Source organism: Streptomyces cucumeris, assembly GCF_024295805.1.
GTDB lineage: Bacteria > Actinomycetota > Actinomycetes > Streptomycetales > Streptomycetaceae > Streptomyces > Streptomyces cucumeris.
In genome coordinates, this window is the sequence record NZ_JANCLX010000043.1 from 1 (window position 1) to 56,507 (window position 56,507).

Genomic DNA, 56,507 nt, shown 5'->3' on the forward strand with positions numbered 1-56,507 from the left:
GGCCGCGCCGCCCGCCGCAGGGCCGCCCAGGAGGCCGCCCGGCGCGGCGGCCGGCGGGCGGCCGCCCGTGGCGGCTCGGGCGGCCCGCGGACGGACGCCGGCCCGGCCCCCGGCGCCGCGCCCCGAACCCGTATGGAGGCCAAGCGTGCCGCGCGGGCCCGCAAGGACAGCCCCGGGGTCGTGATGAGCCGGGTCGCCGGTGAGCTGTTCATCACGCTCGGCGTGGTGATGCTGCTCTTCGTCACCTACCAGCTGTGGTGGACCAACATCCGGGCGCACCAGCAGGCCAACGGCGCCGCCAACAGCCTCCGCGCGAAGTGGGACGAGAACGGCGGCGACCGTGACCCGGGGACCTTCTCCCCCGGCGAGGGGTTCGCGATCATCTACATCCCCAAGCTGGACGTGAAGGCCCCGATCGCCGAGGGGATCGACAAGCACAAGGTCCTCGACCGCGGCATGGTCGGTCACTACGCCAAGGGCGGGCTGAAGACCGCGATGCCCTGGGACAAGAAGGGGAACTTCGCGCTCGCCGGGCACCGCAACACCCACGGTGAGCCGTTCCGCTACATCAACCATCTGAAGCGCGGGGACGAGATCATCATCGAGACCCAACGCCGGTACTACACCTACGAGATGGACGCCATCCTCCCGCAGACCGCCCCGTCCAACACGGGCGTCATCGGGCCGGTGCCGGCCGGTTCGGGCTTCACCAAGCCGGGCCGCTACATCACGCTGACCACCTGCACCCCGGAGTTCACCAGCACCTACCGGATGATCGTGTGGGGCAAGATGGTCGACGAGCGCCCGCGCAGCGATGGGAAGCCGGACGCGCTGGTCGAGTGAGCGCGTCCGAGCGGGAACAGCAAGAAAAGGGGTACGACGCGGTGGCACGGACCGACCACGACCAGTTGCGGGGCGAGACCGCCGATCCGCCCGCACCCGCCGCGCCCCGTACCACCCGCGCCCGGATAGCCGCGGCCATCGGCGTCCTGGGCGAGCTGCTGATCACCGCGGGGCTGATCCTGGCCCTCTTCGTCGTCTACTCGCTGTGGTGGACCAATGTGCTCGCCGACCGCGAGGCGAAGAAGCAGGGCGACCGGGTGCGGCGGCACTGGGCGCAGGGTCCGGGGAACCTCGACACCAAGGACGGCATCGGCTTCCTGCACGTGCCGTCCATGGACAACGGGGAGGTGCTGGTCAAGAAGGGCACCAGTACCAAGACCCTGAACGACGGTGTCGCGGGCTACTACACGGACCCGGTGCCCTCGGCCATGCCCTGGAACAAAAAGGGCAATTTCTCTCTCGCCGCCCACCGCGACGGCCACGGCGCCAAGTTCCACAACATCAACAAGGTCCACGAGGGCGACGCGGTCGTCTTCGAGACCCGCGACCGCTGGTACGTCTACCGGGTCTTCGCGACGCTCCCCGAGACCTCGAAGTTCAACGTGGACGTGCTGGACGCGGTCCCCAAGGAGTCGGGGACCAAGAAGCCGGGCCGCTACATCACGCTCTCGACCTGTACGCCGGTCTACACCTCGCGCCATCGCTACATCGTGTGGGGCGAACTGGAGCGCACCGAGAAGGTGGACGTGCGCCGCACGCCCCCCAAGGAACTGCGCTAGCCCCGCACCCGGCAGAGGCCCGGCAGACGCGAGGCCAGGACCACGGGGAAGCCCCCGGTGCCCTCTGGGAGGGCGCCGGGGGCTTCGTCGTCGCTGGGCTCCTCGGTGCCCCGGTGACGCCGTCTACTCGGTGGGTGCGACGCCGCTCGGGCCCCCGAAGATCGTGTCGTCCCCGCCGTCACCGCCTCCGATACCGCCGCCGTTGTTGCCCTGGCCGCCGGTGGTGACGAGGCTGATGGACTGGCCCTTGGGCACCGTGCTGCCCGCGCCCGGCTGACTGGCCACCACGGTGGCGTTGTCGTCCTGGGGACCGGCGATGGTGCCCACGTTCAGCCCGAGGTCCTTCAGCGCCTTCTTGGCGTCCTTCAGGGTCTGGCCGCCCAGGTTGGGCACCTGGACGTTCTCCGGCTGTGCGGGGGCCTTGGCCACGGTCAGGGTGATGACCGAATTGGGGACGACCTCTTGGCCACCGCCCGGATTCTGCTTGATCACCGTGCCGGCCTCGACGTCACCGTTCTCCTCCTCGGTGACCTGGACCTTGAGGCCCTTCTTCCCGAGCGCGGTCTTGGCGTCCTCGACCTTCTTGGTGGTCACGTCCGGGACGACGATCTTGGACTCGGCCGCGGCCACGGTCAGCGTGACCGTGCTGCCCTTGGCGGCCTTCGTACCGCCCTTGGGGTTCTGGTCGAGCACGGTCCCGGCCGGCTGCGGGGACTCCTTCTGCTCCTGCTCGACGGTGAAACCCTTGGCGTCGAGCTGCTGGGTCGCGGACGCGACCTGGGTGTTGACGACGCTGGGGACCTCGACCTTGGCCGCGGGCTTGGCGCCCTTGGACATGGTCAGCCGGATCGTGTCGAACCGCTTGATCTGGCCGTTCTCCGGGTCCTGCTCACAGACCGTGTTCTTGGGCGTGTCACAGAACTTCGAGCCGACCTTCTCGACCTTGAAGTCGCCGTTGGTCGCCTGTTTCTGGGCGGCCGCGAACGTCTTGTTCCGCAGGCTGGGCACGTCGACCATGTCGTCGTTCTGACCGCCGCCGAACAGCGACTTCCCGATGAAGATCGCCCCGACCAGGACCAGTATTCCGGCCAGCACCAGCAGGATCGTGGAGAGGTTGCTCTTCTTCTCCGGCGCTCCGCCACGGCCGCGGCCCCGGTCGGGCCGGTCGTCGTAGCCCATACCGCCGTCGTCGTCGCGCATCGGCGGAAGCATGGAGGTCTGCGCCCCGGGGTCCTGCGGGCGCAGCATCGTCGTGGGCTGGTCGTCGGCGCCGTAGCCGACTGCGCCGAGCGCCGCGGTGGCGGCGACCGGCTGGCCGTCCAGCGCGGCCTCGATGTCGGCGCGCATCTCGTCGGCCGACTGGTAGCGGTAGTCCGGGTCCTTGACCAGCGCCCGCAGGACGATGGCGTCCATCTCCGGGGTGATCTCGGGGTCGTAGGCGCTCGGCGGCTGCGGCTCTTCCCGTACGTGCTGGTAGGCCACGGCCACCGGGGAGTCGCCCACGAAGGGCGGCCGCACGGTCAGCAGCTCGTAGAGCAGACAGCCGGTGGAGTAGAGGTCACTGCGGGCGTCGACGGTCTCGCCCTTGGCCTGCTCGGGGGAGAGGTACTGGGCGGTGCCGATCACGGCGGCCGTCTGCGTCATGGTCATCCCGGCGTCGCCCATGGCGCGGGCGATACCGAAGTCCATCACCTTGACCTGGCCGGTGCGCGTCAGCATGACGTTCGCGGGCTTGATGTCGCGGTGGACGATGTTGTTCCGGTGCGAGTACTCCAGGGCCTGGAGGATGCCGGTGGTCATCTCCATGGAGCGCTCGGGGAGCAGCTTTCTGCCCGAGTGCAGCAGCTCACGCAGGGTGGAGCCGTCGACGTACTCCATCACGATGTACGGGATCGAGACACCGTCGACGTAGTCCTCGCCGGTGTCGTAGACCGCGACGATCGCGGGATGGTTGAGCGAGGCGGCCGACTGGGCCTCTCGGCGGAACCGGGCCTGGAAGGACGGATCGCGGGCGAGGTCCACCCGGAGTGTCTTCACAGCGACAGTGCGGCCGAGGCGGGTGTCATGGGCGAGGTAGACCTCCGCCATGCCACCGCGGCCGAGCACTGAGCCCAGCTCGTACCGGCCGCCGAGGCGACGCGGCTCTTCCATAGCTACTCCAGCCCTCTTCCGTCATTCCCGACCGCACCTGTGGGGGCCGGTCAAGTGCTGCTCGCGCATACCGTACCCGGCACGTCCGATGCGACCCGGCCACAGCCGCTACTTGATACCGGACCGGTACGGCGACGTGCGGGATTGGTATCAGGGCGTGACCGGCGTCACTTCTCGCTGGCCAGTACCGCCTTCATCACGTCCTTGGCGATCGGAGCGGCCAGCCTGCCACCCGCGATGTCGTCACGGACGGTGTCGGAACCCTCGATCACGACCGCGACCGCGACCGGGGAGCCGTCATCGGTCTTGGCGTAGGAGATGAACCACGCGTAGGGGTTCTTGCTGTTCGCGACACCGTGCTGGGCGGTACCGGTCTTGCCGCCGACCTCGACCCCGGGGATCTGGGCCGCGGTACCGGTGCCCTTGTCCACGACGGTCTTCATCATGTCCTGGAGCTTGCCGGCGTTCTCCGGGGAGACCGCCTGGCTCATCTCCTCCGGGTCGGTCCGCTCGATGGTGCTCAGGTTGGGCGCGCGCAGTGAGTCGACCATGTACGGCTTCATCAGCTTGCCGTCATTGGCGATCGCGGAGGCGACCATGGCCATCTGCAGCGGGGTGGCACGGGTGTCGTACTGGCCGATGGCGGACAGCGCGTTGGACGGCCGGTCCATGTCCTCGGGGTAGACGCTGGCGTTGGTGCGGACCGGCGTCAGGACCTCCTCGCCGAAGCCGAACTTCTCCGCCTGCTCCAGCATCTTCTCCTTGCGGAGGTCGTCACCCAGCTTGCCGAAGACCGTGTTGCAGGAGTACTGCAGGGCCTTCCGGAGCGTGGCGTTCTCGCAGGGGATGTTGCCCTCGTTGTCCAGGTTCCTGGTGGACAGCGGCAGCCGCCACGGCAGCGGGGAGTCGGTCGGCGCGTCGATGTTTGAGTACTTCCCGTTCTCCAGCGCCGCGGCCGCGGTGACGACCTTGAAGGTGGAGCCGGGCGGGTAGGTCTGCCGCAGCGCCCGGTTGAGCATCGGGTCGTCGGTGTTGTTCTTCGGCTGGAGATCGTTCCAGGCCTTCTCGTCCTTCTTGGAGCCGCCCGCGACGGTCGACGGGTCGTAGCTCGGGGTGCTGGCCAGGGCGAGGATCTTGCCGGTGCGGGGGTCGAGCGCGGCGACGGCGCCCTTCTTGTTGCCCAGCCCCTCGTACGCGGCCTTCTGGGCCTTGCCGTTCAGGGTGGTGATCACGTCGCCGCCCCGCTGCTCCTTGCCGGTGATCATGTCGATCGTCCGGTTGAAGAACAGGCGGTCGTCGTCGCCGGTGAGGATCTCGTCCTCGAGCTTCTCGATCTGGTTGGCGTCGAAGACCTGGGAGGCGTAGCCGGTGACCGGCGCCCACATCTTGCCGTTCTTGTATGTGCGCTTGTACTTGAAGTCGGTGCCGTCGGTCTCGACCGACCCGGTGATGGGCCGGCCGTCCACGATGATGTTGCCGCGCGGCTGGCTGTAACGGGCGATCAGCACCCGGCGGTTGTGTTTGTTCTCCTTGAGCTCGTCGGCCTGGACGTACTGGATCCAGTTGTCCCGGATCAGCAGGGCCAGGACCAGCAGTCCACAGAAGATCGCGATACGGCGCAGGGGCTTGTTCACGGGCGGACCACCTGAGTCATCTCGGCGTCTGTGGACGGAGCGGGAGTCGGGGCGGGACGGCGCGCGGTGTCGCTGATCTTGATGAGGATCGCGACCAGGGCCCAGTTGGCGAGGACCGAGGAACCGCCGTACGCGAGGAACGGCATGGTCATACCGGTCAGCGGGATGAGCCCCATGACACCGCCCGCCACCACGAAGATCTGGATGGCGAAGGCCGCGGACAGACCGATCGCGAGCAGCTTGCCGAACGGGTCGCGGGCGGCGAGGGCGGTCCGTACGCCCCGCTCCACGATCAGGCCGTACAGCAGCAGGAACGCCATGGTGCCCGCCAGGCCCAGCTCCTCGCCGACGGTGGCGAGGATGAAGTCCGAGTTGGCGGCGAAGCCGATCAGGTCCGAGTTGCCCTGGCCGAGACCGGTGCCGAAGACACCGCCGGAGCCGAAGGACATCAGGGCCTGGGCGATCTGGTCACTGGTGCCGTTCTTGAAGGCCGCGAACGGGTCGAGCCAGGCGTCCACACGCTGCTGGACGTGCGGCTCGAAGGTGGCCACGCTGACGGCTCCGACCGCGGACATCAGCAGACCGAAGACGATCCAGCTGGTGCGCTCGGTGGCCACGTACAGCATGACGACGAACATGCCGAAGAACAGCAGCGAGGTACCGAGGTCGGTCTCGAAGACGAGGATGAGGATGCTCATGCCCCAGACGACGAGGATCGGACCGAGGTCACGGCCGCGCGGCAGGTACAGCCCCATGAAGCGGCGGCTGGCCAGCGCCAGCGCGTCCCGTTTCACCATCAGATAGCCCGCGAAGAAGACCGCGATGACGATCTTGGCGAACTCGGCGGGCTGGATGGAGAAGCTGCCCACGGTGACCCAGATGCGGGCGCCGAACTTGGCCGGGAAGAACACCGGCATGACCAGCAGCACCAGCGCCGCCGCCATGGAGATGTAGGTGTAGCGCTGGAGGATCCGGTGGTCCTTGAGCAGGATCAGCACGCCCACGAAGAGGGCGACGCCCATCGCCGAGTACATCAGCTGCTTGGGGGCCGCGGCCGCGTAGACCTGGCCGATGCTCTCGGCCCGTGCGGCCAGCCGCTTGGACTGGTCCAGGCGCCAGATGAGCACCAGCCCCAGTCCGTTGAGCAGGGTGGCGATCGGCAGCAGCAGCGGGTCGGCGTACGGCGCGAACTTCCGCACCACGAGGTGGCCGACCCCGGCCAGCAGACCGAGCCCGATGCCGTAGCTGAGCATGCCCGAGGGCATCTCGTCGCTGAGCGCCAGACCCGCGTTGGCGTAGGCGAAGACCGGAATGATCACCGCGAAGACCAGCATGGCGAGCTCGGTGTTACGCCGGCTCGGCGGACCCACCGTGCTGATCGTGGTGGTGTTGGAGGTGCTGCTCATACGTGGACGGCCCCTTACGGCTTCACTGCTGGGTGCTGCTGCATTGCGGGACCAACTCCTTCTCCTCCTCCGACAGGCTGGGGCCGGGCTTCGGAGTAGGAGACTTCGACGGCTTGGAGGTGGCCTCTCCGGCCCGCGTCTGCACCTCGTTCTCGTTGCGGTCGTTCTGTGCCGCTCCGCCGCCCGCGGGGGATCTGTCGCCACTGGGTGTGGCCTTGTCGTCCCCGGAGCCATTGCGGTCGCGGTCCCGGTCCTCGCCGCCGGTGAGGTCCTTCTGCCGGTCCTCGGCCTTCTTCTGGGCGTCCGCCTTGCGGCAGGCCCCGGCGAGGGTGGCGAGGTCCTTGGTCTTGTCCCGGGCCTGGCCGAGGTCGTTCACCGCGATGGTGTCCTCCACCCGGCCGCGCTGGTCGGTCGGGAGGTACTTGAGTTCGATCTCGCGGTGGTCCTCATGGACCTTGTTGAGCTTGATCCAGGCGAGGTCCTGGCTGATGCCCTGGTAGATCGCGACGTGGTCGCCGTTGGCGCCCACGTAGTACTGGGTCTGGGTCCAGCGGTAGCCGCCGTAGAGCCCGCCGCCGATCACGGCGAGGCCCAGCGCGATGTACAGCGAGCGCTTGAACCACGTCTTGCGGCCGCTCTTCTTGGTCAGGTCGCCGTCGGCGTAGGCGCCGTAGCTGCCTTCCGGCGCGGCACCGACGTCCGGTCCGCTCCCGGGCGGGCCGAACCCGCCCTGGGGGTCGCCCTGCTGGGGAACGGAACGGCTGGACCGCCCGAGCTCCGCGGCGCGGCCGGCGGGGGTGGACGCGGCGCCGCCGTCGCCCAGGGGAGTCTGGTTCTCGGCGACCGCGCCCACGATGACCGGGGTGTCGTTGAGCTGCCCGGTCATGGTGTCGCCGCCGTCCACGTCCAGGACGTCGGCGACGATGCAGGTGATGTTGTCGGGGCCGCCACCGCGCAGGGCGAGCTGGATCAGCTCCTGCACGGTCTCGTGCGGACCCTGGTAGCTGGCGAGGGTGTCCTCGAGCGTCTGGTGACTGACCACTCCGGACAGACCGTCGGAGCACAGCAGATAGCGGTCCCCGGCCCGGACCTCACGGATGGACAGATCGGGCTCGACGTGGTCGCCGCTGCCCAGGGCGCGCATCAGCAGGGAGCGCTGCGGGTGGGTGCCCGCCTCCTCCTCGGTGATCCGGCCCTCGTCCACCAGGCGCTGCACCCAGGTGTGGTCCTGGGTGATCTGGGTCAGCGCCCCGTCGCGCAACAGATAGGCGCGCGAGTCGCCGACGTGGACCAGGCCGAGCCGCTGGCCGGTCCACAGCAGGGAGGTGAGCGTGGTGCCCATGCCCTCGAGCTGGGGGTCCTCCTCGACCATCTCGCGCAGTTGGTCGTTGGCCCGCTGCACGGCGCTGCCCAGGGAGGTCAGGATGTCCGAGCCCGGGATGTCGTCGTCGAGCTGGACCAGGGCGGAGATCACCTCGGAGCTGGCGACCTCACCGGCGGCCTGGCCGCCCATGCCGTCGGCGATGGCGAGCAGCCGGGGCCCGGCGTAACCGGAGTCCTCGTTGCCCTCCCGGATCATGCCTTTGTGCGATCCGGCCGCGAAACGCAGTGACAGACTCATGCGCACCTCGCCCGTCGGCTCCGGGTACAGCCCCTTGCCAACCACGCTGCCCACCCTCCGGTCGTCATGGTCCTACTACTTCCGCAGCTCGATGACGGTCTTGCCGATGCGGATCGGCGCGCCGAGCGGAATCGGTGTCGGTGTGGTGAGTCGGGTCCGGTCGAGATAGGTGCCGTTGGTGGACCCGAGGTCCTCGACGATCCACTGGCCGTCACGGTCCGGGTAGATCCTGGCATGCCTGCTGGAGGCGTAGTCGTCGTCCAGCACGATTGTTGAATCGTGCGCACGGCCGAGGGTGATGGTCTGCCCCTGGAGGGCGACCGTGGTGCCGGTCAGCGTGCCCTCGGAGACCACCAGCTTGGTCGGGGCACCGCGGCGGCCGCGGCCTCCCGACTGCTGGCGCTGCTGGGGCGGTGCCGCCTGCTGCCGCTGCTGCGGTTGCTGCGGCCGGTCGGGAGCGCCGCGCCGCGCGGAACCGCGCTGGGTCACGCGGGTCCCGAACAGGTCGCTACGGATGACCTGAACGGCCACGATGACGAACAGCCACAGTACGGCGAGGAAACCCAACCGCATGACCGTGAGGGTCAGCTCTGACATTGCCCCCGCTTCACCCTTCGGCTTGCCGGTAAACGATGGTGGTACTGCCCACGACGATCCGCGAGCCGTCGCGGAGCGTAGCGCGGGTGGTGTGCTGTCCGTCCACCACGATGCCGTTCGTCGACCCGAGGTCCTGGACGGTCGGCGGGGTACCGACCCGGATCTCGCAGTGTCGTCGGGAGACACCGGGGTCGTCGATCCGCACATCGGCGTCGGTGCTGCGGCCCAGCACCAGGGTGGGCCGGGAGATCTGGTGACGGGTGCCGTTGATCTCGATCCAGCGCCGCGTCTGGCCCTGGGACTGCGTACCGACGCCGGCTCCGGTGCCGCCGGTGCGGGGCACCGGACGGGCGCCGGGAGGCGCGGCGGGCATGGGCGGCGCACCCGTGGGCTGGGCGGGGTAGCCCTGGCCCCCGGGACGCTGGTGCGGGGCACCGGCACCGCCACGGGCCGGAGCGGCGGCCGCCTGCGGGCTCTGGGACTCGCTGGAGGCCAGTGTCCGGCTGCGCACCCGGTACAGGCCGGTGTCGAGGTCCTCCGCCTTCTGCAGATGGACCTTGATCCCGCCCATGAAGGTGTAGCGCTGCTGCTTGGCGTAGTCGCGCACCATGCCGGACAGCTCGTCGCCGAGCTGTCCGGAGTACGGGCTGAGGCGGTCGTAGTCGGGCGCGCTCAGCTCGACGATGAAGTCATTGGGGACGACGGTCCGGTCGCGGTTCCAGATGGTGGCGTTGTTGTCGCATTCGCGCTGGAGCGCGCCCGCGATCTCCACCGGCTGGACCTCGGACTTGAACACCTTGGCGAAGGTGCCGTTCACGAGTCCCTCGAGTCGCTGCTCGAAGCGCTTCATTACTCCCACGGGGCACCTCCTTCCTCAGTCGTGCTCAGTGTCGTCCTGGTACTGCTTACTGATCGTATCCACGCGTCGGGAAATCGGGTGGTTCCCCTTCCTGGCCCTGTGGAGCAGTGTCACCTCTCACAGGATCGTAGAGGTGCCCTCACGACAGTGTCCCGCAACCGCGACGCTCTCAGAGCGGGCGGGTGCGGGACCATGGGAAACGGGTGTGATTCCACCCTGTGCAGCGTGCTAGTGTTCTGGATGTCGGAAGGCGCGCCGCCCGAACCGAGGAAGTCCGAAAGGGCCACCGGGGAGCGGAGGAGCATCGTACGGCAGCACCCATGCGCGGGTGGCGGAATAGGCAGACGCGCTGGATTCAGGTTCCAGTGCCCGAAAGGGCGTGGGGGTTCAACTCCCCCCTCGCGCACCAGTCGGAACGGGCCTCTCCGGAGTGACGAAAGTCGCTCGGGGAGGCCCGTTTCGCGTTGTGGCAGGACGACAGGGCGAGCGGGACAGCAGGACGGCAGGACAGGACCAAGGGCCTCCCCGGACGGGAGGCCCTTGGTCGTTCCGGTGCCGCGTTCCGGCCTCGTGTACCGGTGGCCTCCGGCGGCTTCGGCGGTCCGGATCGGGCTTGATCGGATCGGGCGGGGCCGGATCCGGTCAGGCCGCGAAGCGGGAGGCGAGGGACTTGGCCTTGGTGGCCGCGTCCTCGTGGGCCTTCGCCTTGGAGGCGTCCGCCAGGTCGATCAGGTCGGCCATCGCCGGATTGGTACGGGCCAACGTGAGCTCCGGCACAACGAACTCGACGTCGAGGCCGAGCGCACCGTTCAGCGCCTTGTCCAGGTAGGTCGTGACGAACTCGAAGCTCTCGCGCGGGGTGCCCGGCCCGTAGCCGCCGCCACGGCTGGCGACGACGACCGCCGGGGTGCCGGAGGTGGTGGTCTGCTCCGCACCCGCGGTGCGTCCCATGATGATCACGTGGTCCAGCCACGCCTTGAGCGTGGAGGGGATCGTGAAGTTGTACATGGGGGCGCCGATCAGGACCGCGTCGGCCCGCTCCAGCTCACCGGCCAGGGTCTCGCGCAGTGCGAAGGCGTCGTGCTGCTCGGGGGTGCGGTCGTCCGCGGGTACGAATCCGGCGTGGGCGGCGGCCCCGTCGAGGTGGGGCAGCGGCTCGGTGGCCAGATCGCGGTAGATGACCGTGCCGTTCGGATGCTGCGCCTCCCACTCTTTGCGGAAGGTGGCGGTGACGGCGCGGGAGGAGGAGGCGTCGCCGGGCCAGACGGACGAGTCGATGTGCAGAAGCGTGGGCATGGGGGTGCCTCCGTGTGACGGGGCGGCGGGGCCGCTCATTTCTACGTAACTACTGATAGCACAGTAGCTTACTTTTCTGCAGTCCCAAACGAGAGGCCAGTAGTCTGTATTCCATGGCGGACGGCGGTGGGTGCGAACAGCGCGACGAGCAGCAGTGCAAGCAGGTCGATTCCTCGATGACCCGTGTCTTCGAGCTGTTCGGCAAGCGATGGACGGGGCTGATCGTCGCTGTCCTGACCGATCGGCCGGCCTACTTCGCCGATCTGCGCAGGGCGATCCCCGGGATCAGCGAGCGGATGCTGTCGGACCGGCTCACCGAGCTGTCCGGGGCGGGGCTGGTGGTGCGGGAAGTCGACGCGGGACCGCCGCTGCGGGTGTCGTACCGGCTGACGGAAGCGGGGCGGGCGCTGGAGCCCGCGCTGAAGGAGCTGTCGCGCTGGGCGGAGGACCATCTGCCCGAGGGCGGTGGCTGCCCGGAGCAGTTCCGCCGCTGACGCGGTGCGGGGGTGCGGGCGGGCGGATGTTGTCCGTGGCTTGTCTTCCGCGCGCACTCCTTGTCTTTTGTGTGCAGTGTTCTGTGTGCGCAGTGAGCACTGCACAGTGCTCACTGCGACTGAGCGGCTGACCGTCTGCGCGACTGAGCGGGGCCCGGGGGTCGAAAGGGTTATCCACAGGCTCTGACGGGTCGGGGCGACTGGCGGTACGGTCTGGGCAGTCGAGGTGGTCCGGGCGTCGTCGGAGCCGGTCGGGCGCCCGGCTCGGTGCGGATGCCGCTGTCGCGTGGCCGGTGGCGGGCGAGGGGAACGGGGGCGCCATGACGGGCGAAGAGGGCCTCGGGCCCAGTGGAAGCGGTGGAAGCGGCGGACCCGGCGGGGGTCCGACCGGCACTGAGGACGGCCGGAGCGCGGCCCGTGGCGCCGCTCGGGAGGGCGGAGCGGTCCGCCGGCTTCCGGCGGTGCCGGGCTTCGCCGCCTGGCGCGGGGACGGGCCGTCGCCCAAGCACGAGGGCAAGGCGCTGCGGAAGCGGGTGCCGCGGTCGGCGCATGCCGAGGCGCCGCCCGTCATCGACCGGCCGGACGCCGCGACGGCTGTCGAGTGGTCCAACGCCGGACGGCTGCCGGAGCTCACCCCGATACGGGTGGGGCGGATGGCCGCCACCCCCTTCTCCTTCCTGCGCGGTTCGGCCGGGTTGATGGCGCACGACCTGGCGGGCACCCCGGTGACCGGCATAGGCGCGCAGCTGTGCGGGGACGCCCATGCCGCGAACTTCGGGCTGTACGGGGACGCCCGTGGCGGCCTGATCATCGATCTCAACGACTTCGACGAGACCGTGCACGGTCCGTGGGAGTGGGATGTGAAGCGGCTCGCCGCCTCGCTGGTGCTGGCGGGGCGCGAGGCCGGGGCCGACGAGGACGTCTGCCGGGCCGCGGCGTATGACGCGGTGGGGGCCTATCGCCGTACGGTGCGGCTGCTGGCCAAGCTGCCTGCGGCCGACGCGTGGCACGCGATCGCCGATGAGGAGCTGGTCTCCCACACCGATGCCAGGGACCTGGCGGGGACGCTGGAGCGGGTGGCCGAGAAAGCCCGGCGGAACACCAGCGCGCGGTTCGCCGCACGGGCCACGGAGGCCGTGCCCGAGGAGGAGGACCCGTCCGGCAGGCCCGGGGCCCGTCGCTTCGTGGACGCGCCCCCGGTGCTGCGGCGGGTGCCGGACGACGAGGCCGCGGCGGTGGCATCGGCGCTCGGCGACTACCTGGCGACGCTGTCCGAGGACCGGCTGCCGCTGCTCGCCCGGTACGAGGTGCACGATGTGGCGTTCCGCGTCGTCGGCACGGGCAGTGTGGGCACGCGCTCCTATGTGGTGCTGCTGCTCGACCACCGGGGCGAGCCGCTGGTGCTGCAGGTGAAGGAGGCCCGTCCGTCGGTGCTGCTGCCGTATGTGAGGGCGGCCGGGTTCGCGGTGCCCGAGGCCGGGCACGAGGGGCGGCGGGTGGTCCTCGGCCAGAAGCGGATGCAGGTGGTGAGCGACATCCTGCTGGGCTGGACCACGGTCCGGGGGCGGCCGTACCAGGTGCGGCAGTTCCGGAACCGCAAGGGGAGCGTGGACCCGGCGGCGCTCGCCGCCGACCAGGTGGACGACTACGGGCGGATGACCGGGGCGCTGCTGGCGAGGGCGCACGCCCACAGCGCTGATCCGAGGCTGCTGGCCGGTTACTGCGGCAAGGGGGAGGAGCTGGACGAGGCGGTGGCGGCCTTCGCGGTGGCGTACGCCGACCGCACCGAGGCCGACCATGCGGCGCTGGTCGAGGCGGTGCGCTCCGGGCGGGTGGCGGCCGAGCTGGGGGTGTGAGGTTCGGGCGGGACCGGGGGCCGGACGTAGGCTGAGCGGGTGACGAACCCGGAAGCGCAGCAGCAGGCACAGCAATCGGTGTCCGAGGCCGAGCCCCAGGCGGAATCGCAGGACCGGCCCGAGGAGGCCCGGTCGGCCGAGGAGGCGCAGGCCACCGAGCGCCTTGAACGGGCGGTGCGGGCGGCCGAACAGGCGCTGATCGAGTTCGAGATCGCGGTGGAGACCTTCCGGGTGGAGGTGGAGAACTTCTCCCGGCTGCATCACCAGCGCCTCGGGCCGATGTACTCGCGCCTCGACGAACTGGACGCGCTGATCGCGGAGGCGGTCGCACAGCGCACCGGTGACCCCGAGGACCAGCGCAGGGCGCGGGAGGCGCGGGGGCTGGTGCAGCCGATGCCGGGCGTGGAGGAGCTGTTCCATGGCTGGATCGACTCCGACGGCCTCTCGCCGGAGGCGGCCGCGATGCTGACCGAGAAGCCGGTGCAGCCGCCGCCGCGGGTGCGGCCGAGCGAGGAAGCCCGGCGGATCTACCGGGACCTGGCCCGTAAGGCCCATCCGGACCTGGCCGAGGAGGAGGCCGAGCGGGAGCGCCGCGGGGCGTTCATCGTGCGGGTCAACGCCGCCTACGCGGCCGGGGACGTGGAGACGCTGCGTGCGCTGGCCGAGGAGTGGGAGGCCGGACCTCCGCCGCCGGAGCGCCGGGCCGGCCGCAGCGAGGAGCTGTACGCCCGGCTGGAGTGGCTGGCCGAGCGCAAGGAGATGCTGGCGGCCGTCGCCGCCGAGCTGGAGTCCAGCGCGATCGGCGCGATGATCAAGATGGCGCCGGAGGATCCGGACGGACTGCTGGACGAGATCGCCGAGCAGCTTCTGGCCCAGGTCTCCGAGAAGGAGGCCCGGCTGGCGGAGCTGGCCCGGTAGTAGGTTGTGCGGCGGCTGACGAGGCCGCGACGTTGTGTGAGAGGTGTGAGTGATGCATTTTGCCCAGCTTCCCCAGGTGGAGGCCGCGGCCGTACCCGCCGACGGCTTTCTGCTGGACGTCCGGGAGGACGACGAATGGGCGGCCGGGCACGTCGACGGTGCGCTGCACATTCCCATGGGCCAGCTGGTCGCCCGCTTCGGTGAGCTGACCGAGTCGGTGGGAGACGGGCGGCGGGTGCATGTGATGTGCCGGGTCGGCGGCCGTTCCGCGCAGGTGACGCAGTATCTGGTGGCGCAGGGTCTGGACGCGGTGAACGTGGACGGCGGCATGCTCGCCTGGCACGCGGTGGGCCGTCCCATGGTCTCCGGCCAGGACGGCACCCCTGACGGCGCGTTCGTGCTCTAGGCCCTGTCCTGCCGGTCTTCGCGGGCCCGCGACGCCTGGCACCGTGCCTCGCCGTGTTGTCGGGATCATCCGAGTACGCCCGCTACCCGAGGACAAGGACGACCCTCCGCCTTGCGATCCGCCCCCGGCTACCGCTGGGAGGTGCCCCCTGCACCAGACACCGCAGCCGGATACGCGAAGACCGGCAGGACAGGACCTGGGCGTTCGCGCTTCCGCGCTCTCCCGGAGGCGGCGCGCGGTGAGCCGTCCGTTCCCGGGTGTCCGGTGCGGCGGGGTCCCGCCGGGCGCCGGGCCCGGCCCGCGGGGGCCGGGCGGGGCGCCCTCGTACCTGGTGTCAGGCGACGGTGTGGGTGGCCAGCAGCGTGCCGAGGGCTTCCTCGTGCGCGGCCGCCGGGCCGAGTGACAGCTCGAGCTGCTTGGCCCAGGCGTGATAGCGGTGCAGCGGATAGTCGGTGACCGCGCCGAAGCCGCCGTGCAGATGCTGTGCGGTCTGCACCACACGCCGTACGCCCTCGGCCGCCCATATCTTGGCGACGGCCACGTCCCCGGCGACCGGAAGGGCGCCCCCGGCGGTCGACCGCTCCTCCTCCGTGCCCAGCCGCCAGGCGGCCTGCCAGAGCGTGGCTTCCATGGCCCGCAGATCGATGTAGCGGTCGGCGGACTGGACGGCGACCGCCTGGAACGTGGCCAGCGGATGGCCGAACTGCTCACGTCCGCTGACATAGGTACTGGTCAGCTCCAGCACCGCGGTGCCAAGGCCCAGTGCGAGGGCACAGGTGCCGGTGGTGAGGATCTCCCGCAGCCACTCCCAGGCACCGTCCGCGGTCAGCACCTCGGCGGCGGACAGCCGTACCCCGTCGAGACGGATCTCGGCCTGCCGCTCACCGCTGGTGGACACCTGCTCGTCCAGGGCGACGCCGTCCCGGTGCCGGGGGACCAGGGCGAGGACCGTGCGGCCCGCGCCGGTGTGGGCGGGGGTCAGCACCCGGTCCGCCCCATATGCCCAGGGGACACCGGTCTGGACGCCGTCCAGCACCCAGCCGTCGCCGTCCTGATGGGCCCGCACGGCGAGTTCGGCCGGGTCATGGCCGGTCCGCCCGTTCGGCGCGACGGTGAGCACCAGCTCCCCGCGCACCACCTGGGGCAGGACCTCCGCGCCGAGCTCCGCTCCGCCGTACCTCTGCACCGCCAGGGCCGCCGCGGCGGACTCCAGCAGCGGTACCCGGGCCAGCACCCGGGCCGATTCCCGCAGCACCAGGCACAGGGCGATGAGGTCAAGACCCGAACCGCCGTGGTGCGGGTCGAGCGTCAGGCCGAGGAGATCGCCCTCGGCGAGCCGCTTCCACAGCCCACGGTCGAAGTCCTCCGCCACGGCCCCGCGGATCAGTGCGGGGCTGGGCACGCCGTCCGGTTCGACGGAAGTGAAGACGGCTTTCGCCGCCTCGACGGCCGCCTGCTGCTCCTCGGTGAAGGTGAAGTCCACTGTTCGTCCTCCCGCGCCGCGGCTCTGTCCGACGGCCGGTCAAGATAGAACAGGTTCTACAAGAAGGGAACGGTCACCACCGTGCTTCAGCGGTCGAAGTCCAACTCCACCCGCTCACCGACCGGATGGGACTGACAGGCCAGCACATAGCCCGCCTCCACCTCGTCCGGCTCCAGCGCGAAGTTCCGGTCCATCCGCACCTCGCCGGAGACCAGGAACGCCCGACAGGTGCCGCACACCCCGCCCTTGCAGGCGTAGGGGGCGTCGGCGCGGTTGCGCAGCACGGTCTCCAGCAGCGCCTCCCCGTCCTGCACCGGCCAGGTGCCGGAGCGGCCGTCCAGGGTGGCCGTCACCGAACTCCGCGACGCGGTGCCGGCCGGGCGCGGGGCGCCGGAGCCGGTCTCATCGGCGGTGTCGACGTGGAAGATCTCCTGATGGACCCGGCCACGGGCCACCCCGAGACCGCGCAGCGCCCGCTCGGCGGCGCTCACCAGCCCGTAAGGACCGCAGAGGAACCAGCCGTCCACCGAGTCCACCGGCAGCAGCGAGGGCAGCAGCGCGGTGAGCCGCTCCTCGTCCAGCCGCCCGGAGACCAGCCCGCTCTGCTGCTCCTCCCGGGAGAGGGCGCACACCAGCTGGAACCGGTCCGGCCAGCGGTCCTTGAGGTCGGCGACCTCCTCCAGGAACATCGTGGACGCGGCGGTGCGGTCGCTGCGGATCAGACAGAACCGGGCCTCGGGCTGCCGCTCCAGCAGGGTGGCGGCGATGGAGAGCACCGGGGTGATCCCGCTGCCGCCGACGACCGCCGCGAAATGCCCCGGCCGGGGCGCGAGCACGAACCGGCCCGCGGGCGCCATGACCTCCATGACCTCACCGACGGCCAACTCCTTGAGGGCGTAGGTGGAGAACTCGCCCCCCTCCACCAGCCGGACGCCCACCCGCAGCAGCTCCGGTCCCGCGCCGCCGCCGGCCGGGGTGCAGATCGAGTACGTCCGCCGTATCTCGGCGCCGTCGACGAACCGCCGCACCGCGATGTGCTGTCCGGGGACGAAGCGGAAGGTCTCCCGCAGCGCGGGCGGCACCCGCAGGGTGACGGCCACCGAGTCCTCGGTGAGCCGCTCGACCGCCGCCACCCGCAGCGGGTGGAACGCGCCATGGTGTGTGGTGGCCTCCACCACCGCTTCCGCGGCCATCACAACTCCTTGAAGTGATCGAAGGGTTCACGGCACGCCTCACAGCGGCGCAGCGCCTTGCACGCGGTGGAGGAGAAGCGGCTGAGCAGCTTGGTCTCGGTGGAGCCGCAGTGCGGACAGCGCACCCCCAGCTCGACGGCGACCGGGCCGCCCGACTCGGCACGGCTGGACGAGGGCGGCGCTATCCCGGCCTCGGCCAGCTTCCGCCGGCCCTCGGCGCTGATGGCGTCCGTGGACCAGGGCGGGGAGAGGACCGTAACGACGGCCACCTCGGGGATGCCGCGGTCATGCAGCACCCGCTCGATATCGGCGCTCATCGACTCCAGCGCCGGGCAGCCGGTGTAGGTGGGGGTCAGCTCGACCTCGACCCGGCCCGGACCCAGCACCCGCAGCCCCCGGACCACTCCCAGCTCGGCCAGGGAGATCATCGGCAGCTCGGGATCCGGCACGGATCCCGCCAGCCGCCACAGCTCCTCCTCGAGCGCGGTGGTGCCGGAGGCAGGGGCCGCCGGGGTCACCATGTCGCCCCCGGGTGGCTGCGGTGCAGATGCTGCATCTCCGCCAGCATCCGGCCGAACGATTCGGTGTGGACGCCCTGCCGCCCGGCGCCCGCCGCCCACGCACCCCGCCGCGGTCCCTCGGGAACCTCCAGGGTGGCGCGCTTCAGGACCGAGGTGAGACGGTCCAGCCAGTCGGCGTGCAGGGTGTCCCACTCCACCTCGCACCCCTCCACCGGCTCGAAGAGCTCACCGGTGAACCGCCACAGGGCCTCCAGCGCCGTCCGCATCCGCTCATGGCTGTCCGCGGTGCCGTCGCCGAGCCGCAGCGTCCAGTGCTCGGCGTGGTCACGGTGGTAGGCGACCTCCTTGACCGCCTTGGCCGCGAGCGGGGCGAAGGGGCCGCCGCCCCGGGCCAGCCGCTCGTAGAGCAGCTCCTGATAGGTGGAGAAGCAGAGCTGACGCGCGATGGTGTGGGCGAAGTCCCCATTGGGCTGCTCGACGAGCTGCACATTGCGGAACGCCCGTTCCTCGCGCAGATAGGCGAGCTCGTCCTCGTCACCGGCCAGCGAGAGCAGCACCCGGGCCTGGCCGAGCAGATCGAGGGCGATATTGGCGAGCGCCACCTCCTCCTCCAGCACGGGGGCGTGGCCCGCCCACTCCCCCAGCCGGTGGGAGAGCACCAGTGCGTCATCGCCGAGGGCGAGGGCCGCGGTCACAGGTGCTGCACCCCTTCCGGGATCTCGTAGAAGGTGGGGTGGCGATAGGGCTTGTCGGCGGACGGCTCGAAGAACGGGTCCTTCTCGTCCGGCGACGACGCGGTGACCGCGGTGGAGGGCACCACCCAGATCGACACCCCTTCCGAGCGGCGGGTGTACAGATCGCGGGCGTTGCGCAGGGCCATCTCGGCGTCCGGCGCGTGCAGACTTCCGGCGTGGGTGTGGGAGAGCCCGCGCCTGCTGCGGACGAACACCTCCCACAGCGGCCATGCACCGCTCCGGTCACCACTCATGCCTGTTCCTCCCCGTGCTTGGCCGCGTACGCGGCGGCTGCCTCGCGCACCCAGGCGCCTTCCTCATGGGCCCGGCGCCGCTGGGAGATCCGCTGGGTGTTGCACGGGCCGTTGCCCCGCAGCACCTCGTGGAACTCGCTCCAGTCGATGGCTCCGAAGTCGTGGTGGCCCCGCTCCTCGTTCCACCGGAGATCGGGGTCGGGGAGGGTCAGACCGAGGGACTCGGCCTGCGGGACGCAGATGTCGACGAAGCGCTGACGCAGCTCGTCATTGGAGTGCCGCTTGATCTTCCAGGCCATCGACTGGGCGGAGTGCGCCGAGGCGTCGTCCGGCGGGCCGAACATCATCAGCGACGGCCACCACCAGCGGTCCACCGCGTCCTGCGCCATGGCGTGCTGGGCCTCGGTGCCCTGGCTGAGGGCGAGCAGCAGCTCATACCCCTGGCGCTGGTGGAAGGACTCCTCCTTGCAGATCCTGACCATCGCCCGGGCGTAGGGGCCGTAGGAGCAGCGGCACAGCGGGACCTGGTTGGTGATCGCGGCGCCGTCCACCAGCCAGCCGATCGCGCCCATGTCGGCCCAGGTCAGCGTGGGGTAGTTGAAGATCGACGAGTACTTCTGCCGACCGCTGTGCAGCTTGTCGAGCAGCTCGTCCCGGCTGGTGCCCAGGGTCTCCGCCGCGCTGTAGAGATACAGGCCGTGGCCCGCCTCGTCCTGCACCTTGGCCATCAGGATCGCCTTGCGCCGCAGCGAGGGGGCGCGGGTGATCCAGTTCGCCTCCGGCTGCATGCCGATGATCTCGGAATGGGCGTGCTGTGCCATCTGCCGGACCAGTGACGCCCGGTAGTCATCGGGCATCCAGTCACGCGGCTCGATGCGCTCGTCAGCGGCCAGAGCGGCGTCGAACACCGCCTCGTACGCCCCGGCGTCCGCCGCCATCGTCGTCATGCGAAGCCCCTTCGCCATCCGTCCCCGCGACCGGCCAGCCGACCGACCGATCGTTCGGTTCAATGGTGTGCCGGGGGAACGTAGGGTGTCAAGCCTGTGGATAACGTCGAGGGCGCTGTGCCGACGGTTCCACATGGGTACCGTTCCGGGGGCGTGAGGGACCGCGGATGGCGCGGCCGGCCATGCGGGCGGGAGCCCCGGACACCATCGGAGCGGGCGGGTATGGCGGAGCCGGAGACGGATGACGAGACGGCGCGGCGGCTCGCGTCGCTCTCCCTGCCCGCCCAGCTGATCATCGCGGTGGCCACCGCGATCGCGGCCGTGGCGGCCGCCATCCACCTCGGGATGGCGTTCCTGAACGTCGCACCGTCCAACACGCTCACCAAGCAGCACGGCGAGGCCATCGACGACTACGTCTATCCGGAGTTCGAGCGGAACTGGAAGCTGTTCGCCCCCAATCCGCTCCAGCAGAACATCGCCGTCCAGGCCCGTGCGGAGATCCGCACGGCCGACGGCGGGACCGCGACCACCGGGTGGAGAAACCTCTCAGCGGAGGACGGCGCGGCCATCCGGCACAATCTGCTGCCCAGCCACACCCAGCAGAACGAGCTGCGGCGGGCATGGGAGTTCTACGTCTCCTCGCACGATGAGCAGGACCGGTCGGTCGGGGAACGCGGTCCGCTCTTCGAGCAGTACATCCGCCGGATCGTGATGCTCCGCTTCGGCCGCGAGGAAGGCGGTGGCACCGTGGAGCGGATCCAGGTGCGGTCCGCGACCACGGCCTTGCCCGCGCCGCCGTGGAGCGACGAGAAGATCGGCACCAAGACGGTCTACCGCCTCCTGCCGTGGTGGCCGGTGACCGGCGACGACCTTCCGGAGGCGAAGAGCCGGTGACCGCGCCCGCGACCCCCTCGAACGCATCCGAGCCGGAGCCGGAGTCCGGCGCCGCGCCCCCGCCCGCCTCCGAGCGGCCGTCCACCGGGCCCGGCGGGCGCGCACGGCTCGGCGACCGGCTGCACTCCGCCGTGGCGCGCGGTCACGCCCGCGTCAGCGGTTCGGCGCTCGGCCCGTACCAGACCGCGATCGTCCGGATCGGCTTCTCCTTCACCTGGCTGCTCTTCCTGTTGCGGGAATGGCCCCACCGCCGCGAGCTGTACGGGCCCGACTCCCCGATGAGCTGGGACATGGCCAACCGGCTGCTGGACACCAACCGCGCCTTCAGCGCGCTGATATGGACCGACAGCACCCTCTGGTTCGAGATCGTCTACACCCTGGGCATCGTGTCGAGCGTGCTCCTGCTGCTCGGCTGGCGCACCCGCACCATGTCCGTGCTCTTCATGCTCGGTGTGCTGTCGCTCCAGAACCGCAGCGTCTTCATCGGCGACGGCGGCGACAACCTCATCCATCTGATGGCGACCTATCTGGCACTGACCCGGTGCGGACAGGTGTGGTCGCTGGATGCCCGCCGGGCCGCGCGGCGCAAGGAACCCTCCCGCGATACGACGGGCATCGTGCTCTGGGCCGTGCTGGGCCTGGTGCTTCTCTGGGCGCAGCTGTTCACCGACGCCCGGCTCGCACTGACGGCGGACGGGCCGCTGCCCGGGATCGGCTGGGGCACGGTCCTGTGGGGGCTGTGGATCGTGCAGGCCGGCTGGTGGCTGGTGGGGCGCTACGCGCCGGGGGAGCCGCGCACCGTCCTGGACGTGCTCGCCAACCTCGCGCACAACGGGACCCTGCTGGTGATCATGGGTGAGGTGTGTCTGCTCTACGCCACGGCCGGCTGGTACAAGATCCAGGGCTCGCGCTGGCAGGACGGCACCGCCCTGTACTACCCGCTGCACCTGGATTACTTCGCGCCCTGGCCCGGTCTCGCCGATCTCATGGCGTCCAACGGCACGCTGGTGATGGTGCTGACCTACGGCACGGTGATCATGCAGGTCGCCTTCCCCTTCACCCTGCTCAACCGGCGGGCCAAGAATGTGATGCTCGTCCTGCTGATGCTGGAGCACCTCGGCATAGCGATCATGCTGGGGCTGCCCTTCTTCTCGCTCGCCGCGCTCGCCGCCGACGCGGTGTTCCTGCCCACGGCCTTCCTGCTGTGGACCGGTGCCCGTGCGACCGGGGTCCGGAGCCGGGTGGTGGCGCGGGTACGGCGGCTGCGCGGGCCACGGGCTCCGGAGCGCGACGAGGAGCCCCGGGCCCGTACGCTCATCGGGTGAGCAGCGACATGCACCCCGGCGGCAGCAGCGCCCAGGAACCGGTCCAGTACGACGAGGGCTTCACGCCCGAGGTCGGCGTCGGCCCGCATCCCCGCCCCTGGCCGACCAGCGACCGCTACGACCCGGAGCTGCTCGAACACGGTGACCGCCGCAATGTCGCCGACCCCTACCGCTACTGGACCCGTGAGGCGATCGTCGCCGACCTCGACACCCGCCGCCATGACTTCCATGTGGCCATCGAGAACTGGAGCCACGACTTCAACATCGGGAGCGTGGTGCGCACGGCCAACGCGTTCCTGGCGAAGGAGATCCACATCGTGGGGCGGCGGCGCTGGAACCGGCGCGGGGCCATGGTCACCGACCGCTATCAGCATGTCCGGCACCATCCGGACACCGCCGAGCTCACCGCCTGGGCCGCTGCCGAGGGGCTGCCGGTGATCGGGATCGACAACCTCCCGGGCGCGGTGCCGCTGGAGACCACCGAACTGCCGCGCCGCTGTGTGCTGCTCTTCGGCCAGGAGGGGCCGGGGCTGACGGAGGAGGCCCGCCGTCACGCGGCCATGGTGTGCTCGATCGCGCAGTTCGGCTCCACCCGCTCGATCAACGCGGGCGCGGCGGCGGCCATCGCGATGCACAGCTGGGTGCGGGTCCACGCGGCGGCCGGCTGAGCCGCCGCCGCGCGGACCCGGTGGGCGCTACGCCTGGCGCCGCACCTCGATCATCCGGAAGCGGCTCGCCACGAAGGCGCCGTCGCACAGGGCGGCGTTGGCCGACGGATTGCCGCCGGAACCGTGGAAGTCGGAGAAGGCCGCGGTCTGGTTCACATAGACCCCGCCGGTCAGGTTGAGCGAGAGCTGCGCGCACTCCTCCAGACACGCCTCCTCGACCAGCCGCTCCACCTCGGGCGAGGTGGTGTACGCGCCGACGGTCATCGCGCCCTTGTCCCGGGTGGTGCGCCGCAGCAGGGCGACCGCGTCCGCCGCGGAGTCCACCGCGACGGCGAACGAGACCGGTCCGAAGCACTCGTCCAGATACGGCGCGTCCGCGTCCGCCGCCTCCCAGAACTTCCGCGCCCCGTCCGCCTTCACCATCAGCGGCGTACGGACCGTGGCGTCCGGGAACTCGGGGTGGGTCACCGAGCGTGAGGCCAGCGCGACCCCGCCGAGCCCCGGCGCGGCCTCCAGCCGCTCCTGGACCCGGGGGCCGACGATCGCGCCCAGCAGCGCGCTCGCCCGAGCGTCATCGCCGAGCAGCCCCTCGACCGCGGCGCCGAGATCGGCCACCACCTCGTCGTACGACTTGGGCCCGGCCTCGGTGGTGATCCCGTCCCGGGGGATCAGCAGGTTCTGCGGGGTGGTGCACATCTGGCCGCTGTAGAGGGACAGCGAGAACGCCAGGTTGGCCAGCATGCCCTGGTAGTCATCGGTGGAGTCGATGATGACCGTGTTGACCCCGGCCTTCTCGGTGAAGACCTGGGCCTGGCGGGCATGGGTCTCCAGCCAGTCGCCGAAGGCGGTGGAGCCCGTGTAGTCGATCACGCGGATCTCGGGGCGCACCGCGAGGACCTTGGCGATGCCCTCGTCCGGCCGCTCGGCGGCCAGCGTCACCAGATTGGGGTCGAAGCCCGCCTCGCGCAGCACCTCGCGCGCGGCCTGGACGGTCAGCGCCAGCGGCAGCACGGCCTGCGGATGCGGCTTGACCAGCACCGGGTTTCCGGTGGCCAGCGAGGCGAAGAGCCCCGGGTAGCCATTCCAGGTGGGGAAGGTGTTGCAGCCGATCAGCAGCGCGATACCGCGCGGAACGGCGGTGAACGTCTTGTCCAGCCGCAGCGGGTCCCGCTTGCCCTGGGGCTTGGACCACTCGGCCGACTGCGGGGTGCGGGTCTGCTCGGCGAAGGCATAGGCCACCGCCTCCAGCCCGCGGTCCTGGGCGTGGGGGCCGCCCGCCTGGAACGCCATCATGTACGCCTGGCCACTGGTGTGCATCACGGCCTGGGCGAACTCATGGGAGCGGGCGCTGATCCGGGCCAGGATCTCCAGGCAGACCAGGGCGCGCGTCTCGGGTCCTGCGTCCCGCCAGGCGGGCATCCCCGCCTTCATCGCGGGGAGGAGGACATCGATATCCGGGTGCGGATACTCCATGCCCATCTCCGCGCCGTACGGCGAGACCTCGGAGCCCGTCCAGCCGTCGGTGCCCGGCTGGTCCAGGTCGAAGCGGGTGCCGCGCAGCGCCTCGAACGCGGCGAGGCCCTCAGGGATGCCCAGGCTCGGGCGGCCCGTCTTGCCCTCCGGTCCGTAGGCCTTGGGGTGCTCGGGGTGCGGGGACCAGTACGCGCGGGTACGGATCGCCTCCAGTGCCTGGTCGAGGGTGGGGCGGTGCATCTCGGTCAACTGCGCGGTGGTGAGTCCGGTGGTCACGACTGACCAACTCCTCGGCGGGCTGGGATTGAGCTGGGCTGGGATGGTCGACAGAGTTAGATTAACCGAACGATCGGTCGGGACAAGAGGGCCTGGCGAACCTGTGGATAACTTCGTCCGAGAGGATCAGCGGCATGACTGCGATCGACCGGGGACCGGCGCACACCAGCACCGTCGCCGTCATCGGCACCGGCACCATGGGCCAGGGGATCGCCCAGGTGGCACTGGTCGCCGGACATCCCGTACGGCTCTACGACGCCGCGCCCGGCCGGGCGGACCACGCCGTCGGGGCCATCGCCGCCCGGCTCGGCCGGCTGGTGGACAAGGGCCGTCTCACCGCGGCCGACCGTGACGCGGCCCTCGGCCGCCTCGCGCCGGTCGCCGCCATCGAGGAGCTGGCCGGCGCGGAGCTCGCCATCGAGGCGATCCTCGAGGAACTGGGCGCCAAGCAGGAGCTGTTCACCGCGCTGGAGTCGGTCGTCCCCGACCACTGTCTGCTGGCGACCAACACCTCCTCGCTCTCCGTCACGGCCGTCGCGGGCGCCCTGCGGCTGCCGGACCGCTTCATCGGGCTGCACTTCTTCAACCCCGCCCCGCTGCTGCCGCTGGTCGAGGTCGTCCGCGGCGCCGCCACGGACCAGGCCGCCGCCGACCGTGCGTACGCGACCGTCGCCGCCTGGGGCAAGACGCCCGTACGCTGCGCCGACACCCCCGGCTTCATCGTCAACCGGCTCGCCCGCCCCTTCTACGCCGAAGCCTTCCGCGTCCACGAGGAGCGCGCCGCCGACCCCGCCACCATCGACGCCGTGCTGCGCGAGTCCGGCGGCTTCCGGATGGGCCCCTTCGAGCTGACCGACCTGATCGGCCAGGACGTCAACGAGGCCGTCACCCGCTCCGTCTGGGAATCCTTCTTCCACGATCCGAAATTCACCCCCTCCCTCGCCCAGCGGCAGCTCGTCGACGCCGGGAGGCACGGGCGCAAGTCCGGCCACGGCTGGTTCGACCACGCGGAAGACGCCCCGCGTCCCGCCCCGCACACCGCGGAACCCTGCGAAGCCCCCGACAAGGTGGTCCTGCACGGGGACCTGGGGCCCGCGGCCGCGCTCGTCGGGCTCATCGAGGAAGCCGGGATCACCGTCGTCCGTGAGCCCCGGTCCGCGGCGGGACATCTGGTCCTCCCCGACGGCACCCCGCTGTCGCTGACCGACGGCTCGCCGGCCACCGCCGACCGCGCCGCCCGTATCCACTTCGACCTCGCTCTGGACTACCGCAGCGCCTCGCGGATCGCCCTCGCGCCGTCCGGGGCCGCCTCCCCGGAGTCCGTACGGACCGCCATCGGGCTGTTCCAGGCGCTCGGCAAGCAGGTCAGCGTGGTCCGGGACGTCCCAGGGATGATCGTGGCCCGCACCGTCGCGATGCTCGTCGACTTCGCCCTGGACGCCGTCGCGCGGGAGGTGGCGAGCCCCCAGGACGTCGACACCGCCATGCGGTCCGGGGTCAACTACCCGCGCGGACCGCTGGAGTGGGGCGAGGAACTCGGCGCCCGCTGGGTGCGCGACACCCTGCGCCGCCTCCATGACTCCTACCCCACCGGCCGCTACGCGCCTTCCCAGGCGCTGATCCGGCGTGCCGCCCTCCAGGAAGAGCTGCTCTAATCATGACCATGGCCAAGCGCGACACCTATACGCCCGAATCGCTGCTCGCGGTTGCCGTCGAGGTGTTCAACGAGCGCGGCTACGACGGCACCTCCATGGAGCACCTCTCCCGTGCCGCGGGGATCTCCAAGTCGTCGATCTACCACCACGTCAAGGGCAAGGAAGAGCTGCTGCGGCTGGCCATAAGCCGGGCGCTGGACGGTCTGTTCGGCATCCTGCAGGAGCCGGCCGCGCGCGAGGGCCGGGCCGTGGAGCGGCTGGAGCACGTCGTCCGGCGCACCACCGAGGTGCTGATGACGGAGCTGCCCTACGTCACGCTGCTGCTCCGCGTCCGGGGCAACACCGACACCGAGCGCTGGGCCATGGAACGCCGCCGGGAATTCGACCACCAGGTCGCCGAACTGCTCAAGCAGGCCGCGGCCGACGGTGACCTGCGGGCGGACGTGGACGCGCGGCTGGCCACCCGGCTGCTCTTCGGCATGATCAACTCGATTGTCGAGTGGTACCGGCCGGGCCGCGGTGGGGCCGCGACCTCCGGTGAGGTCGCCGACGCGGTGGTGCGCACCGCTTTCACCGGTCTGCGCACCAAGACCGAGGGGGCCTGAACCCGCTCAGCGGTGTGGAAGCCGGGCTCTCGGAAGCTGAGCCGGGTCGGGGGCCGGTCACGGCTCCGAATCGAGGTCCGTCTCCTCGAAGACCAGCAGCGTCCGGGTGCTCAGCACCTCCGGCATCGCCTGGATCCGGGTGAGGACCAGCTCGCGCAGCGAGCGGTTGTCCGGGGTGTGCACCAGCAGCAGTACATCGAAATCCCCGCTGACCAATGCGATGTGGGCGGCGCCCGGCAGTTCCCTGAGCTGCTCGCGCACGGTGCGCCAGGAATTCTGGACGATCTTCAGCGTGATGTACGCGGACGCGCCCTGACCGGCCCGCTCCTGGTCCACCCGGGCGCTGAAACCGCGGATCACCCCGTCGTCGATCAGACGGTTGATCCGGGCGTAGGCATTGGCCCGGGACACATGTACCTGATCCGCCACGGAGCGTATCGAGGCCCGGCCGTCGGCCCGTAGCAGACGGAGGATGTCGCGGTCGATGGAGTCCAGTGGCCGAGCGGGCGGTTTGCCGTCCGAATGGGCCATCTGTTCGTCCCGCATACCGCCCCGCCTCCCCTGAATGGACATCCTGTCTTCATCTCAGGGGGTGCGGAACCGTTTGTCCACAGGCTGGGGTCGCCTGTAGCCAAAATGCGTCGGCGACCGAACAATCGGTAGGGAGGGGCGTCGCTGTGGCGTGCCTCACGTTCCTGCTGTCCGCCCGCCTGTCTTCCACCTACCCCCCTCGAGCGAGGTGCTGAGCACCACCTCCCTCAAGTCCCGGAGGTCGCGTCATGACGGTCCTTGAGCAGCCCGGTGCCTACCGGCCCACTCCCCCGCCCGCCTGGCGGCCCCGCGCCGACGCCGCGCCGCTGCTGCCCGACGCCGAGCCGTACCGCCTGCTGGGCACCGCGGCCGCCGCGGACGTCGCCGCCGACCTGCTCACCAGGCTCCACCGCGAGCTGGTGCACGGCCGCCGGTACAACGCGCAGGCCACCGCGCTGACGCGGCAGGGCCGGCTGGCCGTCTACCCGTCCTCCACCGGCCAGGAGGCCTGTCAGGTGGCCGCGGGTCTGGTGCTCGAGGAGCGCGACTGGCTCTTCCCCAGCTACCGCGACACCCTCGCCGCCGTCGTCCGCGGCCTCGACCCGGTCCAGGCCCTCACCCTGCTCCGCGGTGACTGGCACTCCGGCTACGACCCGCGCGACCACCGCGTCGCCCCCCTGTCCACCCCGCTCGCCACTCAGCTTCCGCACGCGGTCGGGCTGGCCCACGCCGCCCGCCTCAAGGGCGATGACGTGGTGGCCCTCGCCCTCGTCGGCGACGGCGGCACCAGCGAGGGCGACTTCCACGAGGCCCTGAACTTCGCCGCCGTCTGGCAGGCCCCGGTCGTCTTCCTCGTCCAGAACAACGGCTTCGCGATCTCCGTCCCGCTCGCCAAGCAGACCGCCGCGCCCTCGCTCGCCCACAAGGCCGTCGGCTACGGCATGCCCGGCCGTCTGGTCGACGGCAATGACGCGGCCGCCGTCCACCGGGTCCTCGACGAGGCCGTGCGCAGGGCCCGCTCCGGCGGGGGCCCCACCCTCGTCGAGGCCGTCACCTACCGGATGGACGCCCACACCAACGCGGACGACGCCACTCGCTACCGGACCGATGACGAGGTCGAGGCATGGCGGGCACATGACCCGATAGCGCTCCTGGAGGAGGCCATGCGGGACCGCGATCTGCTCGACGACCGGAGCGTGGAAGCCGTGCGCGAGTCCGCGGAGCGGCTGGCCGCCGGTCTGCGCGAGCGGATGAACCAGGAGCCGGTCGTCGATCCCATGGAGCTCTTCGAGCACATCTACGCCGACAAGACCAGCCAGCTGCGTGAGCAGGCGGCCCAGCTCCGTGCCGAGCTCGAGGCCGAGGCCGAGGCCGAGGCCGACGAATCCGAAAAGGGTGCACGATGACCACCGCCACAGCCGCCGGGACCGGCACCGCCCGCAAGCCCGCGACCATGGCCCAGGCCCTCGGCCGCGCCCTGCGTGACGCCATGGCCGCCGACCCCTCCGTCCACGTCCTCGGCGAGGACGTCGGCACCCTCGGCGGTGTCTTCCGCGTCACCGACGGGCTCGCCAAGGAGTTCGGCGACACCCGCTGTACGGATACGCCGCTGGCCGAGGCGGGCATCCTCGGCACCGCCGTCGGGATGGCGATGTACGGGCTGCGGCCCGTCGTCGAGATGCAGTTCGACGCCTTCGCGTACCCGTCCTTCGAGCAGCTCATCAGCCATGTCGCCAAGATGCGCAACCGGACGCGCGGCGCCATGCCGCTGCCGATCACCGTGCGGGTGCCGTACGGCGGCGGCATCGGCGGGGTCGAGCACCACAGCGACTCCTCCGAGATCTACTACATGGCCACCCCCGGCCTCCATGTCGTCGCCCCCGCGACCATCGCCGACGCCTACGGGCTGCTGCGTGCCGCCATCGCCTCCGACGACCCCGTCGTCTTCCTCGAGCCCAAGCGGCTCTACTGGTCCAAGGGCGACTGGTCGCCCGACCGGCCCGACGAGGTCCCGCCGATCGGACAGGCCGTCGTCCGGCGGCCGGGCGGCGCCGCGGTGGGCGACACGGCGCCGGCCGGTGGCCGGGCCGGGCGGGGCCGCAGCGCCACGCTCATCTCCTACGGACCCTCCGTTCCCATCTGCCTCGAGGCCGCCGAGGCGGCCCGCGCCGAGGGCTGGGACCTCGAGGTCGTCGATCTGCGCTCGCTCGTGCCCTTCGACGACGAGACGGTCTGCGCCTCGGTCCGCCGCACCGGGCGCGCTGTTGTCGTCCACGAGGCCACCGGGTTCGGCGGGCCCGGCGGGGAGATCGCCGCCCGGATCACCGAGCGGTGCTTCCACCACCTCGAGGCGCCGGTGCTCAGGGTCACCGGGTTCGACATTCCCTACCCGCCGCCCATGCTCGAGCGGCACCATCTGCCCGGTGTGGACCGGGTACTGGACGCAGTCGCCCGGCTGCAGTGGGAGTCGGAGTTCACCGAGGGGAGGGCCGTCTGATGGCCGTGGTGCGGGAGTTCACCCTGCCGGATCTGGGTGAGGGGCTCACCGGCGCGGAGATCGTGCGCTGGCTGGTCCAGGTCGGCGATGTCGTCGCCATCGACCAGCCGGTCGTCGAGGTCGAGACCGCCAAGGCCATGGTCGACGTGCCCTGTCCGTATGGCGGGGTGGTCACCGCCCGATTCGGCGAAGAGGGCACCGAGATGCCGGTGGGTGCGCCGCTGATCACGGTCGCCGTTCCGGAGGGGGCGGATGAGCCGGGGGGCGGAGCCGGGGCTGGGTCTGGGGCCGGGGCTGCCGGTGACGCGGCCGCGTCTGATGGTGGGTCGGGCAATGTGCTCGTCGGGTACGGCACGACCGCCCCGGCCGCGCGGCGTCGCCGGGTTCGGCCCGGGGCGGCGGTTCCGGCTGGTGCGGTGGCCGTCGGGGTCGGGGCCGGGGCCGGGGCCGGGAGTGGGTCCGGGGGCGGGCGCGCTGTGGCTGAGGCCGTGTCCCGTCCGGCCGTTGCCGTGGCGGACGAGCGGCCCGCGGATGGGCCGATCCCGGTGATCTCGCCGCTGGTGCGGCGGCTCGCCCGTGAACACGGTCTCGATCTGCGCGGGCTGACCGGGTCCGGGCCCGATGGGCTGATCCTGCGTGCGGATGTCGAGCGGGCGGTACGGGGCGCCGGCGTCGGCGGTGTCGACGGCGGTGTCGACGGCGTCGCGGTCGGCCGTGGTGTGACGAACGGTGTCGCCAACGGGGTGGTGGCGGACGGCCCCGCCGTGGCTGCCTCCGCTCCGGCGCCGTCGGGGCAGGAGGAGCGCGTTCCGCTGCGCGGCCTGCGGGGCGTGGTCGCCGACAAGCTGGCGCGGAGCCGCCGGGAGATCCCCGACGCCACCTGCTGGGTGGACGCCGACGCCACGGAGTTGCTCGCCGCCCGCACGGCCATGAACGCCGCCGGTGGCCCGAAGGTCTCCCTGCTCGCCGTCCTGGCCCGCATCTGCACGGCGGCGCTCGCCCGCTACCCCGAGCTCAACGCCAGGGTGGACATGGAGAGCCGTGAGATCGTCCGTCTCTCCGAGGTGCACCTCGGCTTCGCGGCGCAGACCGATCGGGGGCTGGTCGTACCGGTGGTGCGCGATGCGCACGCCCGCAGCGTCGAGGGGCTCTCCGCGGAGATCGCCCGGCTGACCGAGTCCGCCCGCGCGGGGTCGCTCGCCCCGGCGGAGCTGACGGGCGGCACGTTCACCCTGAACAACTACGGCGTCTTCGGGGTCGACGGATCGACGCCGATCATCAACCACCCGGAGGCGGCGATGCTCGGCGTCGGCCGGATCGTCCCGAAGCCGTGGGTGCACGAGGGTGAGCTCGCGGTGCGGCATGTGGTGCAGCTTTCGTTCACGTTCGACCACCGGGTGTGCGACGGCGGGACGGCCGGCGGGTTCCTGAGGTACGTGGCCGACTGTGTGGAGCGACCGATGGTGCTGCTGCGGGGGTTGTAGCCGCGGCCGATGGTGTTGCTGCGGGTGGTCGGGGGTGCGCCCGGGGTGTGGTCGGGTGCGGGTCCGGGGCCTCCGGGGTGGGGCCCTGGACCGTATATTTACGGCGCCGTTGCCCGGGGACGTGAGCCTGGGCCGGAGATTGGCGCCACAAATACACGACAGCGTCCAGGACCCCACCCCTGCGACCCCGCACCCTCCCGTCTCGTCGGCGGCTTCCCGCGACCGCCTCTCCCTCGCCGCATGTTGCGCGCACGGTGGGTTGTGGGGCAGAGGTGGGCGCATGCCGGTGGCGGGCCGTCGCGCTTCCCCCGCCGTGTCCCTGTCGTGGGATGCGATGCCGGTGGTGGGCCATACGGCTTTCCGGGGGGCGTGTGTCCGTCGCGGTGCGATGCCGGTGGGGGCGTACGGGTGCTCATGATCTCGTTCCACTTGCGGGCCGCGTGCGCTGGTGCGCCGGTGGGGGTGGGGTTGGGGCGGGCCCCGCGGGCCATACTCGTGGGGTGACTCCCGGTGCGTATGACGCTGTGATCCTGGCCGGAGGCGCCGCCCGGCGCCTCGGTGGGGCGGACAAACCCGCCCTGCGCGTGGGCGGACGCGCCCTGCTCGACCGGGTGCTGGCCGCCTGCCGGGGTGCCGGGGAGACCGTCGTCGTCGGACCGCGCAGGCCGACCGCCCGGCCCGTCCGCTGGGTCCGCGAGGAGCCGCCGGGCGGCGGGCCCGTGGCCGCCCTCGACGCGGGTGTACGGCAGACCACCGCGCCCGTCGTGGTCGTGCTCTCCGCCGATCTGCCCTTTCTCACCCCTGAGACCGTGACATCCCTGCTCAGCGGGGTGGGGGACGGCGACGGTGTGATCCTCACGGATGCCGACGGACGGGACCAGCCCCTCGTCGCCGCCTATCGCGCCGAGCCGTTGCGGCGCGAGCTCGCGCTGCTCGCCGCGGAGCACGGGCGCCTCTCCGGCCTTCCGCTCCGGCTGCTCACCTCCGAGCTCTCCCTCGGCCTCCTCCACCACCCCACGGCGTCCTTCGACTGCGACACCTGGGAGGACATCACGACAGCCCGTGCGCGGATCAGGGAGCATGGAGTCGTGTTGGATGAATGGATCACCGCGGTCAAGGCCGAACTCGGGATCGACCTCGATGTCGACACCGCCGCCCTGCTCGACCTGGCACGGGACGCCGCGCACGGAGTCGCCCGCCCCGCCGCTCCGCTGACCACCTTCCTCGTCGGCTATGCCGCGGCCCAGGGCGGCGGCACCGAGGCGCTGGCCGAGGCGATGCGCAAGGCGTCGGCGCTGGCCGCCCGTTGGGCCGATGAGGCCGGGACACCGGAGCAGTCGGCGGGATGACGCGACGCGACGGGACGGGGGACGACGAGGCGCTCGACCGCGAGGTCGACGAGGCGCTGGCGCTCGCCAACGAGCGGGCGGCGCCCGCGTCCCCGCCCGAGGACGACGACGAGGAACGGGACTGGGCCAGCCCCGCCCTCGACCTCGCCCGCGGACGTACCGGTCGCCGGACCCCGCCGCCGGGGCACCGTCGCGCGACCTCGGCAGAACACGGGGACGCGATGGCAGATCACCCGCCGGGGCGCGGCCGCCGGACCTCGGGAGGGGACGGGGACGCAGGGGCGGGGGCCCTGGACGCTCCGGGGTCCCCCATGCCGAAGGCCAGGGGCGTATTGTGGCGCCAATCTCCGGGCGACCACACGTCCCCGGGCACCGGCGCCAAAAATAAACGGTCCAGGGCCCCCGCACCGGAGTCCCCGGACCCGCACCCGGAAGACGGCCCCGGCGCACCCATCACCCCCCGCACCTGGTCCGCCGCCCGTGCCACCGCCTCAGCAGCCCCCGAAGCCGCCGGGACACCGGCGCCCGCCACCGTCGTGCGCCCGCTCGCCGACGCGCTCGGCGAGGTCCTCGGCGAGCCCCTCGCGGCCCTCACCGACCTTCCGCCGTTCGACACCTCCGCCATGGACGGCTGGGCCCTCGCCGGTCCCGGTCCCTGGCGCCTCATCCAGGACCCCGGGGAGCCCGGGGTCCTCGCCGGGCACGGGGCTCCCGACCCGCTCCCCGACGGGCGGGCCGTCCGCATCGCCACCGGCGCCCGGATCCCGCCCGGCACGACCGCCGTCCTCCGCTCCGAACACGGCACCGACAGCGGTGACGGCTGGCTCCACGCCGCTCCCGCCCATCCGGTCGCCATGGGCCAGGACATCCGCAACCGCGGCCAGGAGTGCCGCAGCGGCGATCACCTGCTGCCCGCGGGCACCCCGGTCACCCCCGCCGTGCTGGGGCTCGCCGCCGCCTCCGGCTACGACGAGCTGGTCACCGTCCGCGCCCCGCGCGTCGAGGTCCTCGTCCTCGGGGACGAGCTGCTGACCGAGGGACGGCCGCGGGACGGCCGGATCCGGGACGCGCTGGGCCCCATGGTCGGTCCGTGGCTGCGGGCGCTCGGCGCCGAGGTGGTGCGGACGCGCCGGCTGGCCGATGACGCCGACGCGGTCCACGCGGCCGTGGCCGGGTCGACCGCCGATGTGATCGTCACGACCGGCGGCACCGCGGCCGGACCGGTCGATCATGTGCACCCCACACTGCGCCGCCTGGGGGCGGAGCTGCTGGTGGACGGGGTGAAGGTACGGCCGGGGCATCCGATGCTGCTGGCGCGGCTGGCACCCGGCCGGCATCTGGTCGGTCTGCCGGGCAATCCGCTGGCCGCCGTCTCCGGTCTGCTGACCCTCGCCGAGCCGCTGCTGCGCACCCTCGGGGCCCGCCCCGGGGCCGAGTCGCGCCGGATGCCGCTGGCCGCGGCGGTGCGCGGACATCCGGCCGACACCCGGCTGGTGCCCGTGGCCTTCCGGCGCGGGGCGGCCCTGCCGCTCCGCTTCAGCGGTCCGGCGATGCTGCGCGGTATCGCGGCGGCGGACGGGCTCGCCGTGGTCCCGCCCGGCGGCGCGGACCTGGACGACCCGGCCGAGGTGCTGCCGCTGCCCTGGTCGGCCGGGTACGGCAGGACACCCGCGGCACCGGCCGGGGCCACGGCCCCCGGCAGATCCGATGACGACGACGGCATACCCACCCCGGAGGCCCCCGCGTGAAGCTGCCCAGTCAGGACGCGGCCGCCCGTCCCCCCGAGGACACCAGTCACCGTGTCCGGCTGCCCCACTTCTCGGCGGGTCCGCTGCGCCAGGTCGTCAGCCGGCTGCTGCTGGCCCTGCTCGTGATGGTGCTGACCGTGGTCATCGTGTACACGGACCGGGCCGGCTACCACGACAACAGCGACAACCACGTCGACTTCCTGGACTCCGTGTACTACTCGACCGTCACGCTGTCCACCACCGGTTACGGCGACATCGTCCCGTACAGCGACAGCGCGCGGCTCAGCAACATCCTGCTCGTCACCCCGCTCCGCGTGATCTTCCTGATCATCCTGGTCGGCACCACCCTCGAGGTCCTGGCCGAACGCACCCGTGAGCAGTACCGCTTGAACCGCTGGAGGTCCGCCTTGCGCGATCACACCGTTGTCGTCGGCTTCGGGACCAAGGGGCGGTCCGCCGTGCAGACGCTCTGTGCGACCGGGCTGCGCAAGAACCAGGTGGTGGTCGTCGATCCCAACCACAAGGTGATCGAGGCGGCCAACGCGGAGGGGTTCGCGGGGGTCGTGGGCGACGCGACCCGCAGCGATGTGCTGTTGCGGGCGGAGGCGCAGCGGGCGCGGCAGTTCGTGATCGCGACCCAGCGGGACGACACCGCGGTGCTGGTCACCCTGACGGCCCGGCAGCTCAACAAGCGCGCCAACATCGTGGCCGCGGTGCGGGAGGAGGAGAACGCGCCGCTGCTGCGCCAGTCCGGCGCCGACGCGGTGATCACCAGCGCGAGCGCGGCGGGGCGGCTGCTCGGGATGAGCGTCCAGAGCCCGACCGCGGGCGCGGTGATCGAGGACCTGATCCAGCAGGGCAGCGGACTGGACCTGGTGGAGCGCACGGTGGTCAAGGCGGAGGTGGGCCGTTCGGTGCGGGACACCGACGACCTGGTGGTCTCGGTGCGGCGCGGCCACCGGCTGCTGGCGTACGACGACCCGGACGCGAGCCCGCTCCAGGCGGCCGACCGGCTGATCACGATCGTGCGCGCGCCGACGCCGTCGGAGGAGTGAGCGGCGGGAGTAGCCTCGCGGCCATGCATGCGATCACGATTCCCGAACCCGGCGGACCGGAAGCGCTTCTGTGGGCGGAGGTGCCCGACCCCGTGCCCGGTGAGGGGGAAGTCCTCATCGATGTGGTGGCCGGTGGTGTCAACCGCGCCGATCTGCTGCAGCGTCAGGGCGTCTATCCGCCGCCGCCCGGTGCCTCCGGCTATCCGGGTCTCGAGTGCTCGGGCCGGATCGCCGCGGTGGGCCCCGGTGCCACCGGCTGGACGGTGGGGGACGAGGTGTGCGCGCTGCTCGCGGGCGGCGGCTACGCGGAGCGGGTGGTTGTCCCGGCGGGGCAGGTGCTGCCGGTGCCGGAGGGGGTCGATCTGGTCACCGCGGCGGCGCTGCCCGAAGTGACCGCGACCGTATGGTCGAACGTCTTCATGATCTCCCATCTGCGGCCGGGCGAGACGCTGTTGGTGCACGGCGGCTCCAGCGGGATCGGCACGATGGCGATCCAGCTCGCGAAGGCGGTCGGGGCGCGGGTCGCGGTGACCGCGGGGAGCGCGGAGAAGCTGGCGGCCTGCGGTGAGCTGGGGGCCGACATCCTCATCAACTACCGCGAGCAGGATTTCGTGGAGGAGGTGCGCCGGGGCACCGACGGTGCGGGGGCGGACGTCATCCTGGACATCGTCGGCGCCAAGTACCTCGCCCGGAACGTGGAGACGCTCGCCGTGAACGGCCGGCTGGCCATCATCGGCCTCCAGGGCGGGGTGAAGGCCGAGCTCAACCTCGCCACCCTGCTGGCCAAGAGCTGCGCGGTGATGGCCACCGGGCTGCGGGGCCGTTCGCTGCCGCAGAAGGCGGCGATCGTCGCGGCGGTGCGGGAGCACGTCTGGCCGCTGATCGGCAGTGGCCGGGTCCGTCCGATCGTGGACCGTACGGTGCCGATGCGGGAGGCCGCTGAGGCGCACCGGCTGCTGGACTCCAGTGCGCATGTGGGCAAGGTGCTGCTCACGGTCTGACCCGGGGCCGGGACCCGGACAGCGGTGCCTGGAATGCCCCGTTCGTACCCCTGTGTGAACCTGAACCCGTTACGCACCGGTTCAGCACGGGAGAGTGACGACCGTGACCCCTGCGCTCCGCACCCTTCCCGCGGCCCTGCTCGTGGCGGCCGTGCTGTCGTCGGCCCCCGTCGCACGGGCCGACGACGGCGGGCTCGCGGGCACCCACGCCGGGGAGGGCCGTACGCACCCGGGCCGGACCGACCCGCCTGCCGTCCCGCCCCCCGCCGACGACGGCGGGATCGGCGAGGAGGGCGAGGGCGGCCGATCCTGGCAGCTCGTGCCCCGGTGGACAGCGTCCGAGCTGACCCCGCCGGAGACGGACGGGCCGCCGGTGGCCCGGGAGCCGGCGCCGTCGCAGCGCCGGTACGAGACGGGGCGTACCGCCGCCGAGCCGTCCGGCCGGGCGATGCGGGTGCTGCCGCTGGGCACCGGGCTGGCGCTGACCGGACTCGGGCTGGGGCTGGCGTTCCTGGGGCTGCGGCTGCGCCGCCGGTGAATCCCCGGTGGGGTATCCGGGGCCGCCGGGTCCCCCCTCGCCCCCCGCACCAGGTGCCGGTGCGGAACAATGGGGGTATGAACCAGCCGATGAACGAACGCTCGCAGGAGAGCCCGCACGTCCTGGTCGTCGGTCCGGACGGTATGGCGCTCGGCGGTGTCACTCCTGGCGAGGGCAGTGGTGACGACGAGTCGCGCGAGGTTCCCGTGACGGACATGGTCGAACAGCCGGCGAAGGTCATGCGGATCGGCAGCATGATCAAGCAGCTTCTGGAGGAAGTCAGGGCGGCACCTCTCGACGAGGCCAGCCGGGTCCGGCTCAAGGAGATCCACTCCAGTTCGGTGAAGGAGCTGGAGGACGGGCTGGCGCCCGAGCTGATCGAGGAGCTGGAGCGGCTGTCGCTGCCCTTCACGGACGATGTGATTCCCACCGAGGCGGAGCTGCGCATCGCCCAGGCGCAGTTGGTCGGCTGGCTGGAGGGTCTCTTCCACGGCATCCAGACGACGCTGTTCGCCCAGCAGATGGCGGCCCGCGCCCAGCTTGAGCAGATGCGCCGGGCGCTGCCGCCGGGCGTCGGCCCCGAGGACGGCGAGCTCGGGGCGCCGCCGCACGGCGGAGCCCGTTCGGGCCCGTATCTCTGACGGGTTCCGCGCCCCGGAAAGTGTGGCGGGCCGCCCCGGGACACGTGCCCGGAGCGGCCCGCCGTCGTCTGCGCCGCGAGCGGTTGCGGATCAGTCGTCCGGCATACCGGTGGAGACGGTCAGCTCGATGGTGTCCGTGTCCGGGTTGTACGGCTCGTAGTTCCGGTACGTGTAGTTGAGGACCGTGCCCTTGCCCCAGAGGTTCTCGTCCTCGGTGGTGACCCGGTACTTCCAACCCGCCCGCTGGATGCACTTCTTGACGGAGTCGATGTACTTGTTCTGGAAGTCGGGCACCCAGTAGCTGCCCTTGTGGGACGAGTCCTCGGACGCGTCCGTGCACTTCTCGACTTCGATGGTCTTGGTCTTGTCGCCCATCCGGAAGCCCGCCGGGGTCGCGGTGGGCTTCTTGGTGGGCTCCTTGCTCTCATCGTCCTTCGAGCCGTGGCCCCCGCTGAGGGCGATCACCAGGACCAGGGCGAGCACCGCGATCGCCGCGACGACGGCGGAGCCGATGATCACGCGCTTGTTGCCGTTGCCACCGCCCCCGTTCGAGGGCGCCGGGGAGGGGTTAAGGCTGTACGGCGGCGGGGTGGCGGCCCCTCCGCCGTACGCGGGCGGCGGGGTCTGGAAGCCCTGCTGCCCCACGGCCTGGGTGGGCGTCGGAGTGGACGGGCCGAAGGCGCCGAACTGGCCGGTGGGCTGCGGCGGCTGGTACGGCGTCTGCACCCCGCTCTGGCCCTGGGCGGCGTGCTGCTGGTCGACGGGCGGGAAGACCGCCGAGCCGACACCGGAGCCGCTGCGGGCCGGCGGACCGCCGCTGATGATGATCGGCGTGGCACCGGTCTGGCCGGTGCGGGTGACCCGGGCGCACTCGTCGCGCATCGCCTCGGCGGTGGGGAAGCGCTCGTTCGGGTTCTTCTTCAGCGCGCGGGCGACCAGCGCGTCCACCGCCGGGGGTATGGACTGGTTGATCGTGGACGGCGCGACCGGCTCTTCCTGGACATGCGCATAGGCGATGGCCAGCGGGGAGTCCGCGTCGAAGGGCAGCCGCCCGGTCAGCAGCTCGAAGAGCATGATGCCCACCGAGTACAGATCGCTGCGGGCGTCCACGCCGCGGCCCAGCGCCTGCTCGGGGGAGAGGTACTGCGGGGTGCCCACGACCATGCCGGTCTGGGTCATGGAGGTCACACCGGACTGCATGGCGCGGGCGATGCCGAAGTCCATGACTTTGACCACATTACGCTTGGTCATCATCACGTTACCGGGCTTGATGTCCCGGTGGACCAGCCCCATTTCATGGCTGATCTCCAGCGCCGCCAGGACGTCGCCGGTGATTTTCAGCGCCTTTTCGGTCGGCATCGCGCCGTATTGCCGGACGTCGGTGTCCAGTACCGAACGCAGCGGCTGGCCCTCGACGTACTCCATGACGATGTACGGCATCAGGGCGTCGTCGAGCGAGTCCTCGCCCGTATCGAATACCGAGACGATGTTGGTGTGCGTGAGCTTCGCAACAGACTGCGCCTCGCGGCGGAAACGCTCCCTGAAGGACTGCTCGCGCCCGAGTTCGCTGTGCAGCGTCTTGATGGCGACCTGGCGGTCCAGGACCGAGTCGTAGGCCAGGTGAACGGAGGCCATGCCGCCCTCGCCCAGCAGGTCACGGAGTTCGTAGCGGCCGTTCGCCAGGGATCGCCCCTGGTATCGGCCCGGTGCGCCCTGCTGGCTCATTCCTGCATCCCCCTCGGCGCACCCACTGTTCTGACGCGCACGTTTCAACGCATTGATCTTCAAGTTCTGGATATCGTGGCCAAGTCTGCCCGAGGCCACGGACACGTCAAGCCGCGTGCCCGTTCCGTGACCGGATGCGCAAGAACCCGTCACGCGATTTGCATCGCTTCACCGCCAACAGGTTTGATGGCCGGTCCATCACAACCGAAGCGTGGCGCGATGCCTGTAGCGTGCCTAGCAGGAACCGTACCGCCCGTGGGCGGGGCGATGTAGACCAGACCCCCACCGAGAACGAGACGGCGAGGACCGATGGCACAGACCCAGAGCGCCCAGGGGCCTTCCGAACCTGACGCCAGCGGGTCCGGAATGTCCGACTCGCCGGAATTGTGGGGTAACGGAGGTCTCGTCGGTGATGGGCGATATCGCCTGACGCACCGTCTCGGCCGCGGTGGCATGGCCGAGGTGTTCGGCGCCGAGGACCTGCGGCTCGGCCGTACGGTCGCGGTGAAGCTGCTCCGCGCCGACCTCGCCGAGGACCCCGTCTCCAAGGCCCGCTTCACCCGCGAGGCCCAGTCCGTCGCCGGGCTGAACCACCACGCCGTGGTCGCGGTCTACGACTCCGGCGAGGACGTCGTCGGCCAGAACACCGTGCCGTACATCGTCATGGAGCTGGTCGAGGGCCGGACCATCCGGGATCTGCTGCTGAACGCCGAGGCGCCGCCGCCCGAGCAGGCGCTGATCATCGTCTCCGGGGTGCTGGAGGCGCTGGCCTACAGCCACCAGCACGGCATCGTGCACCGTGACATCAAGCCCGCGAACGTGATCATCACCAACAGCGGCGCCGTCAAGGTCATGGACTTCGGCATCGCCCGCGCCCTGCACGGCGCGCAGTCCACCATGACCCAGACCGGCATGGTCATGGGCACCCCGCAGTACCTCTCCCCGGAGCAGGCCCTCGGCAAGGCCGTGGACCACCGCTCCGACCTGTACGCCACCGGCTGTCTCCTCTACGAGCTGCTGGCGCTGCGTCCGCCCTTCACCGGCGAGACCCCGCTGTCCGTCGTCTACCAGCACGTCCAGGACATCCCCGTGCCGCCGTCGGAGAGCTCCGGCGGGCAGGTGCCGCCGGAGCTGGACGGCCTGGTGATGCGCTCCCTCGCCAAGGACCCGGACGACCGGTTCCAGAGCGCCGAGGAGATGCGCGGGCTGGTGCAGTACGCCCTCCAGATGCTGCACGAGGCGGGCGGCCACACCGGGATGTGGAACACCGGCCCGGTCACCCAGCACCTGGGCGGCTCCACCCCCGCCATGGGCATGCCCGGTGTCGGGGCGACCACCGCGCTGCCGCACCCGGGCCACGGCGAGACCTCCCAGCAGCCGCTCATCCCCACCCGCGGGGGCGATGACGACGACGGCTACGGCGGGTACGACGACGGCTCCGGCGGACGCCGCAAGGGCCGCGGCAAGGTGTGGCTGATCGCCGCGCTCGCGGTGATCGCCATCATGGCCGGAGTCGCCTTCGCCCTCCAGGCCGGTAAGAAGGACGGCGGGAACACCCCGGACAAGCCCCCGGCGAGCGAGCAGGAGAAGGAGCCCTCGAAGCCGAGGGACAAGCCGAGCGACGAGCCGTCCGACACGACGCCGTCGGAGGACAGCACCGGCGACACGGACGACGACTGGACCCCGAGCCAGTCCCCGGACCCGTCGTACTCCGAGGACTGGCCCTCGGACGAGCCGAGCGAAGAGCCGTCGGAGGAGCCCTCGGACGAGCCGTCGGACGAGGAGACCACGCCCGACGACGAGCCGACGACTACGCCGCCGGACGAGCCGACCGACGAGCCGACTACCCCGGATCTGCCGACGGACGACGCCAGCGACGCGGGCTGATCCACCGCGGAAGACATGACCGGACGGCCGGGGCCTCGCGCCCCGGCCGTCCGGCGTTTCCGGTCCGCTGCAGGGACGGCCCGGCGGTCGCCGGGTCAGTCGCAGAAGGCGTCCCGGACCGCCTCGTACTCCCGTGTCCACCACACCACCAGCGCCGCGGCGGCCGGGAACTGATGGTCGGCGCGGCGGTCCCCACGCTGGTAGCGCCAGCGCAGCATCCAGAAGTCATGCAGCCGCTCCCACCACACCCGGTGGACGGCGGCGGCCATCTCGCCCGCCCCCGCGCCCGCCGTACAGCGGTAGGCACGGGCGTAGGAGCGGATCTTGGGGAGCTCCAGGGTGCCCCCGGGACGTACGAAGAAGATCGCGGCGGCGCGGACCGCCTCCTCGGCGCGCGGATGCACCCCCAGGCGGTCCCAGTCGACGATGGCCGCCGGTTCCGTATCGCGGTAGAGCAGGTTCAGCGGGTGGAAGTCGCCATGGACCCAGCCGGTGACCGGGAACGCCTCCGGCCGCCGGTGGGCGTACCGCTCGACCAGGCTCCGCCGTTCGACCAGCCGGTGCTCGGCCAGCTCGTCGAAGGTGTCGCGCGGACGGTGGCCGCGGACCAGCGCCAGCAACTCGTCGATGACGGCGAAGGTGTCCTCGGGGGCGGCCGAGGGGTCCGGGGGCTGCGGATCGTGCGCCCGCGCGCGCATCACCCGCTCCAGACCGGTGTGCACGACCCCGAGCAGTCCGCCGAGCCGCCAGCACTGGGGGGCGGTCAGCTCACCGCCGTCCCGGTGTCTGCCGTCCACCCAGGGGTGCAGGGCGTAGCAGCGCCCGCCGATGACCGCGACGGTGTTCCCGTGGGCGTCGGCGACGGGCGGGGCGACGGGCAGGCCGAGCGCCTCCAGCCGCTGGGTGGCCCGGTGCTGGCGGATGATGGCGGCGCGGTCGCCGTCCAGGTGGTGCTTGAGGAAGAACCGGCCGCGGGTGGTGGTCAGGTGGTAGCCGCGGTTGAGCAGTCCCTGGGTGAGCGGGCGGCAGGACAGAGCCTCACCGGTGCCGTCGTAGCGGCGGAGCAGATCGCTCAGCGTCGCCCCGTCGGGAGCGGGCTCGGCGGATGTGACATGTGAGCGCGGCACTTGCCAGATGTTAGATCACGCGGCGTCACGGACCGGGCGCGCAGGTGTACCACGGGGGCGGGTCGATGCGGGGAGGGGCGGGCGCGGTGGCGGGCGCGCTCCGGGGCCTCAGTGCTTCTGGGTCTCGGCCTGCATCCGGGCCACATAGGCGGCGGCCTGCGAGCGGCGCTCCATGCCCAGCTTGGAGAGCAGACTGGAGACATAGTTTTTGATCGTCTTCTCGGCGAGATGGAGCCGTTCGCCGATCGCCCGGTTGGTCAGCCCCTCCCCGATCAGCAGCAGGATCCGGCGCTCCTGTTCGGTGAGCGAGGCCAGCCGGGCGTCGGGCTTGGCGACACCGCCGCGCAGCCGGTCCAGCACCCGGGCGGTGGCCACCGGGTCCAGCAGGGAGCGGCCCGCGGCCACGTCCCGCACCGCGGCGAGCAGTTCGCCGCCCCGGATGTCCTTGAGCACATATCCGGAGGCGCCCGCCATGATGGCGTCGAACAGCGCCTCGTCGTCCGCGAAGGAGGTGAGCATCATGCAGTGGACGGACTCGTCGCGCGAGCGGATCTCCCGGCAGACCTCGACCCCGCTGCGGTCCGGCAGCCGGACGTCGAGCACGGCGACATCCGGACGGGTGGCCGTGATCCGGGCCAGCGCGTCGGCCGCGGTGCCCGCCTCGCCGACCACTTCCATATCCGGCTCGCTCGCGAGGAGCTCCCGGACGCCGCGCCGTACGACTTCATGGTCGTCGAGTAGGAAAATCCTGATTTTTCCTTCATCGCGCACGGATCCAGTCTCACACACCAACTCTTCCCGTGCCTTTGTCCAGCGGGATACCGTGCGCTTGTCCGGCGGACTGCGGGGCTGTGACCAGTGGATGTGTCCCCATCGGCGCGATTTACTTGGAAATCCAAGCAAAATTGCAGGTCAGGTGGGGTTTCGCAGACATGCGACCCACTGGGTAACGTGCTTTTTGCAGGACCAGCCGCCGGGAAACCTGTCACGCCCGGTCGGGCTTCGACGCACCCACCCCGTGCGCCGTCGTCATGAACGGGCGAGCCGCAACTGGCCGCCGGCGGATCCCGGAGGCCGGACAGACGGAGGAGCAACGTGACCGTGGAGAGCACTGCCGCGCGCAAGCCGCGCCGCAGCGGAGCCAAGCGCACGAGTGCGGGGAACGCCAAGAAGAAGGCGGCGGGCCAGACCGATCTCGTACAGCTGCTGACCCCCGAGGGCGAGCGGGTCGAACACCCCGAGTACTCCATCGACCTCACCCCCGACGAGCTGCGCGGCCTCTACCGCGACATGGTGCTCACGCGCCGGTTCGACGCCGAGGCCACCACCCTGCAGCGCCAGGGCGAGCTGGGCCTGTGGGCCTCGCTGCTGGGCCAGGAGGCGGCGCAGATCGGCTCCGGCCGGGCACTCAACGACTCCGACTACGTCTTTCCCACGTATCGCGAACACGGTGTGGCCTGGTGCCGGGGTGTCGACCCGACCAATCTGCTGGGGATGTTCCGCGGGGTGAACCACGGCGGCTGGGATCCCAACAGCAACAACTTCCACCTCTACACCATCGTCATCGGGTCCCAGACGCTGCACGCCACGGGCTACGCGATGGGCATCGCCAAGGACGGCGCCGATTCCGCGGTGATCGCCTACTTCGGTGACGGTGCCTCCAGCCAGGGCGACGTGGCCGAGTCCTTCACCTTCTCCGCGGTCTACAACGCCCCGGTCGTCTTCTTCTGCCAGAACAACCAGTGGGCCATCTCCGAGCCGACCGAGCGCCAGACCCGGGTGCCGCTCTACCAGCGCGCCCAGGGCTTCGGCTTCCCCGGCGTCCGGGTGGACGGCAATGACGTGCTGGCCTGTCTCGCCGTCACCCGGGCCGCCCTGGAGCGGGCCCGCACCGGCCAGGGCCCGATGCTCATCGAGGCGTTCACCTACCGCATGGGCGCCCACACCACCTCCGACGACCCGACGCGCTACCGCTCGGCCGAGGAGCGCGAGCTGTGGGAGACCAAGGACCCGATCCTGCGGCTGCACACCTACCTGACCAAGCAGGGACTGGCCGACGAGGAGTTCTTCGCCGGTCTGGAGCGGGAGAGCGACGCACTGGCCAAGCGGGTTCGTGACGCGGTACGTGCCATGCCGGACCCCGACGACCTGGCCATGTTCGAGCACACCTACGCCGACGGCCACGCCCTGGTCGACGAGGAGCGGGCCCAGTTCGCCGCGTACCAGGCTTCGTTCGTCACCGCTGAGGAAGGCATCTGACATGGCAGCCGAGAAGATGTCGCTCTCCAAGGCGATCAACGCGTCGCTGCGCACCGCGCTCGAGAACGACCCCAAGGTCCTCATCATGGGTGAGGACGTCGGCAAGCTGGGAGGCGTCTTCCGGGTCACCGACGGGCTCCAGAAGGACTTCGGCGAGGACCGGGTGATCGACACCCCGCTCGCCGAGTCCGGCATCGTCGGCACCGCGATCGGTCTGGCGCTGCGCGGCTACCGCCCGGTGGTGGAGATCCAGTTCGACGGATTCGTCTTTCCCGCCTACGACCAGATCGTCACGCAGCTCGCCAAGATGCACGCGCGCTCGCTCGGCAAGGTCAAGATGCCGGTCGTCATCCGCATTCCGTACGGCGGTGGCATCGGTGCGGTGGAGCACCACAGCGAATCGCCCGAGGCGCTGTTCGCGCATGTCGCCGGGTTGAAGGTGATCTCGCCGTCCAACGCCTCCGACGCCTACTGGATGCTCCAGCAGGCCATCGGCAGCGACGACCCGGTGATCTACTTCGAGCCCAAGCGCCGCTACCACGACAAGTCCGAGGTCGACACCTCGGCGATCCCCGCCCCGCTGCACGCCGCCCGGGTGGCGCGGCCGGGCACCGACCTCACCCTGGCGGCCTACGGCCCGATGGTGAAGGTGTGCCTGGACGCCGCCGCGGCCGCCGCCGAGGAGGGCAAGTCGGTCGAGGTCGTGGACCTGCGGTCGATGTCCCCGATCGACTTCGACACCCTCCAGGGCTCCGTCGAGCGGACGGGACGCCTGGTCGTGGTCCACGAGGCACCGGTCTTCCTGGGCACGGGTGCGGAGATCGCCGCACGGATCACCGAGAGGTGCTTCTATCACCTTGAGGCTCCGGTGTTGCGGGTCGGCGGCTTCCACGCGCCGTACCCGCCGTCGCGGCTCGAGGACGAGTACCTGCCGGGGCTTGACCGGGTGCTCGACGCCGTAGACCGTGCGTTGGCGTACTGAAGGGCTTGAGGAGATCGTGACGATGACCGCAGTCGAACAGCGCTTCCGTGAGTTCAAGATGCCCGACGTGGGCGAGGGGCTCACCGAGGCCGAGATCCTCAAGTGGTTCGTGGCCCCGGGCGACACCGTCTCGGACGGCCAGGTGGTGTGCGAGGTCGAGACCGCCAAGGCCGCCGTGGAGCTGCCCATCCCCTTCGACGGGGTGGTGCATGAACTGCGCTTCGGCGAGGGCACCACGGTGGACGTGGGCACCGTGATCATCTCGGTGGACACCCAGCCGGGCGCCGGTGACGCGCCCGCGCCCGCCGCCGCGCCCGCCGCATCCGCCGCCGAGCCCGCCGAACCGGAGGGCCGCCAGGCCAACCTGGTCGGCTACGGTGCGGCGCCCGCCTCCACCAAGCGCCGTCCGCGCAAGCCGGTGCCGGGGCAGCAGCCGCGCACCGCGCCCGCGGCCCCGGCCGCCGCGCCGGCTCCCGCGCCCAGGGCCCAGGCCCCGGCGCCCGCGCCGGTCGAGCCCGAGCTCAACGGGCACGGCCGGATCGGCGCGGCCCGTCCGCTGGCCAAGCCCCCGGTCCGCAAGCTGGCCAAGGACCTGGGCATCGACCTGGCCTCGATCACCCCGACCGGTCCTGACGGGATCATCACCCGCGAGGACGTCCACGCGGCGGCCCAGGCCGTGCCCGCGGCCGAGGCGCCCACCGCCGTCCCCGCCGCCGCCGAGGCCGTGGCCGTGGCCCCCGGGGCCCGGGAGCGCCGGGTGCCCATCAAGGGCGTCCGGAAGGCCACCGCGCAGGCCATGGTCAGCAGCGCCTTCACCGCGCCGCATGTGACGGAGTTCGTGACCGTCGACGTCACCCGCACCATGAAGCTGGTCGCCGACCTCAAGCAGGACCCGGACATGGCCGGGGTGCGGGTCAACCCGCTGCTGCTGGTGGCCAGGGCCCTGCTGGTGGCCATCAAGCGCAACCCGGACATCAACGCCTCCTGGGACGAGGCGAACCAGGAGATCGTCTACAAGGACTATGTGAACCTGGGCATCGCGGCGGCCACCCCGCGCGGTCTGATCGTCCCGAACATCAAGGACGCGGGCGCCAAGACCCTGCCCGAACTGGCGTCCGCCCTGGGTGAGCTGGTCGCCACCGCCCGTGACGGCAAGACCAGCCCGGCCGCGATGTCCGGCGGCACGGTGACCATCACCAACGTCGGCGTCTTCGGCGTGGACACCGGCACCCCGATCCTCAACCCCGGGGAGTCGGCGATCCTCGCCTTCGGCGCCGTCAAGCTCCAGCCGTGGGTCCACAAGGGCGAGGTGAAGCCGCGCCAGGTCACCACCCTCGCGCTCTCCTTCGACCACCGTCTGGTCGACGGCGAGCTCGGCTCCCGTGTCCTCGCCGACGTGGCGGCCATCCTGGAGCGCCCCAAGCGCCTCATCACCTGGGGCTGAACCTGGGCTGACCCCGCTTCACCGCCACGGCCCGCCTGCCCGCGCAGGCGGGCCGTGGCGTTGTCACGGGTGCCCGCGGCGTCCGTATCGCGGACGGGGGATCCGTGTGCATACCTGATGTATCTATGATGTGCGCATCATGAGTCCCACTGACACGGCCATCAAGCCGCCGCCCGCCGCCGAGCGCGTCTACATCCACGTCAAACAGGCCGTTCTCGACCGCCGTTACGAGGGCGGGACGCTGCTGAGCGAGGGGGAGCTGGCCGAGGCCGTCGGGGTGTCGCGGACGCCGGTGCGGGAGGCGCTGCTGCGGCTGGAGGCGGAGGGGCTGCTGAAGCTCTACCCCAAGAAGGGCGCCCTGGTGCTGCCGGTCTCCGCGCAGGAGATCGCGGACGTGGTGGAGACCCGGCTGCTGGTCGAGCAGCACGCGGTCGCCAAGGTGGTGCCCGCCGGGGAGCCGTTGCTGCGGCGGCTGGAGGAGCTGCTGGAGGAGCAGAAGGGGCATGCGGTGGCGGGGGACCTCGCCGCGTTCGCGGTCGCCGACCGCTGCTTCCACGCCGAGATCGTCCGGGCCGCCGGGAACGGCATCCTGGCCCAGCTCTACGACCAGCTGCGCGACCGGCAGCTGCGGATGGGGGTCGCCACCATGCACGCCGAGCCGGACCGCATCGCCAAGAACATCACCGAGCACACCGAGATCCTGACCGCCCTGCGCGCCGGGGACACGCGCTCGGCCTCCGCCACCGTGCAGCGCCACATCAGCTGGGTGAACAACCTGGCGCGGGGTGAGGCCCGATGACCACCCCCCGGTTGCCCGGGGACCCACCCGGAGGGCGCCGCGCCGTCGCCGTGTGGGGTCTCGGCGTCGGCGTCTACTTCATCGCCATCACCTATCGCACCAGCCTCGGGGTGGCGGGTATCGACGCCGCCGAGCGCTTCCACGTCAACGCCTCGGCGCTGTCCACCTTCTCCATCCTCCAGCTCCTGGTCTACGCCGGGATGCAGATACCCGTGGGGCTGCTGGTGGACCGGCTCGGCACCCGTACCGTGCTGGCGCTCGGCGCCACGCTGTTCACCACCGGGCAGTTCGCCTTCGCGCTCTCCCACTCGTACCCGATGGCGCTGGGGGCGCGGGCGCTGCTCGGCTGCGGGGACGCGATGACCTTCATCAGCGTGCTGCGGCTGGGCTCGCGCTGGTTCCCGGCCCGGCGCGGACCGCTGATCGGCCAGGTGGCGGCGCTGATCGGGATGGCCGGGAACCTGATCTCCACCCTGGTGATCGCCCGGGCCCTGCACGACGCGGGCTGGACCCCGACCTTCGCGGGCAGCGCGGTCGGCGGACTGGTCGTGCTCGTCCTGGTGCTGGTGTTCCTCAAGGACCACCCCGAGGGGTACGAACCGGTCGCCGCGCCGCACGGCGGCAAGGGCTTCGTCCGCCGTCAGATCGCCGCCGCCTGGCGGGAGCCCGGCACCCGGCTGGGTATGTGGGTCCACTTCACGACCCAGTTCCCGGCCATGGTCTTCCTGCTGCTGTGGGGGATGCCGTTCCTGGTCGAGGCCGAGGGGCTGTCCCGCGGCACGGCGGGTGAGCTGCTGACCCTGGTGGTGCTCTCCAACATGGTGATCGGCCTGATCTACGGTCAGGTCATCGCCCGCCACCACGCCGCCCGCGCCCCGCTGGCGCTCGGCACCGTCACCACCACCGCCCTGCTGTGGGGCTCGGTGCTGGCCTGGCCGTCCGCGCACGCCCCGCTGTGGCTGCTGATCACCCTGTGCGTGGTGCTCGGCTCCTGCGGTCCGGCGTCGATGATCGGCTTCGACTTCGCCCGCCCGGCCAACCCGCCGGAGCGGATGGGGACCGCCTCCGGCATCGTCAACATGGGCGGCTTCACGGCCTCCATGACCACGCTGCTGGCCGTCGGGGTGCTGCTGGACCTCACCGGCGACAACTTCCGGATCGCGTTCGCCTCGGTCTTCGTCCTCCAGGCGCTGGGCGTCTCCCAGGTGCTGCGGCTGCGCGGGCGCGCGCACCGCCGGGAGCGCGAACGCGTCGTGGCGAGCCGCGTCGAGGCGGTGCACGTACCGGCGTGACGGCCGCCCGCCGGGGTCCGGCCGTCCGGAGGGGCTACGGCGTGAGGGCGAAGTGGTCGAGGATCGCCTCGGCGAGCTGCTGGTCCCCCTCGACCTTCACCCGCTCGGTGACCGCCTCGGGCCGCACCCGCCCGCAGCCCAGCCGCAGATAGGTCTCCCAGTCCAGGGTGAGCGTCACGGTCGGGCCGAGCGAGACACTGCCGTCGATGGTGCCCTTGCCGTCCGCGTCCACCCGGACGGTCCGCATGAACTCCAGCGGACCGTGCACATCGAAGACCACCGCCGAATGGGGCGCGGCGCCCGCGTCCTTGGCGACCACCTTCGGCAGCCCGGACAGCAGGGTGTCCCGGGCGATCAGGGCACCGGGGGAGTCCAGGTTGCCGGGCCGGCCCAGCGCCCGCCGCAGGTCCTGCTCATGCACCCAGACGTCGAACGCCCGCCGCGCCAGGGCCGCTTCGAGGGTCATGTCGGGGAAGCCGGGGACGCGCACCACGGTGTCCGGCTCCCGCTTCTCGTTCCGCAGCTGACGGGACCGCCGGATGACGGTGTACTCCAGCTCGGACGTCATCTCGGGCGCCGTGTGGCAGCGCCGGACGTCGACCTGGACCTCCATGTACCGCGACATCTCGTTGGTGACGTGGTACAGGTCGCGCGGCAGCGTGTGGATGGGGCGGGGGTCGCCGAGCATCTCGCACTCGAGTCCGATCACATGCGAGACGACGTCCCTCACCGACCACCCCGGGCACTCGGTGCGGCGGTTCCACTCCTTCTCGGCGAGCGGATTCACCAACTCCGATATAGCGTCGATGGAATGGGTCCAGGCGTCGATGGAGGTCTGAAGGCTGGAATGGACGGTCACGGGACCCCTCGGGCGGTTGGTGCGCGGGCTGGGTGCTGGTGTGTGGCTTCAAGTTACGCTGCCCGCGAGTGCCGGGGCAGTGCTTTCGGGTCCGATCGTAGGCCCGGTTGACGGTCTCCAACGCTGGGAGCGGTGGTAGTGTGCGAGCCTCTTTGGTCCAGATCCGCGTAGACCCGGACGAGTCCCCCGAAAGCCGCCGTGACCGCGCCGCGGACACCGTCCGCGCCCAGGGCGGCTCCGATCTGGTGGTGCTGCCCGAACTGTGGACGCTCGGGGCCTTCGCCTACGACTCCTTCGTCAGCGGCGCCGAACCGCTGGACGGCCCCACCGCACGCGCCATGGCCGCCGCCGCCCGGGACGCCGGGGTCTGGCTGCACGCGGGCTCCCTCGTCGAACGCGCCCCCGACGGCACCCTCTACAACACCGCCCTGGTCTTCTCGCCCGACGGCGCCCTGGTGAGCACCTACCGCAAGATCCACCTCTTCGGCTTCGACGAGGGCGAGGCCGTGATGATGGGCGCGGGCCAGGACATCGTCACCACCGGCCCGCGGGACGCCACCCTGGGCCTGGCCATCTGCTACGACCTCCGGTTCCCCGAGCTCTTCCGGCTGCTGACCGAGGCCGGGGCGAAGGTCCTGGTGATCCCGGCCGGATGGCCCGCCCGCCGCCGCGAGCACTGGCGGCTGCTGAACCGCGCCCGCGCCGTGGAGAACCAGGCGTACGTCCTGGGCTGCTGCTCCACCGGCACCCACGCCGGGGTGGAGCAGGCCGGGCACAGCATCGTCGTGGACCCCTGGGGCGAAGTGGTCGCCGAGGCGGGGACCGCCGAGGAAGTGCTCACCGTCGAGCTGGACCTGGGCCGGGTCGACCAGGTCCGCACCGATCTCCCGGTGCTCCGCGACCGCAGGCTGGGGCTGCCCGGACCCGCCGCCCGGCCCCGGGGGAATGCCGGCCCCGGGGGCTGATGTTTGATGGGGATATGGCTCCACGTGCACGCGTCCGCGCCCCCGAGCTGATCGGCGGGGGCGGCTGGCTCAACACCGGCGGTAATGACCTCACCCTCGCGGATCTGCGGGGGCGCATCGTGATCCTGGACTTCTGGACGTTCTGCTGTGTGAACTGTCTGCACGTCCTGGACGAGCTGCGCGAGCTGGAGGAGAAGCACCGCGACACCGTCGTGATCATCGGGGTGCACTCGCCGAAGTTCGTCCACGAGGCCGAACACCAGGCGGTCGTGGACGCCGTCGAGCGCTACGGCGTGCACCACCCCGTCCTCGACGACCCCGAGCTCGCCACCTGGAAGCAGTACGCGGTGCGCGCCTGGCCCACCCTCGTCGTCATCGACCCCGAGGGCTATGTGGTCGCCCAGCACGCGGGCGAGGGCCATGCCCACGCCATCGAGGCCCTGGTGGCGGAGCTGGAGGCGGAGCACGAGGCCAAGGGCACACTGCGCCGCGGCGACGGGCCGTACGTACCCCCCGAGCCCGTCCCCACCGAGCTGCGCTTCCCCGGCAAGGCCCTCCCGCTGCCCGGCGGCACCTTCCTGGTCTCCGACACCACCCGGCACCAGCTCGTGGAGCTGGCTGCGGACGGCGAGACCGTGGTGCGCCGGATCGGTGACGGCACCCGCGGGCTGGCCGACGGCGCCCCGGAGCGGGCCCGCTTCAGCGAACCCCAGGGGCTCGCGGCGCTGCCCGACGGCACGGTCGCCGTCGCCGACACGGTCAACCACGCGCTGCGCCGCTTCGACCCCGCCACCGGGGAGACCACCACCCTCGCCGGAACCGGCCGCCAGTGGTGGCAGGGCTCGCCCGACGGGGGTCCCGCCCGTGAGGTGGACCTGTCCTCGCCGTGGGACCTGGCCTGGTTCGCCGGCCGGCTGTGGATCGCCATGGCCGGTGTCCACCAGCTGTGGACCTACGACCCGGAGGCCGGGACGGTCGGAGCCGCCGCCGGGACCACCAACGAGGGCCTGGTCGACGGGCCCGCCGGGGAGGCGTGGTTCGCCCAGCCCTCCGGGCTCGCCGCGGCCGGGGACCGGCTGTGGGTCGCCGACTCCGAGACCTCCGCGCTCCGCTGGGTGGAGCGGGACGGCGACGGCTTCGCCGTCCGCACGGCCGTGGGCACCGGTCTCTTCGACTTCGGCCACCGGGACGGGCCGGCCGCGCAGGCGCTGCTCCAGCACCCGCTGGGTGTCACCGCGCTGCCCGACGGCTCCGTCGCGATCGCCGACACCTACAACCACGCGCTGCGCCGCTATGACCCGGCCACCGACGAGGTCAGCACGCTCGCCACCGATCTGCGCGAACCGTCCGGCGCGGTGCTGGCGGACCGGGACATCGTGGTGGTGGAGTCGGCCCGGCACCGGCTGACCCGGCTGCGGCTGCCCGAGGAGGCCGTACGGGTGGAGGCGATGGCGCACCGCACCCAGCGCGCGGCCACCGAGATCGCCCCGGGCACGCTCCGGCTGGACGTGGTCTTCCAGGCGCCCACGGGACAGAAGCTGGACACCCGCTACGGCCCCTCCACCCGGCTGCTGGTCTCCGCGACCCCGCCCGGACTGCTGGCCGGGGGCGATGGCGCGGGTACCGACCTCGGCCGGGACCTGGTGCTGGCGGACGGGGTGACCGAGGGCGTGCTGCATGTCTCGGCGATGGCCGCGTCCTGCGACGACGACCCCGCCAACGAGTACCCGGCCTGCCATGTGCACCAGCAGGACTGGGGCGTTCCGGTGCGGATCGCCGAGGGCGGTGCGGTACGGCTCCCCCTGGTGCTCGCCGGGATGGACGAGCCCGCCTGACGGGAGGCCGGTCGGCGGCGGTCAGCCGGGGCAGTTGGGCAGCTTGGTGTACTGCACCTGGTCGGCCCGGATCCGGATGGCCGGGATCCACACCCGTTCGCCGTCCTTGCTGACCCGGAACCACATACTGCTGTGCCCGCCCGCCTCGTCGGTCACCGTGACCCCGTTGGCGATCCGGCAGTCGGCGCGCAGTACGTCGCCGTGCCAGACCCGGTCCACGATGTTCGACGGGCGGTAGGCGAGGTACGGGTCCTCGGCCAGGCCCAGCGCGCAGTAGCGGGTGCGCTGGGTCCGGCAGTCCCGTTCGGCGTTGTGGACGGTGATCCGGGCGCTGCCCTTCGTCGTGGCGGGCCGGTCGGAGGAGCCGTCGCCGGAGGAGCGCAGGGCCAGGGTGGTGACCGTGGCCGCGGCGATGACCGCGACCGTGCCGACGGCCGCGAGAACCAGCCGCGTCCGTCCGCGCGGCGATGGGGAGGGTGACCCGCCCTCCGGCCGGCCGGTGTCCTGGGCGGGCGCTGCGGTCCCTGCCGTCGCGGCGGCACCGCCGTCGGCCGGGCCGGCCTCGTTGGCCCGGTGCAGCAGCGCCACCAGTTCGGGCAGCCGGTCCTCGGCGGTGAACGAGAGCTTTCCCCACTGGACCAGGAGGCGTTCGTCGGGAAGGCTCTGTCCACGGAGGTAGCGGGAGAGCGAGGAGCGGCTGGCGGGCAGTCTGCGCTCCAACTCGCTCAGACTCAGGCCGAGTTCGCCATGCATATGACGTAGTGCGGTCACGAATTCCCGCACCGGGCCGGAGAGCTGGCCGGGGAGCGGGGCGAGTGGTTTGCGGCGTGGGTTCTCCGGGCGGTTCGGATGCGCTGGCACGTCCACCATTGCAGCATGTGGATCATGGACATGGCGAGCGGCACGTCCACACCCCCACGGTGGACGTGCCGCTCGTTACAGGAACCGGATCAGGAGCGGATCACTCCGTGAACCAGCGCATCAGTCCGTGAACTTCAGCGGACGGTAGGGCTTGTACTCACTGCCCGGCTCCAGTCCGTACTTCCGGGTCGCATGGTCCGTCCCGAAGTCGCCGCGCTGTTCGTAGGAGGTGTACGAGGTGTGGGCGGCGTCGTTCCACTTCTCGAACATCACCACGTGGCGGGTGTTGTTGTCGCCCGAGGCGTCGATGAACAGATCACCGGGCCTGAGCTCGTTCAGCGGGATCGGCCGGGTGATACTGGAGCCGGTGAGCCCCACGGTGTTGGTGCCGGGGGCCTTCAGCCCCAGCGCCATGGAGACGAAGCCCGAGCAGTCCTGCCGGTAGCCGTCCTTCCACAGCCTGGCCTGGCTGTACGGGACGCGGGTGCCGCCGTTGGCGGTGAGCCAGCCGGTGGCCCGCTGGAGGGCTTCGCCGCGAGTGCCGCCGGTCTGCGGCGGCTTCGGCGGCTGACCGCCGTTCTGTACGGGCACACCGGGCAGCGAGTCCTGCGGGATGTCCACCGCGACGACGCTGAGGAAGCCGTTGACCGGCTTGGTGATGTGGGCCATGTAGGTCGAACAGGCACCGTCCTCACAGACCTTGCGCCCGGTGTCGACCTGGTAGTCGGCGGTGATCCGGTCCTGGCCCGCCGCACCCTGGTTGATCATTCCCGCCGAGGCGGAGCCGGTGTCCGCGGTCCGGTGCACCACCCAGCGCGTACCCCAGGTGGGGAAGTCGGCCGTGGCCGCCGCCTTGGTGCCGAACTCACCGCTGGTGGTCTTCAGCTTCAGACCCGGATCACCGGACCCGGCCCCGGTGTCACGGCTCAGAGCGCTCTTCCCGGCCGTCCTGCCCGCCGCGGCGCCGGCCCGGTCGGCCTTGCCCGCCTTCGCGTCGTCACCGCTGTCGCCGGAGCAGCCCACGAGTCCGGCGGCGCCGATACCGGCCGCGACGATCGTGGGAAGGACCGTGCGCAGCAGGGTCCGGCGTGGACGTTGCGCGGTGGAGTGCGTCATCTCGGAATCCCCCTGTCGATGGGCACCGGCCGTCCGCCGGTGCCTCCCGGTTGAGCCGCCGGGCCGATCCGCCGTGGCGACGGGATCCACTCTCGGCCGGACGGAAGGGGGGTTCGGGGGTACCGGCGTCCCCTGGGACGTCCCGTTCCGGCCCACCGCTGTGACCTGCTGGGACATCCATGCGGGACGGTCGGTGCGGGACGTGCGGGGTGCGGGGGCGGGATATGACGGGACGGCCCCCGGCAGGGGGTGCCGGGGGCCGTCGTCAGACGGGCAGCCGAGGGGGACGTCGGCTGCCCGGGTCGGGTGCGGGCGGATGCCGCCCGCGGGGTCACCAGTTGAGGGCGTCGGAGCTGTCGCTCTGCCAGTAGGTGACCTGCGCGCTGTCGTCGATGTAGACCGAGCCGCCGGGCAGCGCGACGGAGGTGGCCGCGTCCTTGCCCTTGAGGTAGACGCTCAGCTCGGTGACCTTGGTGCCGTTGGTGCCGGAACCGTCGGCGCTGGAGGTGAGGATGCCCGCGTAGCCGGACTTGCCGGGCTCGAGGGAGACGACCGCCTGCGGCTTGGTCTCCTCCGCCTCGGGGGTGGCCGCCTGGGCGTCGTCGAAGCGCAGCACGGGGAAGTACGGGAGGTCGCAGATGACGCCGGAGTTGTTGGTCGCCTTCAGCAGCAGGTGGTTGACCGGCCGGGAGACCTTCGAGACCGTCATCGACACCTTGCTCGGGTCACAGGTGGTGATCTTGGAGCCGGAGCCGTTCGCACCGTCTGCACCGGCGCTGCCGCTCGGGGCGGGAGCCTTGCCGTCGCCGCCCGCCTGGGCGCCGCCCTGGGCACCGGCGTCGGCGCCCCCGGTCGCGTCCTGCTTGTCGCCACCCTTGGCGCCGGCGTCGGCGGCGGCCGAACTCTGGGCGGCACCGGAGCGCTTGACGCCCTCCGCGTCGTCGTTGTTGCACGCCGCGAGGGTCAGGGCGGCGGCCATCAGGGTCACGCTGGCGACGGCGGTGCGGACGGTGCGGGCGTTGACGGTGGCGATCGACATCGGAGGTTCCCCCTGTGGGTGACGTGAGCGGTGCTGCGGTCTTCCTGCGGTACGTCTCAAGACTGTCCGCTCCCGCTGGCGTCCGGCTGCCGCACGGCTGCCGGACCGCTAACGCCCCACTAACGCGCCCCGCGGGCGCCCGTTCCCGATGTCGTCACCACGTGTGCTGACGGGCGGACGCACCGCCCGTCAGCCGCGTCAGCCGCCTCGCGGGAGCCCGCCCGGAGGCCCGTCCCCGCTGCCGTCGCCCTGGGCGAAGAGCTTCACCAGATCGCTCATCACGTAGCGGTTGGTGGCCTCCTCGTCCAGCAGATGCATCTCCGCGAGCCGGTCCAGGGCGTCCTGGATCAGCTCCGGATCCGCCCCGGACAGCGCCGCTGCCTCCGCCGTGTTGACCTCCCGGGCGAAACCGGTGCCCAGGGTGCGCAGCAGCGCGGCGTCGTCCGCGGAGAGCCGGGCCACCGAGTTGCGCAGCGCGGCGGCCACACCCGCGTCCTCCGCCGACAGCAGGGCGAGCCTGCGCCGCTCGTCACGCAGGGCGGTGGCCAGCCGGGCCAGCCGCCAGCGGGGCCGGGCCATGAGCTG

51 protein-coding genes and 1 tRNA gene (1 of these 52 running past the window's edge) are annotated in these 56,507 nt (G+C 71.6%); 29 read left to right on the forward strand and 23 right to left on the reverse strand.

All coding sequences use genetic code 11. From position 1 onward, the window contains the following. Positions 1 to 843, forward strand: an 843-nt coding sequence (locus NMK44_RS37135) for a class E sortase (protein WP_254751724.1), incomplete at its 5' end; no start/stop codon positions are given. A 41-nt stretch (positions 844 to 884) separates the two neighbouring features. Then, the gene (locus NMK44_RS37140) at positions 885 to 1,622 is read left to right on the forward strand and encodes a class E sortase (RefSeq protein WP_254751847.1); all 738 of its coding nucleotides are present in this window, start codon (positions 885 to 887) and stop codon (positions 1,620 to 1,622) included. Between the two features lie 123 nt (positions 1,623 to 1,745). Here NMK44_RS37140 and pknB read toward each other — a convergent pair whose 3' ends face one another. The 6 genes from pknB to NMK44_RS37170 form a co-directional block, all read right to left on the reverse strand. After that, positions 1,746 to 3,773 carry a Stk1 family PASTA domain-containing Ser/Thr kinase gene (gene pknB, locus NMK44_RS37145; RefSeq protein ID WP_254751726.1) on the reverse strand — a complete coding sequence of 676 codons (2,028 nt, stop codon included), beginning with the start codon at positions 3,771 to 3,773 and terminating at the stop codon, positions 1,746 to 1,748. Between the two features lie 167 nt (positions 3,774 to 3,940). Further along, positions 3,941 to 5,407 carry a peptidoglycan D,D-transpeptidase FtsI family protein gene (locus NMK44_RS37150; protein WP_254751728.1) on the reverse strand — a complete coding sequence of 489 codons (1,467 nt, stop codon included), beginning with the start codon at positions 5,405 to 5,407 and terminating at the stop codon, positions 3,941 to 3,943. Continuing rightward, positions 5,404 to 6,813 (reverse strand): FtsW/RodA/SpoVE family cell cycle protein, encoded by a 1,410-nt coding sequence (locus NMK44_RS37155; RefSeq protein WP_254751729.1) that lies wholly within the window; start codon positions 6,811 to 6,813, stop codon positions 5,404 to 5,406. The genes NMK44_RS37150 and NMK44_RS37155 overlap by 4 nt, the downstream gene beginning before the upstream one ends. Positions 6,814 to 6,835: 22 nt before the next feature. Beyond that, complete coding sequence (locus NMK44_RS37160; protein ID WP_254751849.1) at positions 6,836 to 8,434, reverse strand: Stp1/IreP family PP2C-type Ser/Thr phosphatase; 1,599 nt, start codon at positions 8,432 to 8,434, stop codon at positions 6,836 to 6,838. Between the two features lie 75 nt (positions 8,435 to 8,509). Next, positions 8,510 to 9,031, reverse strand: a complete 522-nt coding sequence (locus NMK44_RS37165; RefSeq protein ID WP_254751731.1) for an FHA domain-containing protein FhaB/FipA — start codon at positions 9,029 to 9,031, stop codon at positions 8,510 to 8,512. Positions 9,032 to 9,041: 10 nt separating this feature from the next. Continuing rightward, positions 9,042 to 9,890, reverse strand: coding sequence for an FHA domain-containing protein (locus tag NMK44_RS37170; RefSeq protein WP_254751733.1), 849 nt, complete (start codon positions 9,888 to 9,890; stop codon positions 9,042 to 9,044). Positions 9,891 to 10,212: 322 nt separating this feature from the next. Here NMK44_RS37170 and NMK44_RS37175 point away from each other — a divergent pair. Continuing rightward, positions 10,213 to 10,299, forward strand: a tRNA-Leu gene (locus NMK44_RS37175). Between the two features lie 233 nt (positions 10,300 to 10,532). Here the strand turns inward: NMK44_RS37175 and NMK44_RS37180 are convergent. Next, a complete protein-coding gene (locus NMK44_RS37180) occupies positions 10,533 to 11,186 on the reverse strand; it encodes an FMN-dependent NADH-azoreductase (protein ID WP_254751735.1) in 654 nt (217 codons plus the stop codon). A gap of 113 nt (positions 11,187 to 11,299) precedes the next feature. Between NMK44_RS37180 and NMK44_RS37185 the strand changes: the two genes are divergently transcribed. From NMK44_RS37185 to NMK44_RS37200, 4 genes are all read left to right on the forward strand, one after another. Beyond that, positions 11,300 to 11,680 carry a winged helix-turn-helix transcriptional regulator gene (locus NMK44_RS37185; protein WP_254751737.1) on the forward strand — a complete coding sequence of 127 codons (381 nt, stop codon included), beginning with the start codon at positions 11,300 to 11,302 and terminating at the stop codon, positions 11,678 to 11,680. 320 nt (positions 11,681 to 12,000) lie between these two features. Then, positions 12,001 to 13,536: a DUF2252 domain-containing protein gene (locus NMK44_RS37190; protein WP_254751738.1), complete on the forward strand. Its 1,536-nt coding sequence runs from the start codon at positions 12,001 to 12,003 to the stop codon at positions 13,534 to 13,536. A gap of 39 nt (positions 13,537 to 13,575) precedes the next feature. Next, the gene (locus NMK44_RS37195) at positions 13,576 to 14,454 is read left to right on the forward strand and encodes a hypothetical protein (protein ID WP_254751740.1); all 879 of its coding nucleotides are present in this window, start codon (positions 13,576 to 13,578) and stop codon (positions 14,452 to 14,454) included. A 52-nt stretch (positions 14,455 to 14,506) separates the two neighbouring features. After that, positions 14,507 to 14,860: a rhodanese-like domain-containing protein gene (locus NMK44_RS37200; protein ID WP_254751742.1), complete on the forward strand. Its 354-nt coding sequence runs from the start codon at positions 14,507 to 14,509 to the stop codon at positions 14,858 to 14,860. A 334-nt stretch (positions 14,861 to 15,194) separates the two neighbouring features. On the opposite strand, the gene NMK44_RS37205 is transcribed toward NMK44_RS37200, so the two are convergent. The 6 genes from NMK44_RS37205 to paaA form a co-directional block, all read right to left on the reverse strand. Beyond that, positions 15,195 to 16,343, reverse strand: a complete 1,149-nt coding sequence (locus NMK44_RS37205; RefSeq protein ID WP_254751744.1) for an acyl-CoA dehydrogenase family protein — start codon at positions 16,341 to 16,343, stop codon at positions 15,195 to 15,197. An 86-nt stretch (positions 16,344 to 16,429) separates the two neighbouring features. Next, positions 16,430 to 17,536, reverse strand: a complete 1,107-nt coding sequence (locus tag NMK44_RS37210; RefSeq protein WP_254751746.1) for a 2Fe-2S iron-sulfur cluster-binding protein — start codon at positions 17,534 to 17,536, stop codon at positions 16,430 to 16,432. Continuing rightward, entirely contained in the window at positions 17,536 to 18,057 is a 522-nt protein-coding gene (paaD, locus tag NMK44_RS37215; RefSeq protein WP_254751748.1) for a 1,2-phenylacetyl-CoA epoxidase subunit PaaD, read from the reverse strand. Before paaD ends, NMK44_RS37210 begins: the two co-directional genes overlap by 1 nt. Then, positions 18,051 to 18,752, reverse strand: a complete 702-nt coding sequence (gene paaC / locus NMK44_RS37220; protein ID WP_254751750.1) for a 1,2-phenylacetyl-CoA epoxidase subunit PaaC — start codon at positions 18,750 to 18,752, stop codon at positions 18,051 to 18,053. Before paaC ends, paaD begins: the two co-directional genes overlap by 7 nt. Further along, complete coding sequence (gene paaB / locus NMK44_RS37225) at positions 18,749 to 19,045, reverse strand: 1,2-phenylacetyl-CoA epoxidase subunit PaaB (protein ID WP_254751752.1); 297 nt, start codon at positions 19,043 to 19,045, stop codon at positions 18,749 to 18,751. The genes paaC and paaB overlap by 4 nt, the downstream gene beginning before the upstream one ends. Next, on the reverse strand, positions 19,042 to 19,992 hold the full coding sequence (paaA, locus tag NMK44_RS37230; protein WP_254751754.1) for a 1,2-phenylacetyl-CoA epoxidase subunit PaaA: 951 nt from the start codon (positions 19,990 to 19,992) through the stop codon (positions 19,042 to 19,044). The genes paaB and paaA overlap by 4 nt, the downstream gene beginning before the upstream one ends. Before the next feature lie 222 nt (positions 19,993 to 20,214). Between paaA and NMK44_RS37235 the strand changes: the two genes are divergently transcribed. The 3 genes from NMK44_RS37235 to NMK44_RS37245 are packed head-to-tail and all read left to right on the forward strand — an operon-like array spanning position 20,215 to position 22,879. Continuing rightward, positions 20,215 to 20,886, forward strand: a complete 672-nt coding sequence (locus NMK44_RS37235) for a DUF5819 family protein (protein WP_254751756.1) — start codon at positions 20,215 to 20,217, stop codon at positions 20,884 to 20,886. Continuing rightward, positions 20,883 to 22,211, forward strand: a complete 1,329-nt coding sequence (locus tag NMK44_RS37240; protein ID WP_374215397.1) for an HTTM domain-containing protein — start codon at positions 20,883 to 20,885, stop codon at positions 22,209 to 22,211. Before NMK44_RS37235 ends, NMK44_RS37240 begins: the two co-directional genes overlap by 4 nt. Before the next feature lie 8 nt (positions 22,212 to 22,219). Further along, on the forward strand, positions 22,220 to 22,879 hold the full coding sequence (locus NMK44_RS37245) for a TrmH family RNA methyltransferase (protein ID WP_254751853.1): 660 nt from the start codon (positions 22,220 to 22,222) through the stop codon (positions 22,877 to 22,879). A 27-nt stretch (positions 22,880 to 22,906) separates the two neighbouring features. Here NMK44_RS37245 and paaN read toward each other — a convergent pair whose 3' ends face one another. After that, positions 22,907 to 24,628 carry a phenylacetic acid degradation protein PaaN gene (paaN, locus tag NMK44_RS37250; RefSeq protein ID WP_254751758.1) on the reverse strand — a complete coding sequence of 574 codons (1,722 nt, stop codon included), beginning with the start codon at positions 24,626 to 24,628 and terminating at the stop codon, positions 22,907 to 22,909. A gap of 134 nt (positions 24,629 to 24,762) precedes the next feature. On the opposite strand from paaN, the gene NMK44_RS37255 reads away from it, so the two are divergent. Both NMK44_RS37255 and NMK44_RS37260 read left to right on the forward strand, forming a co-directional pair. After that, positions 24,763 to 26,283, forward strand: a complete 1,521-nt coding sequence (locus NMK44_RS37255) for a 3-hydroxyacyl-CoA dehydrogenase (RefSeq protein WP_254751760.1) — start codon at positions 24,763 to 24,765, stop codon at positions 26,281 to 26,283. Positions 26,284 to 26,285: 2 nt separating this feature from the next. Continuing rightward, positions 26,286 to 26,888 (forward strand): TetR/AcrR family transcriptional regulator, encoded by a 603-nt coding sequence (locus NMK44_RS37260; RefSeq protein ID WP_254751762.1) that lies wholly within the window; start codon positions 26,286 to 26,288, stop codon positions 26,886 to 26,888. A 57-nt stretch (positions 26,889 to 26,945) separates the two neighbouring features. On the opposite strand, the gene NMK44_RS37265 is transcribed toward NMK44_RS37260, so the two are convergent. Then, on the reverse strand, positions 26,946 to 27,434 hold the full coding sequence (locus NMK44_RS37265; protein ID WP_254751764.1) for an Lrp/AsnC family transcriptional regulator: 489 nt from the start codon (positions 27,432 to 27,434) through the stop codon (positions 26,946 to 26,948). A gap of 233 nt (positions 27,435 to 27,667) precedes the next feature. Between NMK44_RS37265 and pdhA (NMK44_RS37270) the strand changes: the two genes are divergently transcribed. From pdhA (NMK44_RS37270) to NMK44_RS37310, 9 genes are all read left to right on the forward strand, one after another. Then, entirely contained in the window at positions 27,668 to 28,825 is a 1,158-nt protein-coding gene (gene pdhA / locus NMK44_RS37270) for a pyruvate dehydrogenase (acetyl-transferring) E1 component subunit alpha (protein ID WP_254751766.1), read from the forward strand. Continuing rightward, positions 28,822 to 29,916 carry an alpha-ketoacid dehydrogenase subunit beta gene (locus NMK44_RS37275; protein ID WP_254751768.1) on the forward strand — a complete coding sequence of 365 codons (1,095 nt, stop codon included), beginning with the start codon at positions 28,822 to 28,824 and terminating at the stop codon, positions 29,914 to 29,916. Before pdhA (NMK44_RS37270) ends, NMK44_RS37275 begins: the two co-directional genes overlap by 4 nt. Beyond that, a complete protein-coding gene (locus NMK44_RS37280; protein WP_254751770.1) occupies positions 29,916 to 31,400 on the forward strand; it encodes a dihydrolipoamide acetyltransferase family protein in 1,485 nt (494 codons plus the stop codon). Before NMK44_RS37275 ends, NMK44_RS37280 begins: the two co-directional genes overlap by 1 nt. A 500-nt stretch (positions 31,401 to 31,900) precedes the next feature. After that, on the forward strand, positions 31,901 to 32,749 hold the full coding sequence (locus NMK44_RS37285; protein WP_254751772.1) for an NTP transferase domain-containing protein: 849 nt from the start codon (positions 31,901 to 31,903) through the stop codon (positions 32,747 to 32,749). Beyond that, the gene (locus NMK44_RS37290; protein ID WP_254751774.1) at positions 32,746 to 34,497 is read left to right on the forward strand and encodes a molybdopterin molybdotransferase MoeA; all 1,752 of its coding nucleotides are present in this window, start codon (positions 32,746 to 32,748) and stop codon (positions 34,495 to 34,497) included. The genes NMK44_RS37285 and NMK44_RS37290 overlap by 4 nt, the downstream gene beginning before the upstream one ends. Continuing rightward, positions 34,494 to 35,552: a potassium channel family protein gene (locus NMK44_RS37295; protein WP_254751776.1), complete on the forward strand. Its 1,059-nt coding sequence runs from the start codon at positions 34,494 to 34,496 to the stop codon at positions 35,550 to 35,552. Before NMK44_RS37290 ends, NMK44_RS37295 begins: the two co-directional genes overlap by 4 nt. 23 nt (positions 35,553 to 35,575) lie before the next feature. Further along, positions 35,576 to 36,553: an NAD(P)H-quinone oxidoreductase gene (locus NMK44_RS37300; protein WP_254751778.1), complete on the forward strand. Its 978-nt coding sequence runs from the start codon at positions 35,576 to 35,578 to the stop codon at positions 36,551 to 36,553. 103 nt (positions 36,554 to 36,656) lie between these two features. Then, a complete protein-coding gene (locus NMK44_RS37305) occupies positions 36,657 to 37,091 on the forward strand; it encodes a hypothetical protein (RefSeq protein WP_254751780.1) in 435 nt (144 codons plus the stop codon). Positions 37,092 to 37,168: 77 nt separating this feature from the next. Next, on the forward strand, positions 37,169 to 37,732 hold the full coding sequence (locus NMK44_RS37310) for a bacterial proteasome activator family protein (protein WP_302889068.1): 564 nt from the start codon (positions 37,169 to 37,171) through the stop codon (positions 37,730 to 37,732). Positions 37,733 to 37,822: 90 nt separating this feature from the next. On the opposite strand, the gene NMK44_RS37315 is transcribed toward NMK44_RS37310, so the two are convergent. Beyond that, positions 37,823 to 39,457, reverse strand: coding sequence for a protein kinase domain-containing protein (locus NMK44_RS37315; RefSeq protein WP_254751782.1), 1,635 nt, complete (start codon positions 39,455 to 39,457; stop codon positions 37,823 to 37,825). 309 nt (positions 39,458 to 39,766) lie between these two features. Between NMK44_RS37315 and NMK44_RS37320 the strand changes: the two genes are divergently transcribed. Next, complete coding sequence (locus NMK44_RS37320; protein WP_254751784.1) at positions 39,767 to 41,344, forward strand: protein kinase domain-containing protein; 1,578 nt, start codon at positions 39,767 to 39,769, stop codon at positions 41,342 to 41,344. 95 nt (positions 41,345 to 41,439) lie between these two features. Here NMK44_RS37320 and NMK44_RS37325 read toward each other — a convergent pair whose 3' ends face one another. Beyond that, on the reverse strand, positions 41,440 to 42,471 hold the full coding sequence (locus tag NMK44_RS37325; RefSeq protein WP_254751806.1) for a phosphotransferase: 1,032 nt from the start codon (positions 42,469 to 42,471) through the stop codon (positions 41,440 to 41,442). Positions 42,472 to 42,579: 108 nt separating this feature from the next. After that, positions 42,580 to 43,242, reverse strand: a complete 663-nt coding sequence (locus NMK44_RS37330) for a response regulator (RefSeq protein ID WP_254751808.1) — start codon at positions 43,240 to 43,242, stop codon at positions 42,580 to 42,582. Between the two features lie 324 nt (positions 43,243 to 43,566). On the opposite strand from NMK44_RS37330, the gene pdhA (NMK44_RS37335) reads away from it, so the two are divergent. The 5 genes from pdhA (NMK44_RS37335) to NMK44_RS37355 all read left to right on the forward strand — a co-directional run bounded on the left by pdhA (NMK44_RS37335) (position 43,567) and on the right by NMK44_RS37355 (position 49,247). Then, positions 43,567 to 44,730, forward strand: a complete 1,164-nt coding sequence (pdhA, locus tag NMK44_RS37335) for a pyruvate dehydrogenase (acetyl-transferring) E1 component subunit alpha (protein WP_254751810.1) — start codon at positions 43,567 to 43,569, stop codon at positions 44,728 to 44,730. A gap of 1 nt (position 44,731) precedes the next feature. Further along, positions 44,732 to 45,712 carry an alpha-ketoacid dehydrogenase subunit beta gene (locus NMK44_RS37340; RefSeq protein ID WP_254751811.1) on the forward strand — a complete coding sequence of 327 codons (981 nt, stop codon included), beginning with the start codon at positions 44,732 to 44,734 and terminating at the stop codon, positions 45,710 to 45,712. A 22-nt stretch (positions 45,713 to 45,734) separates the two neighbouring features. After that, positions 45,735 to 47,156: a dihydrolipoamide acetyltransferase family protein gene (locus NMK44_RS37345; protein WP_254751812.1), complete on the forward strand. Its 1,422-nt coding sequence runs from the start codon at positions 45,735 to 45,737 to the stop codon at positions 47,154 to 47,156. Between the two features lie 139 nt (positions 47,157 to 47,295). Further along, complete coding sequence (locus tag NMK44_RS37350) at positions 47,296 to 47,955, forward strand: GntR family transcriptional regulator (protein ID WP_254751813.1); 660 nt, start codon at positions 47,296 to 47,298, stop codon at positions 47,953 to 47,955. Beyond that, entirely contained in the window at positions 47,952 to 49,247 is a 1,296-nt protein-coding gene (locus NMK44_RS37355) for an MFS transporter (protein ID WP_254751815.1), read from the forward strand. Before NMK44_RS37350 ends, NMK44_RS37355 begins: the two co-directional genes overlap by 4 nt. A gap of 34 nt (positions 49,248 to 49,281) precedes the next feature. Here NMK44_RS37355 and NMK44_RS37360 read toward each other — a convergent pair whose 3' ends face one another. Further along, positions 49,282 to 50,106 carry a maleylpyruvate isomerase family mycothiol-dependent enzyme gene (locus tag NMK44_RS37360; RefSeq protein WP_254751817.1) on the reverse strand — a complete coding sequence of 275 codons (825 nt, stop codon included), beginning with the start codon at positions 50,104 to 50,106 and terminating at the stop codon, positions 49,282 to 49,284. Between the two features lie 140 nt (positions 50,107 to 50,246). Between NMK44_RS37360 and NMK44_RS37365 the strand changes: the two genes are divergently transcribed. Together NMK44_RS37365 and NMK44_RS37370 are read left to right on the forward strand one after the other, a co-directional pair. Continuing rightward, positions 50,247 to 51,071: a carbon-nitrogen family hydrolase gene (locus NMK44_RS37365; RefSeq protein WP_254751819.1), complete on the forward strand. Its 825-nt coding sequence runs from the start codon at positions 50,247 to 50,249 to the stop codon at positions 51,069 to 51,071. Between the two features lie 14 nt (positions 51,072 to 51,085). Next, positions 51,086 to 52,906 carry an NHL domain-containing thioredoxin family protein gene (locus tag NMK44_RS37370; protein ID WP_254751821.1) on the forward strand — a complete coding sequence of 607 codons (1,821 nt, stop codon included), beginning with the start codon at positions 51,086 to 51,088 and terminating at the stop codon, positions 52,904 to 52,906. A gap of 21 nt (positions 52,907 to 52,927) precedes the next feature. Here NMK44_RS37370 and NMK44_RS37375 read toward each other — a convergent pair whose 3' ends face one another. The 4 genes from NMK44_RS37375 to NMK44_RS37390 form a co-directional block, all read right to left on the reverse strand. Next, positions 52,928 to 53,776, reverse strand: a complete 849-nt coding sequence (locus NMK44_RS37375; protein WP_254751823.1) for a helix-turn-helix domain-containing protein — start codon at positions 53,774 to 53,776, stop codon at positions 52,928 to 52,930. Positions 53,777 to 53,887: 111 nt separating this feature from the next. Next, positions 53,888 to 54,883, reverse strand: coding sequence for an NlpC/P60 family protein (locus NMK44_RS37380; protein WP_254751825.1), 996 nt, complete (start codon positions 54,881 to 54,883; stop codon positions 53,888 to 53,890). Positions 54,884 to 55,214: 331 nt separating this feature from the next. Then, positions 55,215 to 55,922: a DUF4232 domain-containing protein gene (locus NMK44_RS37385; protein ID WP_254751827.1), complete on the reverse strand. Its 708-nt coding sequence runs from the start codon at positions 55,920 to 55,922 to the stop codon at positions 55,215 to 55,217. Between the two features lie 198 nt (positions 55,923 to 56,120). Further along, positions 56,121 to 56,507: the 3' end of an AfsR/SARP family transcriptional regulator gene (locus tag NMK44_RS37390; RefSeq protein WP_254751829.1), read on the reverse strand. Its footprint extends 1,545 nt past the window's final position; only the last 387 of its 1,932 coding nucleotides appear in the window; the start codon falls outside the window, past its right edge; its stop codon occupies positions 56,121 to 56,123.

Excerpts from the sequence above, each read along its gene's own strand:
- pknB (WP_254751726.1), bottom strand. The coding sequence starts at position 3,773 with ATGGAAGAGCCGCGTCGCCTCGGCGGCCGGTACGAGCTGGGCTCAGTG.
- NMK44_RS37155 (WP_254751729.1), bottom strand. The coding sequence starts at position 6,813 with ATGAGCAGCACCTCCAACACCACCACGATCAGCACGGTGGGTCCGCCG.
- NMK44_RS37160 (WP_254751849.1), bottom strand. The coding sequence starts at position 8,434 with ATGAGTCTGTCACTGCGTTTCGCGGCCGGATCGCACAAAGGCATGATC.
- NMK44_RS37165 (WP_254751731.1), bottom strand. The coding sequence starts at position 9,031 with ATGTCAGAGCTGACCCTCACGGTCATGCGGTTGGGTTTCCTCGCCGTA.
- NMK44_RS37180 (WP_254751735.1), bottom strand. The coding sequence starts at position 11,186 with ATGCCCACGCTTCTGCACATCGACTCGTCCGTCTGGCCCGGCGACGCC.
- NMK44_RS37185 (WP_254751737.1), top strand. The coding sequence starts at position 11,300 with ATGGCGGACGGCGGTGGGTGCGAACAGCGCGACGAGCAGCAGTGCAAG.
- NMK44_RS37190 (WP_254751738.1), top strand. The coding sequence starts at position 12,001 with ATGACGGGCGAAGAGGGCCTCGGGCCCAGTGGAAGCGGTGGAAGCGGC.
- NMK44_RS37200 (WP_254751742.1), top strand. The coding sequence starts at position 14,507 with ATGCATTTTGCCCAGCTTCCCCAGGTGGAGGCCGCGGCCGTACCCGCC.
- NMK44_RS37210 (WP_254751746.1), bottom strand. The coding sequence starts at position 17,536 with ATGGCCGCGGAAGCGGTGGTGGAGGCCACCACACACCATGGCGCGTTC.
- paaD (WP_254751748.1), bottom strand. The coding sequence starts at position 18,057 with ATGGTGACCCCGGCGGCCCCTGCCTCCGGCACCACCGCGCTCGAGGAG.
- paaB (WP_254751752.1), bottom strand. The coding sequence starts at position 19,045 with ATGAGTGGTGACCGGAGCGGTGCATGGCCGCTGTGGGAGGTGTTCGTC.
- paaA (WP_254751754.1), bottom strand. The coding sequence starts at position 19,992 with ATGACGACGATGGCGGCGGACGCCGGGGCGTACGAGGCGGTGTTCGAC.
- NMK44_RS37235 (WP_254751756.1), top strand. The coding sequence starts at position 20,215 with ATGGCGGAGCCGGAGACGGATGACGAGACGGCGCGGCGGCTCGCGTCG.
- NMK44_RS37245 (WP_254751853.1), top strand. The coding sequence starts at position 22,220 with ATGCACCCCGGCGGCAGCAGCGCCCAGGAACCGGTCCAGTACGACGAG.
- NMK44_RS37255 (WP_254751760.1), top strand. The coding sequence starts at position 24,763 with ATGACTGCGATCGACCGGGGACCGGCGCACACCAGCACCGTCGCCGTC.
- NMK44_RS37260 (WP_254751762.1), top strand. The coding sequence starts at position 26,286 with ATGACCATGGCCAAGCGCGACACCTATACGCCCGAATCGCTGCTCGCG.
- NMK44_RS37265 (WP_254751764.1), bottom strand. The coding sequence starts at position 27,434 with ATGCGGGACGAACAGATGGCCCATTCGGACGGCAAACCGCCCGCTCGG.
- pdhA (WP_254751766.1), top strand. The coding sequence starts at position 27,668 with ATGACGGTCCTTGAGCAGCCCGGTGCCTACCGGCCCACTCCCCCGCCC.
- NMK44_RS37275 (WP_254751768.1), top strand. The coding sequence starts at position 28,822 with ATGACCACCGCCACAGCCGCCGGGACCGGCACCGCCCGCAAGCCCGCG.
- NMK44_RS37280 (WP_254751770.1), top strand. The coding sequence starts at position 29,916 with ATGGCCGTGGTGCGGGAGTTCACCCTGCCGGATCTGGGTGAGGGGCTC.
- NMK44_RS37290 (WP_254751774.1), top strand. The coding sequence starts at position 32,746 with ATGACGCGACGCGACGGGACGGGGGACGACGAGGCGCTCGACCGCGAG.
- NMK44_RS37300 (WP_254751778.1), top strand. The coding sequence starts at position 35,576 with ATGCATGCGATCACGATTCCCGAACCCGGCGGACCGGAAGCGCTTCTG.
- NMK44_RS37310 (WP_302889068.1), top strand. The coding sequence starts at position 37,169 with ATGAACCAGCCGATGAACGAACGCTCGCAGGAGAGCCCGCACGTCCTG.
- NMK44_RS37315 (WP_254751782.1), bottom strand. The coding sequence starts at position 39,457 with ATGAGCCAGCAGGGCGCACCGGGCCGATACCAGGGGCGATCCCTGGCG.
- NMK44_RS37320 (WP_254751784.1), top strand. The coding sequence starts at position 39,767 with ATGGCACAGACCCAGAGCGCCCAGGGGCCTTCCGAACCTGACGCCAGC.
- NMK44_RS37340 (WP_254751811.1), top strand. The coding sequence starts at position 44,732 with ATGGCAGCCGAGAAGATGTCGCTCTCCAAGGCGATCAACGCGTCGCTG.
- NMK44_RS37345 (WP_254751812.1), top strand. The coding sequence starts at position 45,735 with ATGACCGCAGTCGAACAGCGCTTCCGTGAGTTCAAGATGCCCGACGTG.
- NMK44_RS37350 (WP_254751813.1), top strand. The coding sequence starts at position 47,296 with ATGAGTCCCACTGACACGGCCATCAAGCCGCCGCCCGCCGCCGAGCGC.
- NMK44_RS37355 (WP_254751815.1), top strand. The coding sequence starts at position 47,952 with ATGACCACCCCCCGGTTGCCCGGGGACCCACCCGGAGGGCGCCGCGCC.
- NMK44_RS37370 (WP_254751821.1), top strand. The coding sequence starts at position 51,086 with ATGGCTCCACGTGCACGCGTCCGCGCCCCCGAGCTGATCGGCGGGGGC.
- NMK44_RS37375 (WP_254751823.1), bottom strand. The coding sequence starts at position 53,776 with ATGGTGGACGTGCCAGCGCATCCGAACCGCCCGGAGAACCCACGCCGC.
- NMK44_RS37380 (WP_254751825.1), bottom strand. The coding sequence starts at position 54,883 with ATGACGCACTCCACCGCGCAACGTCCACGCCGGACCCTGCTGCGCACG.
- NMK44_RS37385 (WP_254751827.1), bottom strand. The coding sequence starts at position 55,922 with ATGTCGATCGCCACCGTCAACGCCCGCACCGTCCGCACCGCCGTCGCC.